This is a genomic window from Psychrobacillus syltrankelensis, assembly GCF_055454035.1.
In genome coordinates, this window is the sequence record NZ_CM144227.1 from 2,462,501 (window position 1) to 2,520,171 (window position 57,671).

The 57,671-nt window shown below is 37.8% G+C and carries 53 protein-coding genes, 2 tRNA genes and 2 rRNA genes (2 of these 57 running past the window's edge); 4 read left to right on the forward strand and 53 right to left on the reverse strand.

Annotation, left to right across the window (positions count from 1 at the left end; all coding sequences use genetic code 11):
• From ACTSKG_RS11910 to ACTSKG_RS12000, 19 genes are all read right to left on the reverse strand, one after another.
• Positions 1-2,437, reverse strand: a 23S ribosomal RNA gene (locus ACTSKG_RS11910); it reaches 489 nt to the left of the window's first position.
• A 243-nt stretch (positions 2,438-2,680) separates the two neighbouring features.
• A 16S ribosomal RNA gene (locus tag ACTSKG_RS11915) occupies positions 2,681-4,235 on the reverse strand.
• Together the 16S and 23S rRNA genes form the textbook arrangement of a ribosomal RNA operon.
• A 407-nt stretch (positions 4,236-4,642) precedes the next feature.
• On the reverse strand, positions 4,643-6,133 hold the full coding sequence (lysS, locus tag ACTSKG_RS11920; RefSeq protein WP_464754826.1) for a lysine--tRNA ligase: 1,491 nt from the start codon (positions 6,131-6,133) through the stop codon (positions 4,643-4,645).
• A 173-nt stretch (positions 6,134-6,306) separates the two neighbouring features.
• A complete protein-coding gene (dusB, locus tag ACTSKG_RS11925) occupies positions 6,307-7,338 on the reverse strand; it encodes a tRNA dihydrouridine synthase DusB (RefSeq protein ID WP_464754827.1) in 1,032 nt (343 codons plus the stop codon).
• A 2-nt stretch (positions 7,339-7,340) separates the two neighbouring features.
• Entirely contained in the window at positions 7,341-7,559 is a 219-nt protein-coding gene (locus ACTSKG_RS11930; RefSeq protein WP_464754828.1) for a helix-turn-helix domain-containing protein, read from the reverse strand.
• The gene (gene folK / locus ACTSKG_RS11935) at positions 7,511-8,029 is read right to left on the reverse strand and encodes a 2-amino-4-hydroxy-6-hydroxymethyldihydropteridine diphosphokinase (protein ID WP_464754829.1); all 519 of its coding nucleotides are present in this window, start codon (positions 8,027-8,029) and stop codon (positions 7,511-7,513) included. Before folK ends, ACTSKG_RS11930 begins: the two co-directional genes overlap by 49 nt.
• On the reverse strand, positions 8,026-8,391 hold the full coding sequence (folB, locus tag ACTSKG_RS11940) for a dihydroneopterin aldolase (RefSeq protein ID WP_464754830.1): 366 nt from the start codon (positions 8,389-8,391) through the stop codon (positions 8,026-8,028). Before folB ends, folK begins: the two co-directional genes overlap by 4 nt.
• Before the next feature lie 5 nt (positions 8,392-8,396).
• Positions 8,397-9,254 carry a dihydropteroate synthase gene (gene folP / locus ACTSKG_RS11945; RefSeq protein ID WP_464754831.1) on the reverse strand — a complete coding sequence of 286 codons (858 nt, stop codon included), beginning with the start codon at positions 9,252-9,254 and terminating at the stop codon, positions 8,397-8,399.
• Complete coding sequence (pabC, locus tag ACTSKG_RS11950) at positions 9,251-10,093, reverse strand: aminodeoxychorismate lyase (RefSeq protein ID WP_464754832.1); 843 nt, start codon at positions 10,091-10,093, stop codon at positions 9,251-9,253. The genes folP and pabC overlap by 4 nt, the downstream gene beginning before the upstream one ends.
• Before the next feature lies 1 nt (position 10,094).
• A complete protein-coding gene (gene pabA / locus ACTSKG_RS11955; RefSeq protein WP_464754833.1) occupies positions 10,095-10,685 on the reverse strand; it encodes an aminodeoxychorismate/anthranilate synthase component II in 591 nt (196 codons plus the stop codon).
• Entirely contained in the window at positions 10,682-12,055 is a 1,374-nt protein-coding gene (locus tag ACTSKG_RS11960) for an anthranilate synthase component I family protein (RefSeq protein WP_464758018.1), read from the reverse strand. The genes pabA and ACTSKG_RS11960 overlap by 4 nt, the downstream gene beginning before the upstream one ends.
• 276 nt (positions 12,056-12,331) lie before the next feature.
• Positions 12,332-13,255, reverse strand: a complete 924-nt coding sequence (cysK, locus tag ACTSKG_RS11965; RefSeq protein ID WP_464754834.1) for a cysteine synthase A — start codon at positions 13,253-13,255, stop codon at positions 12,332-12,334.
• Positions 13,256-14,193: 938 nt separating this feature from the next.
• Entirely contained in the window at positions 14,194-15,120 is a 927-nt protein-coding gene (locus ACTSKG_RS11970) for a peptidyl-prolyl cis-trans isomerase (protein WP_464754835.1), read from the reverse strand.
• Entirely contained in the window at positions 15,104-15,985 is an 882-nt protein-coding gene (gene hslO, locus ACTSKG_RS11975) for an Hsp33 family molecular chaperone HslO (RefSeq protein WP_464754836.1), read from the reverse strand. Before hslO ends, ACTSKG_RS11970 begins: the two co-directional genes overlap by 17 nt.
• Positions 15,986-16,768: a type III pantothenate kinase gene (locus tag ACTSKG_RS11980; protein WP_464754837.1), complete on the reverse strand. Its 783-nt coding sequence runs from the start codon at positions 16,766-16,768 to the stop codon at positions 15,986-15,988.
• Positions 16,769-16,881: 113 nt separating this feature from the next.
• Entirely contained in the window at positions 16,882-18,879 is a 1,998-nt protein-coding gene (ftsH, locus tag ACTSKG_RS11985) for an ATP-dependent zinc metalloprotease FtsH (RefSeq protein ID WP_464754838.1), read from the reverse strand.
• A 201-nt stretch (positions 18,880-19,080) separates the two neighbouring features.
• Entirely contained in the window at positions 19,081-19,623 is a 543-nt protein-coding gene (gene hpt / locus ACTSKG_RS11990; RefSeq protein WP_387586056.1) for a hypoxanthine phosphoribosyltransferase, read from the reverse strand.
• Positions 19,624-19,641: 18 nt separating this feature from the next.
• Complete coding sequence (tilS, locus tag ACTSKG_RS11995; RefSeq protein ID WP_464754839.1) at positions 19,642-21,030, reverse strand: tRNA lysidine(34) synthetase TilS; 1,389 nt, start codon at positions 21,028-21,030, stop codon at positions 19,642-19,644.
• Positions 21,031-21,151: 121 nt separating this feature from the next.
• Positions 21,152-23,527 carry a SpoIIE family protein phosphatase gene (locus ACTSKG_RS12000; RefSeq protein WP_464754840.1) on the reverse strand — a complete coding sequence of 792 codons (2,376 nt, stop codon included), beginning with the start codon at positions 23,525-23,527 and terminating at the stop codon, positions 21,152-21,154.
• Positions 23,528-23,723: 196 nt separating this feature from the next.
• Here ACTSKG_RS12000 and ACTSKG_RS12005 point away from each other — a divergent pair.
• The 3 genes from ACTSKG_RS12005 to ACTSKG_RS12015 all read left to right on the forward strand — a co-directional run bounded on the left by ACTSKG_RS12005 (position 23,724) and on the right by ACTSKG_RS12015 (position 24,676).
• Positions 23,724-23,797, forward strand: a tRNA-Met gene (locus ACTSKG_RS12005).
• A gap of 14 nt (positions 23,798-23,811) precedes the next feature.
• Positions 23,812-23,883: transfer RNA gene (locus tag ACTSKG_RS12010), tRNA-Glu, on the forward strand.
• Between the two features lie 79 nt (positions 23,884-23,962).
• Entirely contained in the window at positions 23,963-24,676 is a 714-nt protein-coding gene (locus ACTSKG_RS12015) for a nucleotidyltransferase domain-containing protein (RefSeq protein WP_464754841.1), read from the forward strand.
• A 376-nt stretch (positions 24,677-25,052) separates the two neighbouring features.
• Here the strand turns inward: ACTSKG_RS12015 and ACTSKG_RS12020 are convergent, their stop codons facing one another.
• The 28 genes from ACTSKG_RS12020 to metG form a co-directional block, all read right to left on the reverse strand.
• Positions 25,053-25,787: an amino acid ABC transporter ATP-binding protein gene (locus ACTSKG_RS12020; RefSeq protein WP_464754842.1), complete on the reverse strand. Its 735-nt coding sequence runs from the start codon at positions 25,785-25,787 to the stop codon at positions 25,053-25,055.
• A 16-nt stretch (positions 25,788-25,803) separates the two neighbouring features.
• A complete protein-coding gene (locus ACTSKG_RS12025; protein ID WP_464754843.1) occupies positions 25,804-26,505 on the reverse strand; it encodes an amino acid ABC transporter permease in 702 nt (233 codons plus the stop codon).
• Positions 26,492-27,316, reverse strand: coding sequence for an amino acid ABC transporter substrate-binding protein (locus ACTSKG_RS12030; protein ID WP_464754844.1), 825 nt, complete (start codon positions 27,314-27,316; stop codon positions 26,492-26,494). The genes ACTSKG_RS12025 and ACTSKG_RS12030 overlap by 14 nt, the downstream gene beginning before the upstream one ends.
• Positions 27,317-27,551: 235 nt before the next feature.
• Positions 27,552-27,983, reverse strand: a complete 432-nt coding sequence (locus ACTSKG_RS12035) for a S1 domain-containing RNA-binding protein (protein ID WP_053591080.1) — start codon at positions 27,981-27,983, stop codon at positions 27,552-27,554.
• A gap of 137 nt (positions 27,984-28,120) precedes the next feature.
• A complete protein-coding gene (locus ACTSKG_RS12040) occupies positions 28,121-28,516 on the reverse strand; it encodes an FtsB family cell division protein (RefSeq protein WP_464754845.1) in 396 nt (131 codons plus the stop codon).
• A gap of 24 nt (positions 28,517-28,540) precedes the next feature.
• The gene (yabQ, locus tag ACTSKG_RS12045) at positions 28,541-29,038 is read right to left on the reverse strand and encodes a spore cortex biosynthesis protein YabQ (RefSeq protein ID WP_464754846.1); all 498 of its coding nucleotides are present in this window, start codon (positions 29,036-29,038) and stop codon (positions 28,541-28,543) included.
• Positions 29,035-29,337, reverse strand: coding sequence for a sporulation protein YabP (gene yabP, locus ACTSKG_RS12050; protein WP_464754847.1), 303 nt, complete (start codon positions 29,335-29,337; stop codon positions 29,035-29,037). The genes yabQ and yabP overlap by 4 nt, the downstream gene beginning before the upstream one ends.
• A 945-nt stretch (positions 29,338-30,282) precedes the next feature.
• Entirely contained in the window at positions 30,283-30,573 is a 291-nt protein-coding gene (locus ACTSKG_RS12055) for an RNA-binding S4 domain-containing protein (protein ID WP_464754848.1), read from the reverse strand.
• 7 nt (positions 30,574-30,580) lie between these two features.
• Positions 30,581-32,038, reverse strand: a complete 1,458-nt coding sequence (gene yabN / locus ACTSKG_RS12060) for a bifunctional methyltransferase/pyrophosphohydrolase YabN (RefSeq protein ID WP_464754849.1) — start codon at positions 32,036-32,038, stop codon at positions 30,581-30,583.
• A 12-nt stretch (positions 32,039-32,050) separates the two neighbouring features.
• Entirely contained in the window at positions 32,051-33,658 is a 1,608-nt protein-coding gene (locus ACTSKG_RS12065; RefSeq protein WP_464754850.1) for a putative polysaccharide biosynthesis protein, read from the reverse strand.
• Between the two features lie 511 nt (positions 33,659-34,169).
• Positions 34,170-34,706, reverse strand: a complete 537-nt coding sequence (gene spoVT / locus ACTSKG_RS12070) for a stage V sporulation protein T (RefSeq protein ID WP_464758019.1) — start codon at positions 34,704-34,706, stop codon at positions 34,170-34,172.
• A gap of 86 nt (positions 34,707-34,792) precedes the next feature.
• Positions 34,793-38,326: a transcription-repair coupling factor gene (mfd, locus tag ACTSKG_RS12075; RefSeq protein ID WP_464754851.1), complete on the reverse strand. Its 3,534-nt coding sequence runs from the start codon at positions 38,324-38,326 to the stop codon at positions 34,793-34,795.
• 114 nt (positions 38,327-38,440) lie between these two features.
• Positions 38,441-38,671: an anti-sigma-F factor Fin gene (locus tag ACTSKG_RS12080; protein ID WP_464754852.1), complete on the reverse strand. Its 231-nt coding sequence runs from the start codon at positions 38,669-38,671 to the stop codon at positions 38,441-38,443.
• A 45-nt stretch (positions 38,672-38,716) separates the two neighbouring features.
• Entirely contained in the window at positions 38,717-39,280 is a 564-nt protein-coding gene (pth, locus tag ACTSKG_RS12085; RefSeq protein WP_464754853.1) for an aminoacyl-tRNA hydrolase, read from the reverse strand.
• Positions 39,281-39,369: 89 nt separating this feature from the next.
• Positions 39,370-39,969 (reverse strand): 50S ribosomal protein L25/general stress protein Ctc, encoded by a 600-nt coding sequence (locus ACTSKG_RS12090; RefSeq protein ID WP_464754854.1) that lies wholly within the window; start codon positions 39,967-39,969, stop codon positions 39,370-39,372.
• Positions 39,970-40,041: 72 nt separating this feature from the next.
• Positions 40,042-41,001 carry a ribose-phosphate diphosphokinase gene (locus ACTSKG_RS12095; protein ID WP_464754856.1) on the reverse strand — a complete coding sequence of 320 codons (960 nt, stop codon included), beginning with the start codon at positions 40,999-41,001 and terminating at the stop codon, positions 40,042-40,044.
• A 22-nt stretch (positions 41,002-41,023) separates the two neighbouring features.
• A complete protein-coding gene (gene glmU / locus ACTSKG_RS12100) occupies positions 41,024-42,394 on the reverse strand; it encodes a bifunctional UDP-N-acetylglucosamine diphosphorylase/glucosamine-1-phosphate N-acetyltransferase GlmU (protein WP_464754857.1) in 1,371 nt (456 codons plus the stop codon).
• A gap of 339 nt (positions 42,395-42,733) precedes the next feature.
• Entirely contained in the window at positions 42,734-43,021 is a 288-nt protein-coding gene (gene spoVG, locus ACTSKG_RS12105) for a septation regulator SpoVG (protein ID WP_387586088.1), read from the reverse strand.
• Between the two features lie 876 nt (positions 43,022-43,897).
• Positions 43,898-44,269: a RidA family protein gene (locus tag ACTSKG_RS12110; RefSeq protein ID WP_387586090.1), complete on the reverse strand. Its 372-nt coding sequence runs from the start codon at positions 44,267-44,269 to the stop codon at positions 43,898-43,900.
• The gene (purR, locus tag ACTSKG_RS12115; protein WP_464754858.1) at positions 44,247-45,098 is read right to left on the reverse strand and encodes a pur operon repressor; all 852 of its coding nucleotides are present in this window, start codon (positions 45,096-45,098) and stop codon (positions 44,247-44,249) included. Before purR ends, ACTSKG_RS12110 begins: the two co-directional genes overlap by 23 nt.
• A 55-nt stretch (positions 45,099-45,153) precedes the next feature.
• Positions 45,154-46,020 carry a 4-(cytidine 5'-diphospho)-2-C-methyl-D-erythritol kinase gene (ispE, locus tag ACTSKG_RS12120; RefSeq protein WP_464754859.1) on the reverse strand — a complete coding sequence of 289 codons (867 nt, stop codon included), beginning with the start codon at positions 46,018-46,020 and terminating at the stop codon, positions 45,154-45,156.
• Positions 46,021-46,265: 245 nt separating this feature from the next.
• The gene (locus tag ACTSKG_RS12125) at positions 46,266-46,439 is read right to left on the reverse strand and encodes a small, acid-soluble spore protein, alpha/beta type (RefSeq protein WP_387586096.1); all 174 of its coding nucleotides are present in this window, start codon (positions 46,437-46,439) and stop codon (positions 46,266-46,268) included.
• 131 nt (positions 46,440-46,570) lie between these two features.
• Positions 46,571-46,834 carry a biofilm formation stimulator Veg gene (gene veg, locus ACTSKG_RS12130; RefSeq protein ID WP_053591096.1) on the reverse strand — a complete coding sequence of 88 codons (264 nt, stop codon included), beginning with the start codon at positions 46,832-46,834 and terminating at the stop codon, positions 46,571-46,573.
• A gap of 154 nt (positions 46,835-46,988) precedes the next feature.
• A complete protein-coding gene (rsmA, locus tag ACTSKG_RS12135; RefSeq protein WP_464754861.1) occupies positions 46,989-47,867 on the reverse strand; it encodes a 16S rRNA (adenine(1518)-N(6)/adenine(1519)-N(6))-dimethyltransferase RsmA in 879 nt (292 codons plus the stop codon).
• Positions 47,868-47,870: 3 nt separating this feature from the next.
• Entirely contained in the window at positions 47,871-48,431 is a 561-nt protein-coding gene (gene rnmV, locus ACTSKG_RS12140; RefSeq protein ID WP_464754862.1) for a ribonuclease M5, read from the reverse strand.
• A gap of 263 nt (positions 48,432-48,694) precedes the next feature.
• A complete protein-coding gene (locus ACTSKG_RS12145) occupies positions 48,695-49,906 on the reverse strand; it encodes a ubiquitin-like domain-containing protein (RefSeq protein ID WP_464754864.1) in 1,212 nt (403 codons plus the stop codon).
• Positions 49,907-50,036: 130 nt separating this feature from the next.
• On the reverse strand, positions 50,037-50,807 hold the full coding sequence (locus tag ACTSKG_RS12150) for a TatD family hydrolase (RefSeq protein WP_464754865.1): 771 nt from the start codon (positions 50,805-50,807) through the stop codon (positions 50,037-50,039).
• A gap of 740 nt (positions 50,808-51,547) precedes the next feature.
• Positions 51,548-53,500, reverse strand: a complete 1,953-nt coding sequence (metG, locus tag ACTSKG_RS12155) for a methionine--tRNA ligase (protein WP_464754866.1) — start codon at positions 53,498-53,500, stop codon at positions 51,548-51,550.
• Between the two features lie 349 nt (positions 53,501-53,849).
• Here metG and ACTSKG_RS12160 point away from each other — a divergent pair, with 349 nt between their 5' ends.
• On the forward strand, positions 53,850-54,125 hold the full coding sequence (locus ACTSKG_RS12160) for an AbrB/MazE/SpoVT family DNA-binding domain-containing protein (protein ID WP_142540905.1): 276 nt from the start codon (positions 53,850-53,852) through the stop codon (positions 54,123-54,125).
• Between the two features lie 67 nt (positions 54,126-54,192).
• On the opposite strand, the gene rsmI is transcribed toward ACTSKG_RS12160, so the two are convergent.
• The 6 genes from rsmI to ACTSKG_RS12190 form a co-directional block, all read right to left on the reverse strand.
• Positions 54,193-55,071 carry a 16S rRNA (cytidine(1402)-2'-O)-methyltransferase gene (rsmI, locus tag ACTSKG_RS12165; RefSeq protein ID WP_464754867.1) on the reverse strand — a complete coding sequence of 293 codons (879 nt, stop codon included), beginning with the start codon at positions 55,069-55,071 and terminating at the stop codon, positions 54,193-54,195.
• Positions 55,043-55,336, reverse strand: a complete 294-nt coding sequence (locus ACTSKG_RS12170; protein WP_464754868.1) for a GIY-YIG nuclease family protein — start codon at positions 55,334-55,336, stop codon at positions 55,043-55,045. The genes rsmI and ACTSKG_RS12170 overlap by 29 nt, the downstream gene beginning before the upstream one ends.
• Positions 55,323-56,069 carry a tRNA1(Val) (adenine(37)-N6)-methyltransferase gene (locus ACTSKG_RS12175; RefSeq protein ID WP_464754869.1) on the reverse strand — a complete coding sequence of 249 codons (747 nt, stop codon included), beginning with the start codon at positions 56,067-56,069 and terminating at the stop codon, positions 55,323-55,325. The genes ACTSKG_RS12170 and ACTSKG_RS12175 overlap by 14 nt, the downstream gene beginning before the upstream one ends.
• A gap of 63 nt (positions 56,070-56,132) precedes the next feature.
• Positions 56,133-56,495 (reverse strand): DNA replication initiation control protein YabA, encoded by a 363-nt coding sequence (gene yabA / locus ACTSKG_RS12180; protein WP_387586113.1) that lies wholly within the window; start codon positions 56,493-56,495, stop codon positions 56,133-56,135.
• Positions 56,496-56,504: 9 nt separating this feature from the next.
• Entirely contained in the window at positions 56,505-57,335 is an 831-nt protein-coding gene (locus ACTSKG_RS12185) for a PSP1 domain-containing protein (protein WP_387586114.1), read from the reverse strand.
• Positions 57,328-57,671, reverse strand: the final stretch of a protein-coding gene (locus ACTSKG_RS12190) for a DNA polymerase III subunit delta' C-terminal domain-containing protein (protein ID WP_464754870.1). It continues 664 nt past the right edge of the window; the window shows 344 of its 1,008 coding nt (coding positions 665-1,008); the start codon falls outside the window, past its right edge — the gene reads right to left on this strand; the stop codon is at positions 57,328-57,330. The genes ACTSKG_RS12185 and ACTSKG_RS12190 overlap by 8 nt, the downstream gene beginning before the upstream one ends.

The following is a 57,671-nucleotide window of genomic DNA, read 5'->3' on the forward strand; positions in this document are numbered from 1 at the left end:
CCATGCGGAACCACCGGATCACTAAGCCCGTCTTTCGACCCTGCTCGACTTGTAGGTCTCGCAGTCAAGCTCCCTTCTGCCTTTACACTCTTCGAATGATTTCCAACCATTCTGAGGGAACCTTTGGGCGCCTCCGTTACACTTTAGGAGGCGACCGCCCCAGTCAAACTACCCGCCTGACACTGTCTCCTACCCGGGTTACGGGTATGGGTTAGAATTTCAATACAACCAGGGCAGTATCCCACCGACGCCTCCTCCGAAGCTGGCGCTCCGGGCTCTAAGGCTCCTGCCTATCCTGTACAAGTTGCACCAAAATTCAATATCAAGCTATAGTAAAGCTCCACGGGGTCTTTCCGTCCTGTCGCGGGTAACCTGCATCTTCACAGGTACTATAATTTCACCGAGTCTCTCGTTGAGACAGTGCCCAGATCGTTACGCCTTTCGTGCGGGTCGGAACTTACCCGACAAGGAATTTCGCTACCTTAGGACCGTTATAGTTACGGCCGCCGTTTACTGGGGCTTCAATTCGCACCTTCGCTTGCGCTAAGCACTCCTCTTAACCTTCCAGCACCGGGCAGGCGTCAGCCCCTATACTTCACCTTACGGTTTTGCAGAGACCTGTGTTTTTGCTAAACAGTCGCCTGGGCCTATTCACTGCGGCTCTTCTAGGCTATACACCCAAAAGAGCACCCCTTCTCCCGAAGTTACGGGGTCATTTTGCCGAGTTCCTTAACGAGAGTTCTCTCGCTCACCTTAGGATTCTCTCCTCGACTACCTGTGTCGGTTTGCGGTACGGGCACCTATCACCTCGCTAGAGGCTTTTCTTGGCAGTGTGAAATCAGGAACTTCGGACTAAGTCCTCGCCATCACAGCTCAATGTTACAGAGTGCGGATTTGCCTACACTCACACCTTACTGCTTGGACGTGCATAACCAACAGCACGCTTACCCTATCCTTCTGCGTCCCCCATTACTCAAACGGTGGTTTGGTGGTACAGGAATATCAACCTGTTGTCCATCGTCTACGCCTATCGGCCTCGACTTAGGTCCCGACTAACCCTGAGCGGACGAGCCTTCCTCAGGAAACCTTAGTCATACGGTGGATGGGATTCTCACCCATCTTTCGCTACTCATACCGGCATTCTCACTTCTAAGCGCTCCACCAGTCCTTCCGGTCTGACTTCAACGCCCTTAGAACGCTCTCCTACCACTGATACCATAGGTATCAATCCACAGCTTCGGTGATTTGTTTAGCCCCGATACATTTTCGGCGCAGCGTCACTCGACCAGTGAGCTATTACGCACTCTTTAAATGATGGCTGCTTCTAAGCCAACATCCTGGTTGTCTAAGCAACGCCACATCCTTTTCCACTTAACAAATACTTTGGGACCTTAGCTGGTGGTCTGGGCTGTTTCCCTCTTGACTACGGATCTTATCACTCGCAGTCTGACTCCCAAACATAAATCATTGGCATTCGGAGTTTGTCTGAATTCGGTAACCCGGGATGGGCCCCTAGTCCAAACAGTGCTCTACCTCCAAGATTCTAACGTTTGAGGCTAGCCCTAAAGCTATTTCGGAGAGAACCAGCTATCTCCAGGTTCGATTGGAATTTCTCCGCTACCCACACCTCATCCCCGCACTTTTCAACGTGCGTGGGTTCGGACCTCCAGTAAGTGTTACCTTACCTTCATCCTGGACATGGGTAGATCACCTGGTTTCGGGTCTACGACCACATACTCATTCGCCCTATTCAGACTCGCTTTCGCTGCGGCTCCGTCTTCTCAACTTAACCTTGCATGTAATCGTAACTCGCCGGTTCATTCTACAAAAGGCACGCCATCACCCATTAACGGGCTCTGACTACTTGTAGGCACACGGTTTCAGGATCTATTTCACTCCCCTTCCGGGGTGCTTTTCACCTTTCCCTCACGGTACTGGTTCACTATCGGTCACTAGGTAGTATTTAGCCTTGGGAGATGGTCCTCCCAGATTCCGACGGAATTTCACGTGTTCCGCCGTACTCAGGATACACTCAGAGAGAATGAACTTTTGACTACGGGGCTTTTACCCTATCCTGCGGACCTTTCCAGATCGCTTCGTCTAGCTCATTCCTTTGTAACTCTATATAGAGTGTCCTACAACCCCAAGAGGCAAGCCTCTTGGTTTGGGCTCTTCCCGTTTCGCTCGCCGCTACTCAGGGAATCGATTTTTCTTTCTCTTCCTCCAGGTACTTAGATGTTTCAGTTCCCTGGGTTTGCCACAGATGCGCTATGTATTCACGCAAATGTACTGCTCCATTACGAACAGTGGGTTTCCCCATTCGGAAATCTCCGGATCAAAGCTCACTTACAGCTCCCCGAAGCATATCGGTGTTAGTGCCGTCCTTCTTCGGCTCCTAGTGCCAAGGCATTCACCGTGCGCCCTTATTAACTTAACCTAATTCGGCTTCCAATTCACTGCTTGTGTCTTGAAATCCTCAAAAATAGTAGTTAAAAGTACTACACAAAAAATAATCACAAATGTGATTACAAATTGAATTTCTTGAATTTGTTTCTTTCAATGTCGTTTTATCCAGTTTTCAAAGAACAAGAGTTGAATCTTCATATAAAATGAACATTCAAAACTGAACTGCAAAACGTTAAGATACAGATAAAAATCTGTATTCCGATATTATCCTTAGAAAGGAGGTGATCCAGCCGCACCTTCCGATACGGCTACCTTGTTACGACTTCACCCCAATCATCTGTCCCACCTTCGGCGGCTGGCTCCCGTAAGGGTTACCCCACCGACTTCGGGTGTTACAAACTCTCGTGGTGTGACGGGCGGTGTGTACAAGGCCCGGGAACGTATTCACCGTGGCATGCTGATCCACGATTACTAGCGATTCCGGCTTCATGTAGGCGAGTTGCAGCCTACAATCCGAACTGAGAACGGTTTTATGGGATTAGCTCACCCTCGCGGGGTTGCGACCCTCTGTACCGTCCATTGTAGCACGTGTGTAGCCCAGGTCATAAGGGGCATGATGATTTGACGTCATCCCCACCTTCCTCCGGTTTATCACCGGCAGTCACCTTAGAGTGCCCAACTGAATGCTGGCAACTAAGATCAAGGGTTGCGCTCGTTGCGGGACTTAACCCAACATCTCACGACACGAGCTGACGACAACCATGCACCACCTGTCACCGCTGTCCCCGAAGGGAAAGATCTATCTCTAGAACGGTCAGCGGGATGTCAAGACCTGGTAAGGTTCTTCGCGTTGCTTCGAATTAAACCACATGCTCCACCGCTTGTGCGGGCCCCCGTCAATTCCTTTGAGTTTCAGTCTTGCGACCGTACTCCCCAGGCGGAGTGCTTAATGCGTTAGCTGCAGCACTAAGGGGCGGAAACCCCCTAACACTTAGCACTCATCGTTTACGGCGTGGACTACCAGGGTATCTAATCCTGTTTGCTCCCCACGCTTTCGCGCCTCAGCGTCAGTTACAGACCAGAAAGCCGCCTTCGCCACTGGTGTTCCTCCAAATCTCTACGCATTTCACCGCTACACTTGGAATTCCGCTTTCCTCTTCTGTACTCAAGTCCCCCAGTTTCCAATGACCTTCCACGGTTGAGCCGTGGGATTTCACATCAGACTTAAAGGACCGCCTGCGCGCGCTTTACGCCCAATAATTCCGGACAACGCTTGCCACCTACGTATTACCGCGGCTGCTGGCACGTAGTTAGCCGTGGCTTTCTAATGAGGTACCGTCAAGGTACGAGCAGTTACTCTCGTACTTGTTCTTCCCTCACAACAGAGTTTTACGATCCGAAAACCTTCTTCACTCACGCGGCATTGCTCCATCAGACTTTCGTCCATTGTGGAAGATTCCCTACTGCTGCCTCCCGTAGGAGTCTGGGCCGTGTCTCAGTCCCAGTGTGGCCGATCACCCTCTCAGGTCGGCTACGCATCGTCGCCTTGGTGAGCCGTTACCTCACCAACTAGCTAATGCGCCGCGGGCCCATCCTGTAGTGACAGCGAGATGCCGTCTTTTAACATTTCCACATGTGAGGAAATGGATTATTCGGTATTAGCCCCGGTTTCCCGGAGTTATCCCAATCTACAGGGCAGGTTGCCCACGTGTTACTCACCCGTCCGCCGCTAAATCAGAAGAAGCAAGCTTCTTCATCATTCGCTCGACTTGCATGTATTAGGCATGCCGCCAGCGTTCGTCCTGAGCCAGGATCAAACTCTCCATAATAGAGAACTTAAAAAGCTCATTTTGTTTTGCTGGCATCATCATTAAATGATGTCATTTTTGTTTTGCTATCAAACTAACAAGTTAGTCTTTCAAGCTGTATGTCTTAACGTTTTGCATGTTCAGTTTTCAATGTTCATGGTGTGTTTTTGTTGCTGTGTCGTTTTAGCGACTTTAATATCATAACAACTTTCGTTATCAATGTCAACAACTTTTTTATTTTATTTTTTGAAGAAATCATTAGTTAAAATGACAACTTGATAACTATACCACCCTCTAATGTATCTGGCAAGGGTTTTTTTGTACTTTTTTTAACTATAATCTTCAGCACAATATCTAGTATATATTATAAAGGTGAGGAACTATAAATAGTAGTACCTCACCTTCTATTAAAAAGACTTCTATATTAATTAATCTTTATGTCTCATTGTCGGGAACAGTAATACATCGCGAATAGATGCAGCGTTAGTTAATAACATTACCAATCTGTCTATTCCAATTCCTAAACCACCAGTTGGAGGCATCCCATATTCTAGTGCTTCTAAGAAGTCTTCATCCATTTCATGTGCTTCATCATTACCTGCTTCTTTTTCTACTAATTGTGCTTCAAAGCGTTGACGTTGATCAATTGGATCATTTAATTCTGTAAATGCGTTTGCATGCTCACGTCTAACAATAAATAGTTCAAAGCGATCTGTAAATCGTCCATCTTCTGGATTTTTCTTCGCAAGAGGCGATACTTCTACAGGATGGCCATAAATGAATGTCGGTTGAACTAATGTTTCTTCAACTTTTTGCTCAAAGAATTCATTTAATACATGACCTACTTCCATAGAAGGTTTTACATCAACTCCATGTTCTTTCGCTAACGCCTGTGCTTCTTCCTTAGTCATTTCATTCCAGAAGTTCACCCCAGTCGTTTCTTTAACCGCATCCGCCATATGCCAACGTCTCCAGCCTGGTGCGAGATTAATTTCATCCTCACCGTATGTAACTGTAGTAGATCCCAATACTTCCTGGGCAACATGCGACACTAGATTTTCAGTCAGATTCATGATGTCTTTATAATCAGCGTATGCTTCATACAATTCAATCATCGTGAATTCAGGATTATGACGCGTTGAAACGCCTTCATTTCTGAATACTCTTCCGATTTCATAAACTTTTTCTAATCCGCCTACTATTAAACGTTTTAAATGTAACTCAATTGCAATACGCATATATAGTTCCATGTCTAGTGCATTATGATGTGTAATGAATGGACGCGCTGCCGCACCACCCGCAATAGAATGCAATAATGGCGTTTCCACTTCTAAGTAACCTTGACTATCTAAGTAACGACGCATAGATTGAATGATACGACTTCTAGTTATGAACGTTTTTTTGCTTTCTTCGCTTGTCATTAGATCTAAATAGCGTTGGCGATAGCGCTGCTCAACATCTTTTAAACCATGGAATTTCTCCGGCATTGGGCGTAATGATTTTGTTAAAAATGTGAATTCTACAGCTTTAACCGATAACTCACCTACTTGTGTGCGGAATACATTTCCTCGCACACCTACGATATCACCTAAATCCGCTGAATTAAATAATTCGTATGCTTCCTCACCGATTGCATCTTTACGTACATAAATCTGTATTTGACCACCGAAATCTTGAATATGAGCAAATCCAGCTTTACCTTTTCCACGCTTTGTCATAATCCGGCCCGCAATTACAACTTCATGTGCTGTTTCTTCCAATTGTTCTTTCGAAAAATCAGCAAATTCAGCAATCACTTTATCACTTAAATGCGTACGTTCGAATTTACTACCAAAAGGATCTAATCCTTTCTCTTGTATTGCAGTCATCTTTTGTCTTCTCACCAAAAGTTGATCGTTTAATTCTTCTACATTAGACATGTTCGTCACTCCTCCACTACCTATTATCCGCAAGTATCAATTATTACGTTGAACTTATTGTACACAATTTCTGCACGCTGTTCACCTTTTTCCTACACTAGGTGATATTTTTCATTATTCAGATTATACAACGAAACGGAAAGAGCTATCACCTGTAGTGATAGCCCCATGCTTTAGTATGAAACAAGTATAGATTCAACAGCGTTATATTCATAAGATGCTTCTTCTGCAAAAGAGTTCAAGTAGTCTTTTAATTCTCGAGCAGTTTCTGTTTGATTAATCATATTTCTTGCTCGTCCGTTCCCGCGAATACCCTTTAAGTACCAAGAAGCATGTTTGCGCATTTCTCGCACAGCAATGCCTTCACCTTTTAAAGCAGTTAAGCGGTCAAAGTGTAATAAGCACACATCAATTTTTTCTTGTACAGAAGGTTCCGGTTTCAGTTCACCAGACTCCAAGTATTCAACTGTACGATAAATCATCCACGGATCTCCAAGTGCTGCACGGCCAATCATTACTGCATCTACACCAGTTTCATCCAACATGCGTTTTGCATCTTCAGGAGTATTTACATCGCCATTTCCAATGACAGGAATATTCACTGCTTCTTTCACTTGTCGGATCAAATCCCAATTCGCATAACCTTCATACATTTGTAAACGTGTACGTCCATGTACCGCTATCGCCGCTCCGCCTGCGCGTTCAACTGCACGTGCATTCTCTACAACATAAATATGATCGTCGTCCCAACCAGTACGCATTTTTACGCTGACCGGTTTTTTAACATTGTCCACAACTGCTGATACCATCTCGTAAATCTTGTTCGGATCAAGAAGCCATCTAGCCCCCGCCTCGCATTTAATGATTTTATTTACTGGACATCCCATATTAATATCAATAATGTCCGCCGAGGTATGTTGATCTACATATTTAGCAGCAGCAACAAGTGTTTCTTTTTCTCCACCAAAAATTTGAAGTGATAATGGATTTTCACGTTCATCAATATAAAGCATACTTAATGTCTTTTCATTTTTATTAACGATCCCTTTATCACTAATCATTTCTGCGTAAACTAACCCTGCACCAAATTCTTTAACAGTTAATCGGAACGCTGAGTTACAGATACCAGCCATCGGTGCTAAAACAACACGATTATCCATTTCAATGTTACCAATTTTAAATGGTTTTGTTGATGCAATTGACATAATCATTCACCTTCTTTTATTTCTCCTATTAATTCGCCTAGCTGTATATCAAGAATAGATGAAATTTTTTCTAGCTGCCCCTCATTCGGAACTCTTTTTCCCTGTTCTATTTGACCAAGTATAGACACTGAAATATTCATTTCTTTCGCGAGTTCAACTTGGCTTAATCTTTTTAATCGTCGAAATGCACGAATGCGTCTACCCCATCGAATGTTTTCCATAAATGAACGCCTTCTTTCTGAAGAAGTGCAAGCTTCAATAAAGAATGCTTTGTTAGAGGCTCGACTAATTCTGGATTTAATTCCACAAGAGGAACGAGCACAAAACCTCTTTCCGTCATCCTTGGATGTGGAATAATGAGGTCTTCTGTTTTCATATTCTCTTCATTATACAACAAAATGTCAAGGTCTACAGTCCGAGGTCCCCACCTAATCTCTCGGGTACGCCCAAGCTCTTCTTCAACTTCATTGCATTTGTTTAATAATTCATGAGGTGTTAGTTGTGTTTCAAGCTCCACTACAATATTTAAAAAAGCTGCTTGATCTACATAACCAACAGGATCTGTTTCATAAACAGAGGACACTTGATTCACTCGTATACTTCCCGTTTCCTTTAGCAATTGAACAGATCTTCTAAGATAATAAAATCGGTCTCCAATATTGGAGCCTAATGATAGATATGCAATATTCATAGCTTACCTCTCGTAATATCAACCGAAACCGAAGCATAATGACCTGCAATCGGCGGATTCGGCTTCACTAAATGAATACGACAACCAGTTACTTTTGCTTCGAAATCCTTTAATATTCTTCCAGCTATCTTCTCTGCCACTGCCTCAATTAATAGATACGGTTTTCCTTCCACTATCTCCTTACAAAGTTCAAAAACCTCCGCATAATTAACTGTCTCATCGAGACTATCCATTTCACCAGCTCTTTTTAAATCGCAAGCTAGCGTGATTGTTACACGGAATATTTGACCAAGCTTCGTTTCTTCTGGTAACGCTCCATGATATCCGTAGAACTCTAAATCATTTAAGTGTATGTAATCCATAAATATTACTCCTCACTTTCCTTATACTCCACTTTTCCCGTTAGTACATCCATCATCTTCGTCATACGTGTAATTTCTTTCACGTCATGTACACGCACCATATGACAACCAAGCTGCAAACCATAGCAAACAGTCGCACCTGTTCCTTCTATTCGTTCATCAACTGGAAGACTTAGTACATTACCAATTAGTCGTTTACGAGAAGTCGCAAGTAAAACTGGATAGCCCATATCTACTAACTGTTCCAAATGCTGCATCATCCAAATATTTTGGATTGTAGATTTCCCAAAGCCAATACCAGGATCTAACCAAATATGTTCATCAGGCACTCCCGCCTCTTTTGCAATTTGAATACTTTCTACTAAATCCTGTTTTGCTTCTGCCCAGAAATCGTTGTATTCTTCGTTGTCTCTATTATGCATTAATATTATTGGAACACCCATCTCTGCAGCTACCATAGCCACTTTTGAATCTCTCTTTGCACCCCAAATATCATTAATGACATGGGCGCCAGCTAAAACCGCTGCTCTAGCAACCGCCGATTTGTATGTATCAATAGATATAATCGCATTCACTTCTGCCCGGATCGCTTTAATAACCGGAACAACACGCGCTATTTCCTCTTCATCTGAAATGACTGTATGACCTGGTCTAGTAGATTCTCCACCTACGTCAATAATTTTAGCGCCATCCGCAACCATCTGTTTCGCACGAACAACAGCTAATTCGACCTCATTAAATTTACCACCATCCGAAAAAGAATCCGGTGTGACATTTAATATCCCCATTACAATCGTTTCTTTTCGAAAATCTAATATAACACCCGCAACTTCAAATGGCCTCGTATTATATTTTAAATTCATTTTTCTGTACCTTCTTTCTGAATACACTCAACATACGCCTCATGAAGCGTAGCATACACAGGTCCTCGATTACCTAAAAAGTACTTTTCTTCTATCTTTTTAATAGGGACTATTTCTTGAATTGAATTTGTAATAAATACTTCATCCGCTTTCTCTAGAGCATCTTTTGTAAATAAACCTTCCTCTACTACGAATGGAGAATCTTTTATAAGCCAATCCCGTGTGATTCCCGCCAAAATCCCTGTATCCAAGGACGGTGTATACAACTTTCCTCCCTTAGCCCAAAATACATTTGACGTAATTCCTTCTGCAACAAATCCATCAGAAGTTAAAAAGAAACCTTCTAATGATGCAAGCGAGGAAACTTCAAATCGCGCTTTTACATTATTTGCGTAATGATGGGATTTATGACGTATTGGACTTTCGGGAGAATTTCTTAAGGTTTCAAGCCATACTGCTGATTTTTCCGTTCCTCTAGGAAGAGCATGCAATGCTTTTCGGAATAAAATCACTGTTGGTTTTTCATAACTAGAGGGCTGGAGTCCAATATCGTGCACACCCGCCGATATATTTAATCGAAAATAACCGTCTTCATTGTTATTTGCCAACGATAACGCTTCTATCGCTTGTACAAGAGTTTCTTTTTCATACGGCATTGTAATACGAAAATCAACCATCGCACGAGTGAGTCGGCTCCAATGCTCGTCCCATAAAAATACCTTCCCATTATACGTACGAAATGTTTCAAAAAAACCAAGACCATACAAAAAACCATGATCATACGGAGAGATAGTTAATTCATCCGCTCTGTATAATTTTCCGTCTTTCCAAGCATCCATATTAGTTCCTCTCCATAATAGAAGGACTGTATGTTTCGATAAAGTTTTGGATAAGTTTTTTCCCTTCCTCAGTCATTATCGATTCTGGATGGAATTGTACACCTTCTAAGGGAAACTCTTTATGACGTAGCCCCATAATTTCCCCTTCCTCTGTCCATGAGGTCACCTCTAAACAATCAGGCAACGACTCTTTTTCTACTAGTAAAGAATGATATCTAGTTGCTTGAAAAGGATTTGGCATATTCGCATTAACTCCTTTTCCATCATGAAAAACCGGAGAAGTTTTCCCATGCATTAATCTTTCTGCACGAATTACCTTTCCTCCAAATGCTTGTCCAATCGATTGATGTCCCAGACAAACACCGAATATAGCAATTTTACCTGCAAAGTGTGTGATTGCCTCTAAACTAATTCCAGCCTCATTAGGAGTACAAGGACCAGGTGATACAACAATTATATTCGGTGCTAACTGTTCAATTTCAGCAATCGTTAGCTCATCATTGCGAACGACCTTCACTTCTTCTCCAAGCTCTCCTATATATTGAACGAGATTGTAAGTAAAGGAATCATAATTATCAATCATCAAAATCATTGTTTTCCTCCTTCTGCCATAGCTTTTGCTTGCCATAATGCTTTCGCTTTGTTTAAAGACTCTACGTATTCTGCACTTGGTATAGAATCTATTACTATTCCCGCTCCCGCTTGGATATGAGCCATCCCGTCTTGAATAAAGGCGGTGCGGATAACAATATTTAATTCCAAATCACCAGAAAACCCTAGCCAGCCAATGGATCCGGTATACAATCCCCTACGAACTGGTTCTAATTCTTCAATTATCTCCATCGTTCTAATTTTCGGAGCACCTGTAATTGTTCCACCCGGGAACATTGCTCGGATAATATCTGTATTAGATGTGTTAGGACGTAGTATCCCTTTTACATTAGAAACAATATGCATAACATGTGAATACCGTTCAATAACCATAAACTCGTCAACCTCTACAGAGCCATAAGTAGATACTTTTCCTAAATCATTTCTTTCTAAATCAACAAGCATGACATGTTCTGCTCGCTCTTTTTCATTGTCAATTAATTCATTAGCCAAAGCTATATCTTCTAGGTTATTTTTTCCCCGCGGTCTTGTTCCTGCTATTGGACGAGTAGACAAATCGATTCCTTTCTTCTTAACTAATAGTTCTGGTGATCCAGACACAACAGCGAATTCTGGAGATTGAAGGTAAGCCATATATGGAGATGGGTTAAACGCACGAAGAGCTTCGTACATAGCAATTGGCTCGTTCTCTAACTTTTTGGATTGTCGAACGGATAGATTTACTTGAAATACATCACCTTGTGAAATGTATTCTTGCACTTGACGAATGGCCGATTCAAATTCAGGTTCATTTACAGACACAAACAGTTCTGCTTGATCATTGACTACTTCAGTTGCAGCACCTGGTTGAAATAGTCGTTCTGCCCTTCCACTTGCATTCTTCAGCTCTTCTTCCATATCAGCCAAATCTACATCACTAATTGATAGTTTCATGCATGTAACAGTTTCTGCTACAACATCAAGAACAGCCCAGAAATCAAACACATAAAAATAAATATCTGGAACATGTAAATCATCCACCGCTAGACTAGGTAGAACTTCTATTTTACGAGCGTAATCATAACTAATAAAACCCGCAGCTCCGCCTTGGAAATCCGGTAAATTTTCTTGAGAAGGAACATTGTAAGACTCCACGAGCTTTTCCAATTCGTAAAGCGGTTCACCTAAACGCACCTCGTCTTCTCCGCTTCTCCATTTTATATGTAAACCAGTATCTACTGATTTTGTCACTGCAATTGGATTCCAAGCCGCAATACATAAATGTCCGCCTCTGCCACTTTCCAAAAATAAATGATGTGATTCTTCTTTCGTTATTTCTTTATACGCATAAAAAAAAGCTTCTTTCGACATGTTGAAAGTACGTGTTTGTAATTTTAGTGAATCCACTTTTCTTAATCCCCCTAAAAAACGATTTGCATTCATCTTAACTTGAAATCGCTACTTTTCGCCACATAAAAAAAGAGGAAGCACAAATAGCTCCTCTCTTTGATGAATTAATTTATCGGGCTAACCTAGATTGTCAGTCGTGGCAACCTAAATTCGTGACCTTATCGCATTTAGTAGAAAAAGTTTTCTGAAACAAGAAAAAAATTTTTTTGAATGCGAGAGTTTCATATCAGACCTAAACTAGTCTTCGAATTGGTATAGTGGTGTACTTAAATAACGCTCACCATTATCTGGAATGATTGCAACAACTTTTTTACCTTTTCCGAGTTGTTTTGCAAGTTGAAGCGCTCCGTAAATAGCAGCTCCTGCAGAAACACCACCAAGAATACCTTCCAACCTTGCAACTTCACGAGATGTTGCATAAGCATCTTCGTTGGAAACTTGAATAATAGAATCATACATTTTTGTATCCAGTACCTTAGGAACGAACCCAGCTCCAATTCCCTGAATTTTATGGGGACCTGGTTTACCGCCAGATAAAACATTCGAATCTTCTGGTTCCACTGCAGCAATATGAATATTTGGGAATTTTTCTTTTAATACGCCACCAGCACCAGTTATTGTTCCACCCGTTCCAATTCCTGCTACAAAGCCGTCTAAATCATCAAATGCTTCTGCAATTTCAGGTCCAGTTGTTAGTCGGTGAACTTCTGGGTTTGCTTCATTGTTAAATTGTTGAGGCATAAACCATCCATTTTCATTTGACAGTTCCTCCGCTTTCGCAATAGCACCTTTCATTCCGTCTGCTCCAGGTGTTAATACTAAATCTGCACCGTATGCACGAAGTAAGTTTCTACGCTCTAAGCTCATTGTATCTGGCATTACTAATACTGCTTTATAACCTTTTGCTGCCGCAATCATTGAAAGGCCAATACCAGTGTTACCACTAGTAGGTTCAATTATTGTGCTACCTTCTTTTAACTTTCCTTCTTTTTCTGCCGCTTCAATCATGGCAAAAGCGATACGATCTTTTACGCTACTTCCTGGGTTGAAGAATTCTAATTTAACATATACTTCTGCATCCTCAGGGTTTGAAACTCTGTTTAATTTCACTACTGGCGTTTTACCAATCAATTCAACTACGGATTGCGCTAACTTTGCCATTATCTCACTCCTAATCCCTACTATATTAATAGGTTTTATTTTTTTAATCATACCAATTACAGAGAATAAATGTCAATAAAATAACATTCCATGAAGAAAAAAATAAGAACAACGCAAGCGTCCTTTAAGTGCATTTTGTCTTCACCGTTTCTAGAGTACTTTGGATGAAACATTGGCTACATCATTACCGCTATAATTTGGCTCGTGAAGTGACTGCGTCACTTCACGAGCCTTTTTCTCGGTAATCTTGTAGTGGATGTTATTTGCAAAGAAATAGTGCATTTATTTTGGTTAATGAGAGAATAAAGGCTTTCCTATACTTTTAAAAGCGGACGAAGATGCAATTTCGTCCGCTCAGCGCTTCTTTATCAATAGATACTGCCTATTTATAAAGAAGGGAAAAGTTAAAAACTGTCATAGAGCGACTAATTGTAAGGTGAAAGCTACAGATTCTACAGTGACAGCAACCAATTTTATCGTGAAAGCAACCATTTCTACATATAAAGAGTTAACTTTGTGTGAGATAGCGCAAATCAGTGTTAAGAAAAAAACTGTGCTACTAAAACACTATGAATACAGGATTTTCAGTAGTCCAGTTTTATATACTTTCTTACCTTTTAAGAAAAACCGGGCAAAATCTTATTGTTAAGTACTACTCACTTAATGGATTGTAGTGAAAGGTGGCGACTCCAGACGGAGGCTAACAGGATGTTGGTCACGAAGGCGTTGCCACACGATGTGGCGCTCTTAGCCTTCGTTCCTCGGAGACAGATGAACCATCACAACGAAGCGTAAGCGGCGGTGATCGTTCATCGCTCACCCCGCGGAACGCGTCCACCTGAAACGGAAATCCACGTGTTATTTAATTCTTTCAAGTACTATGAACACTGGTTTCGCAGGACGCTATAAATAAAAAGCGTACTCTATAGAATACGCTTTTACTTCTCGCTATACGACCATTTGGCATCGAATTCTTGCCAAAATGCTTCTGGTGTAACTGATTGAGTAAGTTGTTCTAGTGCAAGCTCACGGTGAATGTGATCTTTCACGTCCTTATAAGAGAATGATTCTCCTTTAAAAACACTTACCACTTGCACGACTGCAAATCTTCCATCTTTCAAGGCTATTATATCACTCCATTTACCTACCTCGACGTTCGGCAAAGCTGAAATAATGGCATTATCTATCGACTGTGCATCTGCTGATATATATCCTATATCTCCACCTAAGCTTGCAGAACTAGCATCTTTCGAGCGCTCTCTCGCCAGTCCTTCAAAAGATGAACCATTCTTGAGTTCTTTTACAACTTCTTTTGCCTCATCCTCCGAAGTAGCATAAATAACACTTGTACGGTAGGAAGTAGGGATATTATATAAGCTTTTATTATTATCGTAATTGGCCTTTATAGCTTTATCTTCTATTACTATATCCTTCGCTAAAACCTTTTCTAAGATTAAGCGAGAGCGAACTTTTTGACGCATCATTTCTTCATCATACGATTGAAGTGAAGTATCAGTTCCCTCTTGTGTAGAACGAATTAAAGCTAGTTCCAAGTCTATTTCTTGATCTGTTACTTGTATATGGTTCTTTTTAGCTGCAGCTTCCATCACTTCTGCATTCACTAAATCCAATAATACCTCTTTCCCATACATCGATTCCATTGAAGCCATCCACTGTTCCTTTGTAATAACTTTCCCACCAACAGATGCGACTACTTCTGTTTCACTTACTTTCTCATTCGGTATTAACCAAGCAATAAACCATAGTAAATTGCCAATAAAAAGTATACCAAGCAGAAGGAGAACCGGTTTTGTTTTTAAATGTCGTTTTTGTTGTGGATTAAAGTTATCACGCGTTGATTTCATCGATAAATGACTCCAGTTCCTCTACTGAGTATTGATATTTCTCCATACAAAAATGACAGTGCGCTTCCGCCCCTTTGTCTTCCTCAATCATATCTCTAATTTCTTTTTCACCTAAACTTATAATTGCACTACCAAAACGGTCTTTTGAACAATTACATTCAAACGAAACAGGAGTAGTGTCCAAAATTTGTACATTCTCTTTTCCTAAAATTTCAAAAAGCAATTCTTCTGGAGTCAATCCTTTTTCAATCATTTTTGAAACAGGTTCCATTTTGCTGAGTCGTTCCTCAATAATTGAAATCGTTTCATCATCAGTACCAGGCATTAGCTGAATGATAAATCCTCCCGCGGCTAAAATTGTATTATCCGGGTTGACTAATACACCAAGTCCGACAGACGAAGGAACTTGCTCGGATACTGCAAAATAATACGTAAAGTCTTCCCCAATTTCTCCAGATACGATTGGCACTTGACCTGTAAAAAAGTCTCTTAAACCGAGATCTTTCACGATAGTTAGTGTACCTTCTGTACCTACAGCACGACGAACATCTAATTTCCCTACTTCATTTAAGTCGAAATGCGTCTGTGGATTCATTACATATCCACGAGCTTCTCCTTTGGCATTACTATCAACTATCATCGGACCAATTGGACCATTACCTTCTACCTTGATAGTTAGCTTGTCTTCACCTTTTAACATAGTACCCATCATGACTGCAGCTGTCATCGTTCTTCCAAGTGCTGCTGACGCAGTTGGCCATGTTTGATGACGTCTTTGTGCCTCTCCTACAGTTTCGGTTGTCCGAACAGCAAATCCACGTACACTTCCTTCATAAGCTAATGCTCTTACTAAATAATCATTCATTTATTTCATTCCTTTTTCATTTAAGTTTCGTTGATAAATTAAATACAATCCTTTTAATGTTAAAAACGGGTCGATTATGTCCACGATAGTTGTTTCTTCACCAATTAAAGTCGCCATACCGCCTGTTGCAATCACTTTTGGAGTGTGTTTTGATATTTTCTTCATCCGGTTTACAATTCCCTCTACTTGTCCTACGTACCCGTAAACAATACCGGACTGCATTGCAGCAACTGTGTTTTTTCCTATTACATGTTCCGGTCTAGTTAACTCTATACGAGGAAGTTTACTAGCACGAGTAAAAAGAGCCTCTGTTGAAATACCAATTCCCGGAGCTATTGCCCCTCCCATGTACTCACCCTTTTCATTTACAAAACAATAAGTCGTGGCAGTTCCAAAGTCAACTATTATGAGGGGACTACCATACTCATGAATTGCAGCAACAGCATTTACGATTCGATCTGCCCCAACTTCACGCGGATTCTCGTATTTAATATTCAAGCCTGTTTTGACACCCGGACCTACTACTATTGGTCTAATACCAAAATATTTTTTGCACATTGCCTCTAATGAAAACATGATTGGCGGTACAACAGAGGAGATAATAATACCTTCTATTTGATTAAAGGAAATATTTGCATGTGAAAATAACGCTTTTACCTGCATTCCATACTCATCTTCTGTTTTTAGGCGGTCTGTTTCCATTCGCCAATGATGAATAAGCTTTTCTTTTTCATATACACCTAAAACAATGTTTGTGTTCCCTGTATCTAGCACAAGTATCATCTAGCTTGTCCTCACTTTTCGTAAGTTTTCCAACACATCATACCATAGAAAGAGCCAAAGAAAAAAGCTGATTGCCTCGTATAGTACATGAGGCAATCAGCTTTTATATTCTATTAATCTCTTCGTTCTTCTTGAATTGGGTTTTTCGGCTCAATTGCTGGGCCATCTTCTTTCGGTAAATCAGCAGTAGATGGATCAGCTGGTGCTCCCACTGCATCTGGTACTTCATTACTTTCTTCTACTTTTACTTCTTTGCTAGCTAAGTCATACACGCGTTCCGGAAGTGTTCCATGTTCTTCCAAATGCTTGATTTGAGCGGCATCTAGCGTTTCTACTTCTAATAACGTTTTCGCAATTAAAGTTAATAATTCACGTTTTTCCGTTAAAATTTGTTTTGTTCGCTCATATTGCTCTTTAATCATCCTTTGCATTTCCTGGTCAATTTCATAGGCAATTGCATCAGAATAATTTTGTTCTGAGTTAAAGTCACGCCCCAAGAAGACGTTTCCACCTTGCGCTTGACCAAACTGCATTGGACCTAATTTATCACTCATTCCATACTCTGTTACCATGCTTCGAGCAATGCTAGTTGCACGTTGGAAGTCATTATGAGCACCTGTAGATACTTCCCCAAATATGATATCTTCCGCTACACGACCACCGAGTAATCCTGAGATTTTATCTAATAGTTCTGGTTTTGTCATGAAGTAACGATCTTCTTTCGGAAGCATAACCGCATACCCACCAGCTTGACCACGGGGAACGATTGTTACCTTATGCACGATTTCTGCGTCATCTAGTGTTAATCCGATAACTACATGTCCCGCTTCATGGTATGCAACAATATTACGTTCTTTTTCAGAAATGACTTTACCAGATTTTGCCGGACCAGCTATTACCCGATCTGTCGCCTCATCGATGTCACTCATGTCAACTTTTTTCTTATCACGTCTAGCCGCTACTAGCGCCGCTTCGTTTAATAAGTTTTCTAAATCTGCTCCTGAGAATCCAGGAGTACGTTGGGCTATCGCTTTTAAGTCCACTGATTCATCAAGCGGCTTATTGCGAGCATGTACTTTAAGTACTGCTTCGCGTCCTTTAACATCTGGACGACCTACAGTAATTTGACGATCAAAACGACCTGGACGAAGAAGTGCAGGGTCTAAAACATCTGGTCTATTCGTTGCAGCAATGATAATAATGCCTTCATTCGCACCGAAGCCGTCCATTTCAACAAGTAATTGGTTTAGCGTTTGTTCACGTTCATCATGCCCACCACCAAGACCTGCTCCACGTTGACGACCTACTGCATCAATTTCATCTATGAATATAATACAAGGTGCATTTTTCTTCGCATTTTCAAACAAATCACGAACACGGGATGCCCCAACTCCGACAAACATTTCTACGAAATCTGATCCACTAATAGAGAAGAATGGAACACCGGATTCCCCTGCAACTGCACGTGCAAGTAATGTTTTACCAGTACCCGGAGGACCTACCAATAAGATCCCTTTCGGAATTCGAGCTCCAATTTCCACGAATTTACGCGGATCTTTTAAGAAATCTACTACTTCTACTAGTTCAGCCTTTTCTTCATCTGCACCAGCAACATCTGTAAATCTTACTTTTTTCTTTTCATTATCATATAGTTTCGCTTTACTCTTACCAAAGTTCATCACACGGTTTCCACCGCCTTGTGACTGACTCAATAAGAAGAAGAATAAAATAATGATAATTAAAAATGGTATTAATCCCGAGAAAAATTGAACCCAGCCACTTGTTTTAGAAGTTTCTTTATAATCCACTTTGACTGATCCAGCTTCTGCCAGTGCATCAATTTTCGCTTGTAGATTAGTACTATTAGGAGGAAGTTTTGTCAGAAACTTTTCTCCATCTTTATAGCCTTTCATTTCACCTTCAACAAAATATACACCTTGTTCCGGCTGCATTGTAAAGCTTGTTACTTCTCCTTTTGAAAGTGAAGTCATAAATTCGGTGTAATTAATATTTTTGGTTGGTGCGTTGCTCGTATTAAACGTTGCAAAGATCCCAACAATTACAAAAAATATTAATAGGTATAATATAGCGTAACGCAATGCTCGATTCATTCCCAGCCTCCTCACAAGGTAAACAGAAAAACTATATGTAATCTTATCATACGATTTTTTTCACGTACAATGAAAAGCCTTTCAGTTCGGCAATCAAATACGCCTCGGTATATTTTCTTCCGGACTTTGAATTATTTTGCACGATTTACTTCTAAACAAAACCCCTAAAGGTTTTAACTTTTTCTATTGGATACAGTAAAATTAAAAAGAATAAACTTCTTTCTTTAACACGCCAACATAAGGTAAATTACGATACTTTTCAGCATAATCTAATCCGTAACCAACAACAAATGCGTCCGGAACTTCAAAACAAACATAATCTGCTTTCAAGTCTACTTTCCGACCAGTTGGCTTATCCAGCAATGTAACAAGTTTAATGGACTTTGCTTTACGGTATTTAAATAGATCTACTAGATAACTTAATGTCATACCGCTATCAATAATATCTTCAATGATGAGAATGTCGCGACCCTCTACACTCGTATTTAAATCTTTAATAATTTTTACTTCTCCTGAAGATACAGTAGCGTTTCCGTAACTTGATACATCCATATAGTCCATTTCAATGTACGTATCTACACGTTTCATCAAATCGGACATAAACGGCATTGCCCCTTTTAATATTCCAATAGCTAGCGGGAACTTATCTTTATAGTCAGCCGATAGTGTTGCACCAAGTTCACGAGTCTTTTCTTGAATTTGTTCTTCCGTTAATAGAATTTCTAGAATGTCTTTTTCTAACATTTTAGTCCCACCTAATAATTAATTTTGTTTTAAGTATATGACATAATTTTGCCCTTGATACTCCTTTGAAAACCGCTTTTCGTAACGTAGTCCAATTACCGCAAGTATATCATTGTTCTGATTTACAAGCAGTGGCCAAACACGCCTGTTCTCTGCTGAAACTTTTTCGTCTATAAATAATCGAGAAACCTTTTTTGGTGAGGACATTCCTTTCACTTGAATGCGATCTCCTTCTTCTTTTTGCCTTATAAAAAGCGGTAGTGAATCTTTTTCCAATTGAACAAACCATTTTTCACTTGAAATATCCCCATTTAAATTACTTGTAAAATAAATAGAAAACCCAGCACCGATATCATGCCAATAATCCTCTTGAATTACAATTTTTCCTGGTGGTAGAGATTCATGGAAAGAAGATGTAAATTGGGCCTTATTATAATGACGAACGAGGAGAAAACCGTTAGGTAAGTGAATTTCCACGTTACCTTCACTCTCATTACAAACTGAAAGAATGGACTCAACTAATCGATCATTTAGTAGGATCTCGGATTCATTGTAGAGATAGTTTAATAGTAGTAGAACTATTCTTCTTTGTAAAGCGCTGGGAACTTCAGAAAAGCGCATAGTATCAAGAAAAAAGCTACCATTTGAATTAATCGTCACAAGCTGTTCAAACTTTTCTTTAGCCATCACTTTAAGAAAAGCGTCATCCTGTTGTTGTTTCTCAACAAATGATTGAATTTTGTCACTCACATGTGAGTTTTCCTGCACTAACAAAGGCACTACTTTATGACGGATACGATTTCGAGTATATGTATGTTTGTCATTGCTCGGATCATGTCTGAAATTTTGATGCAACAGATGGATATAATCAAGAATTTCATCTTTTGTTACACATAAAAAGGGCCGAATAATCTCCCCTACTGAAAAAGATCTTCTCATAGGTATTCCCGTGATAGAGGAAGCCAACGTTCCCCTTACCAAGGACATCACTACTGTCTCAATTTGATCATCGGCATGATGACCTAGTACTAGTTTTTGATAATTATGCTTTTCCATTATCTTTTCGAAATACGCATAGCGTTCTTCCCTACAAATAACCTGAACATTACCACCTTCTATGGCAACCCTGTTTGGAACTTCAATTTTTGTACCGTAAAAAGGTATCTGTAGAGATTCTGCAAGCTGCTCAACAAAACGCATATCCTCTTCAGATTCCTCTCCTCTTAACTGATGGTCGGTATGAACAATGGCTATATCACATGCATAATCCTTTTGAAGTTCATATAGTACACGTACCAATGCGACTGAATCTGCCCCACCAGAACAAGCGAGAAGAAGTCGTTCTCCTTCTACAATTAACCTGTGCTTGTCAATGTGTTTTTTTACTTTTTGAAGGAACGGAAGCATCTTCTCACCTCTTTTTATGATAATATGAAACTTTTTATTTAATATCTATCCAGATTCTGGTGTCTGGAGTCCTGTGAGTCATCTAAGTAGACTTTGCTGTCAGCGCTTTTTACATTTCTTATTAGTGTATCATTTTTTCTTGAAATTTGGTTGTTTCGCGTGGTGAAAAAATGGACCATTCTGGAACAACATGTCTCACTTGCATAAAAATAACGGTTCGATCGTCTCCAGGCAATGAATAAGTTTCCTCTAACTTCTTTACGAACCTCTCTGCATTCATTGTAGGATCTTGTAGTATTTTTTGGTAATACATCTCCTGTTTTTCAATGGATGTATTAGATGAGAAAACACCATCTGAAAGCATTAGTAGAATATCTCCATCCTTAATATCGACTTTCCTTGCCTCTATTGTAAAAGTAGGTAGAAAACCAAACGGCACATGCTTACTTTCGATTTTACGCATCTCATTTCCTCTAATTAAATACGTCGACATACTTCCCGCTTTCCATGACCAAAGCTCTCCTTTTTGTAAATCAATCAAAGCTAAATCTACTGTCGCATAACTATCGGTATCATCTTGCAAACTCATCATATAGTGAAGTGTATGCATTGTGGTTTCAGGATCCATCTTCTTATTTAAACATTCCCGCATAAAATGCATTACCCTTCTACTTTCTCGATGCGCTTCAATATCATTCCCCATTCCGTCAGATAAAATAACAGCTAGTAATCCTGGATGCAAGGAAAAAACAGCATGTGCATCCCCCGAATATATCGTGTTTCTACTAGATGAAGTATAAATATCATGCGTTACTTCAAAACGAACAGATGATTTACACGTCATTTGAATATGTTCATATGGTTGATGGAGTTCCTTCATAGAGGTTATTTCAAATGGTTCTTTCCATAGGTCGTAAAAAATAGGAAGTATTAATCTTTCTCCAACCATTTTTGCTTTGGATTCTATAGGTAAACAACAAACTACTTCCATCTGCCCCACCGCAATATTTAAAACATCTATTTGAAAAAAAGGAATATTACATTGCTGAAATTTCTGCTTCACCTCTTCCTCGTGGGATGTATATAAAGTCATACTATTATCTAAATTATTCATAAGTTCACTCATATGGTTACCCATATCACGAAGTTTTAATGCGTACATTTTCTTTCCATGCTGTAGCTGGTTATTTAACCGTCTTTTTGCTTCCCTTTCTGTTAACTCTTGAATAATTTGCCCTGGCTTAACGCATTTATATTGAATTTTCTTCTCTAATTGTATTCTACTTTTTTTAGTTTCACCTTCCCACTGTTCCATTAATAATGGGATGCCATTGGATTTCTCCCCCCAACATTTTTCATACTGAAAACAAGACTTGCATGTTGAAAAAGACATGTTCCTTTCTTTACGAACCGATTCTCTAGAGTCAAATCGATCGGATATAAAACGTGTTATAAAATCAGCGAAATGCTGAAATTCTTTTAATTGATTATTTACTTTTTCTGTCATCCATTTTTGCCTTCGTATGAGGATATTAGATGAATCCGGGAAAAGTTGATCCTTAAAATATTTTATCCATTTTGAAGGAATGGTAAAAAATAGTAGTGAAGCAGTAACAAGGGATCCAATATAAACAGTATCTAAAGGTAATGTATGATCGTATAGAATAAAGAAAAACGTTGCCCCTAGCATACTGAACGCCTGCCATAGTCTTCCAAAAGGTTTATGCAAACCAGCTAAAAATCCAGTAATTGCATATACAGCGATCATTCCACTAAAGCTGAGCTTAGAAATACTTAATATTGTTCCCGCTAGCACCGCTACCACTGTTGCAAGTTGAACACCGCCAACTGCAGCGGAAATAGCAATTACTAAGTGAGCAAGTAATAAGGGAATAGAAACATATCCGAATATAAAAGAAGACATTCCAGTTAAAACTAATGCTCCTATTAATAAAGCGGCACCCATTCTTTCTGCAGTCCACCTTCTATGAAGAAAATCTGGTAAAGGTAGGAATAACTGAAACAAAAATATGGTCATAAACAAACTCAAAACACCTTCATATCCTATAGCGAGCCAAACGGAGCCCGGAATACTTCCCGAATACGAAACATACTGCCATATAGCTTGAACACAAACAACATCTATAAGTACAAACAGAGGTAAAGGCATTTTCTTTATTGTCTTTTTAAAATAGAGCGGAAAAATCATTGCTTGGATGGCATGAATTAACACTTGTCCAAGTCCTAGAGTAATACTCCCTAGTAAAGCCCCTGCAATTGTCCAAGGTAAAAAACGTTGAAATCGTAAGTTCACCAATGCCCATATTGGCAGGAAAAATGGAACGGAAGCTTCAAATAGTACGACTTGTGCTAAGAAAAAAGCAAGAATAAAAAAAATAACGTTAAATGAAATGGATACTTTTCGTACTTGTATACCTTCCAAAACCTTTCTCCACGTGAATCCTCTTTTTTGACCTTGCCCATATAACGTCTTCAAAAGTAACATACCTCCTATTCAGCTATTGATGGAAGTATACATACAATTAGAACAAAAAGTATGTCTATTTCTGGCATTTGCATTAAAAAAGTTTTCGACTCTTTTAGCCAATTAATGAAAAAGTTTTAAAAATTATTCCAAGAGGTATTGACACTTTGACCAATCGCTTGTAATATGTAATTTGTTCGTTAAAAACGGCGGCGTAGCTCAGCTGGCTAGAGCATTCGGTTCATACCCGAAAGGTCGTGGGTTCGACTCCCTCTGCCGCCATTCATTTTTTTAGTGGCCCCTTGGTCAAGCGGTTAAGACACCGCCCTTTCACGGCGGTAACACGGGTTCGAATCCCGTAGGGGTCATCAAATGAAAAGCAGGTTCAAAAGTGAATTCTTTTGAACCTGCTTTTTTTTTACAAAAAAAGTTAAAGGAGAGTTATAAATGAGTTTAAATAGACTAGAGCCTTTTGAAGCTGCCACTAAATTTATTTCTAAAAGTTTCCCTAATTGCCAAGGTGCACTTTTAGCAGGGAGCATAGTCCGAGGAGAAGCGACAGAAACTTCTGATTTAGATATTGTAGTATTCATCCAAGACCTTCCTTCCTGCTACAGAGAATCATTAATAGAAGATGGTTGGCCGATAGAAGTCTTTGTACATAATTTAACTTCATACAAAAGTTTTTTTGAAAGTGATAGCAAAAGAGCTAGACCATCGCTACCTAAAATGGTAGCCGAGGGGATTATATTAAAAGACGAGGGTATTATAGATTCAATCCAAAAAGAAGCCACACAACTAATAGTTAACGGTCCAGAACTATGGTCTACCAACACGATAAATATAAAACGATACTTTATCACGGATGCTTTAGACGACTTTATTGGAAGTAAAAATAGACCAGAAGAAATATTTATTGCTAATACGCTCGCAGAATTAGTAAGTGAATTTGTTTTACGAACTAATCGCAAATGGATTGGTACATCTAAATGGATTGTACGTGCATTAAAAAACTATGATGAGCAGTTTTCAGAACAATTTGTCGAAGCTTTCGATCTTTATTACAAAACCGGCGACAAAAATAAAATAATTAATATCGCAGATGCTGTACTAGAGCCATATGGCGGTCGCTTATTCGATGGATTTTCAATAGGAAAATAATATAAAAATAGAAAGCGTCCTTTAAGTGCATCTTGTCTTCACTAATTCCTGAGTGCTTTGGACGAAACATTGGCTACACTATTACCGTAGCAATTTGGCTCGTGAAGTGACTGCGTCACTTCACGAGCCATTTTTTTCAGTAATCTTGTGGCGGATGTTTGTCCGTCCCCCTCTTGGAATTTATGAAACATGATGCGTTTTGTTTGGATAATTAGAGAAAAAATACTTTTCTACTAGTTTAAATGCTTCCGAAGATACCATTTCGGAAGCTCTTCACTACTTTAGGGGTGCATGCTACTAAATTTCGTAGTGTCCGATTATCTCTGTTTTACTTGCTATTTAAAAAGCACCCACGAATTACCGTGGATGCAATGACTTATTTTATTAAGTTTAAAAACTGGCGAGTGCGTTCTTCTTTTGGATGCATGAACATATCACTTGGAGAGCTGCGTTCTATAATCTTCCCTTGGTCCATAAAGAGTACCTCATTGGCTACGTCATTCGCAAAACGCATTTCATGTGTCACTACAACCATCGTAATTCCTTCACTAGCTAAATCTTTCATTACTTGAAGAACTTCCCCAACAAGTTCAGGATCTAAAGCAGATGTTGGTTCATCAAACAACATTATTTCTGGCTCAAGTGCAAGCGCTCGTGCTATACCCACACGTTGTTGCTGCCCACCTGATAATTGGTGTGGAAAATAATCGAGTTTGTCTGCAAGTCCTACCTTTTGTAAAAGGATAGCTGCTTTCTCTCTTGCTTTTCCCTTAACTTCCTTTTTTACTGTAACTGGACCTTCCATCACATTCTGCAACGCAGTCATATGTGGAAAAAGATTATAATGCTGAAAGACCATAGCGGATTTTCTTCGAAAGCTTTCCACTTCTTTTTTCACCATTCGTTTTGAAAAGTCTAGCGTTTGATCTCCAATTGTAATATTCCCTTCAGATGGAACCTCTAACACATTCAAACAGCGTAATAATGTTGTCTTTCCAGATCCAGATGGACCGATAACAACAATTACTTGTCCTTTCTCAATGGTTAAATCAATTCCTCTTAATACTTCTAATTCATTAAAACGTTTAACTAATCCTTTAATGTTAATCATTGTTGAACCCCCTACATCATCTCGATACATATCGATCAAATCGATTTTCTAATTTTCCTTGAACAATAGAAAGGAAGAAACAAATGATCCAATAAAAAATCGCTACTTCGGAATATAGCAAAAGGAACTCATAGTTTGTTGCTGCAATTTCTTGCGCTCGTCTGAACATTTCAGTTACTAAAATTAGGGAGGCAAGCGAAGTGTCTTTTATCAAACTAATAAAAGTGTTTGATAATGGAGGAATTGAGACTCGCGTTGCTTGCGGTAAAATAACCCTTCGCAATGACTGCACATAATTCATACCCATCATTTGAGCAGCTTCCCATTGACCTTTTGGTATCGACAAAATAGCAGCACGAATAACTTCTGAAGCATAAGCACCTACATTTAACGAAAATCCTAAAACAGCAGCGGGAAAAGGGTCAATTACAATCCCAATGGATGGCAGACCATAAAACAAAATAAACAATTGAACGAGTAAAGGGGTACCACGAATAGCAGAAACATAAGCTCTAGCCAACCATTGAAGAGGTTTTGTATTTGAAATTCGGGATAGGGCTGTCAATACGGCTATTATTAAACCAAGAAAAAAAGTAATAATTGATAATGGCAACGTATAGACAACAGCTCCCTCCAGCAAAGGCTGAAGGGAGGATCTAGCTATAGTTATATAACGTTCTAATTTGTTTGGGTCTATTTCGAAACTATTCCAAAACATTTTCGCCAAACCACTTAACAGAAATTTTTTCATACGTTCCATCTTCAATTATTTCGTTTAACGCTTTATTTACCGCATCTACTAAAGTTTGGTTTCCTTTGCGGAACATAAAACCACTTTGAGAAGCATCATCCGCTTCGGCAACAATTTTAACTGCTGCATCTGGCTTATTTTTCTTAAAATCTAAAACGGATAGCTTATCGTTAATTGTAACATCTACACGTTTTGAGTTAATCAACTCTACCGCTTGGTTAAAGCCCTCGACACCTACTAAAGTTGCTCCATAGGATTTTGCTAAATCAGCAAAGTTACTTGTTAGTGATTGTGCTGCTTGTAAACCTTTTATATCTTCAAAACTTTTCACATCGCCGTTATCCATATTTGTTACTAACACCGCTGCAGAGGAAATATACGGCTTCGAAAAATCATATTTTTCTAAGCGATCTTCTCGAATTCCTACTTGGTTTGCTATTACATCGAAACGCTTGGAGTCAAGACCGCCAAAAATAGCATCCCACTGTGTTTCCATAAACTTAGCTTTTACCCCTAAACGTGAAGCCACTTCTTCTGCTAATTCTACGTCAAAACCTGTTAGCTTCCCTGAGTTATCATGGAACGAAAATGGTGGATATGTTCCTTCAGTACCGATTAATAACTCACCGTTCCCTTCAATATTTGCCAATAAATCGTCACTAGATTTGTTCTCGCTTGTATTATTTTTATCGGATGTTTTTTCATCTGAATTGGTGCATGCAATAAGCATAAAGATTGATGTGGCAATAGCAAGTAATAAAATATATAATTTTTTCATCTTCATCCCCCTTATTCTTATAGAATTACTAGGTTTTATGATATATTAAAAGAAAGTAAACGTCAAAGATTTTGATTAGCTTTTTAAAATTTAACCTTCATGTATTTTTCCTATTCTATTCAACTATCATCAAATATTCCATCATTTTTTGACAATAAAAAAAGCCCAGCATATGTTGGGCTTTTACTTATTTCATCTATTAAACATTTTTTCTACCGATAAAACAAACAGCAAATTATCCTCTTTTAGCGCCTCTGCCACCACGCTTAGATTCAGTTGCGCGCTTTAACGTAGACAAACGATCTTCACTGTCCTTTAAGAATCGTGCCATTTTCTGCTCAAAGTTCTCTTTGTTAGGACGATCACGATCATTTGGGCGATTGTTGTTACGTGGACGCTGAGGACGTTCTGGTCTCTCTGGTCTTTCCGCTTGAGGCTTTGCTTTACGAATAGATAATCCGATTTTGCCATCCGCTTCAACATTCATCACCTTAACTTCAACAACATCTCCAACCTTCAAATGCTCATTAATATCTTTCACATAATTATCCGCAACTTCGCTAATGTGAACTAGACCTGTTGAGCCTCCTGGCAGCTCGACGAACGCTCCGAAGTTTGTGATTCCTGTTACTTTACCTTGTACCTTGCTGCCTACTTCAATTGACATAAAAAAAATGCTCCTCCTTAAAATTTAAGCGACTCTTTAAAAGTGTTTGTATGTTTTTTCATACAGACCCTTACCTTTATTATATCCAACAAAAAAAGAGTGTCAATAAGACTACTCTTTTGAAGCGTTATTTTATATTATTTTTCCTTGCTTTCAGGCAAAGTAAAAATAATTTCTCCTTCTTCTGAAAGAAAGTAATCTCTTCTCAATAGTTTGCCAATGTACTCATCATCATTTAATTTGGAAATTTGAAGTTTTAATAGTTCTTGTTCTTCTTGTACTTTGGCAAGTTCTTCTGTTACTTGTTCTTTTTTCTTTTTTTGTTCTGCTAAAGCATTATTACTACTTAGCAATGTAGAAATTAAAATTCCAATAATTACAACTGACGTAATACCAAATATAGATAAGCGTCTAAATAAACGAACTTTTTTAGCTTTATTACGATTTTCTTGACGTTCGATAGAGCGAACGTAATCAGTATTAATTGATGCAAGTGGTTTCTCAAAAGATACTTTTTTTTGATTTTCTCCCATTTCGCCCTCTCCCGTCAAACTGTTTCAATTTTTCGTGTACTTTTTATTATAACGGAAGTTTGGTTTTTTCTGAAGGGCCAAATGCATTGTTTTTTTATATATAACTCGAAACGGTTTAGTAATAGCAAATATTATTAGGAATATAAAACTAATTAGTTTTCCAAAAACTACAAATAATGCGTGTATTATAAACCAAATCGGTTTAACTATTAAACGCAAAAAGATTCTTCCAGCCAATTGAAATACGGGTTGAAATAATTTTTCATATAAGAGTATTCCTAACAATTGCGCCAATGGATCATAAACTCTCCATATTCCATCTCTTACTTCGTAAATTAGCAAAAAAGTTCCTAATCCAAGTGTAATCCAAATAATAATTTCTATACCTATCCGATATTTGAAAACAAAGGAACGCTTTGAAAAACTCTCTGTAAGAAAGCGCGTTCCTTCGATAATTGCTCCAATTAAAATTCCACTCACCATCATCAATAATAAGCTAACAAATTGGAGAGAAAGTGTCATCCGAATAGTTTATGAAGTAATCCTCTTGCTCCGTCTACCTGCTGCTCATCATCATATTGTATAAGTCGAACGATTCCTTCTAATGTCAGGAGTCCTTTATCTACATCTAAGTGCACAATCTTTAATTCTTCTCCTTTAATGTGAAGGATTCCCTGTGATGTTCTAACATAAAATTCTTGTTGGTCAAATCGTTCAATGGATTTTACTGATGTTAAATCCATTCTTTTTCGATTTCTTAGTGAAATCAAATGATCCCCCGATGGAATAGTAATTGTTTGGTTTTCTGCTTGAAATTGCATATATTCTCTCCTCTCCTTGTCCTATCTTTTTATTGTATGCACATAAAAAAAAAGCATGACAGTTACCATGCTTTTTCTTAAAATATAGGAGATTTTTTTCTTTGTACAAAGATAAGAAAGTATATGGACTATCGTCCTGTGAAACCTGTGCTCATAGTACTTGAAAGAATTAAATAATACCGCGGATTTCCGTTTCAGGTGGACGAGTTCCGCGGGGTGAGCGATGAGCCATCACCACAGCTCACGCGTTCGTTGTGATGGCCCATCTGTCTCCGAGGAACAAAGGTTAAGAGCGCCACATCGTGTGGCAACGCCTTGTGACCAACATCCTGTTGGCCTCCGGCTGGAGTCGCCACCTTTCACTACAATCCATTAAGTGAGTAGTACTTAACAATAAGATTTTGCCCGGTTTTTCTTAAAAGATAAGAAAGTATATAAAATTGGACTACTGAAAATCCTGTATTCATAGTATTTTAGTAGCACAGTTTTTTTCTTAACACTGATTTGCGCTATCTCACACAAAGTTAACTCTTTATATGTAGAAATGGTTGCTTTCACGATAAAATTGGTTGCTTTCGTCTCGAGATTGGTTGCTGTCACTGTAGAATCTGTAGCTTTCACCTTACAATTAGTCGCGCTATGACAGTTTTTAACTTTTCCCTTCTTTATAAATAGGCAGCATCTATTGATAAAGAAGCGCTGAGCGGACGAAATTGCATCTTCGTCCGCTTTTAAAAGTATAGGAAAGCCTTTATTCTCTCATTAACCAAAATAAATGCACTATTTCTTTGCAAATTCCAAGAGGGCGACGGATAAACATCCACTACAAGATTACCGAGCCAAATTATAGCGGTAATGATGTAGCCAATGTTTCATCCAAAGTACTCTAGAAACGGTGAAGACAAAATGCACTTAAAGGACGCTTGAGTTTTTCTTATACTTTTCTTAATCTTCATCATCAATAAATGCTGGATCTATTTTTTCTAGTCTTTCTTCTTTTATAATCGTGAACATAGATGCAGCATCTTCTTTTTTAGCGGAGTCCTTAATAGCATCAACAGTAACAGTAACCACTTTTTGTCCGAAACGAATAGTTAATTCATCTCCTGCCTTCACATCAGAACTAGCTTTTGACACTTTTCCGTTAATCATTATTCTTCCTTGATCGGCCACTTCTTTTGCAAGCGTTCTTCGTTTTATCAACCTTGATACTTTTAAAAACTTATCTAATCTCATATTACCCCTACCTCTCTAATTTCTTTGCCTCATTCCAAAATTCATCAAGCTCACCTAATGAATAATGCGAAAAGTCGCCTTTTCCTTTTTTAACACTCGACTCAATGTATTGAAATCTTGTCTTAAACTTTTCATTTGCTTGTACCATGGCTTGCTCAGGGGATAATTCATAAAAACGCGCTAAATTGACAATTGTAAATAACACATCTCCAAGTTCATCCACTTGCATATCCTTCGTGCCATCTTTCAACTCTTTTTTCCATTCCGCCAGCTCTTCCTCAAATTTCTCCCAAGCACCAGCCACATTTGGCCAATCAAAACCGACTTTAGCCACTTTCTTTTGATAATTAAAAGATGTAAGTAGGGAGGAATCGAATCGCCATTCTCCGTCTAATAGCGAACCTCCAACCTCTTTTTTCTCGTCTGTTTTGATTTTTTGCCAGTTACGAAGCACCTCTTCTGAATCGTTAGCAATAACATCTCCAAAAACATGTGGATGTCTCCGTATCATTTTATCCGAAACTGACTGAAGAACATCCTCTAAACTAAAGTATCCGTTGTCTTCACCTATTTGCGCATGCAAAAATACTTGTAATAGCACGTCTCCTAGTTCTTCGACAATGTGATCATCATCTTCTTCATCAATAGCCTGTAATAACTCATAGATCTCTTCTATAGCAAATTTCTTTAGTGATGAATGTGTTTGTTCTTGATCCCACGGACAACCATTAGGACCCCTTAAATCAGCCACAATTTTTCGTAATGTTTGCCATTCTTTCAATCGATTTTCTTGCTCCTGTACTGGCGGAACATATAATGTTGTTAGATTATCTAGTTCCATTACCCGGTCTAGCTTGTATAAAGGCACTTTCGTTAGTTTCTCCTGTGTAGAGCCAGCAGCAGTAACAATCGTTACTTCGTACTCATCTGAATACTTCTCCATAAGCGTCAATTTTACTTCAGATGCACTAAATGCATCGTACACCTGACCAATTAGCACATGCGAGTTCATTTGAATATCATCACGTTTTAAATTGGTTCCATCTAGCAACTGGAACCCATCTATAGGATCTATTCGAAGTGCTGCAAAGATGGGGTCCAAGAAACTTTGCCCACCTTCGATGTGAATTTTCACTTTCCCTTTTTTCTCTGCCTCAATTAATAATTGAACAGTTTGTTCAGCTACTAGTGGATGTCCAGGCACTGCATACATAATAGAAGATTCATTTGCTAGCTGAAGAAGTGTTTCGGCAATTTCCTCATAAACCGTTTCAAATTGATCATTTCTCTCATATATCGCATCAAAACTTGTCCAAGAAAGCCCTTCCTTTTTTAATTCTTCCAAAACTGGATGTTGCTCCGTACGAACATAAAGATGTCCAGCAGCTTTTAGTTTTTTATATATCCCTAGAGTCAACTGATCTAAATCACTCGCGCCTAGACCGATTATCGTAATTTCATTCATTTCCTCACAACCTTATTTTTCTTTATTCAACCATAGTTGGAATTTAGCCATTCTTTTTCCGAACGGCAATAAAAACCACTCTTTCTCTCCGATAACGCGTCTTTTGGCAATAATTATTAGGAAAATAAACGCTCCAAGTATTACAGCACTGAAAGAAATAAATACAGACTGGATTCGACTCGAAAAATTATCAAATAGAATCGTATCCGCTAACCATTCATACATCGTTACACCAACAATCATTATTAGTGAAGCAATTGCAATACCTTTATAGAACGCAAAAGGTGCAAATGAAATATTCCAGATCTTTTTAAAATAGTAAAGCATTAATAAAAACACAATGACTAAACTAATATTCCCGGAAATCGCCGCTCCTAATACACCATAAGTTGATATAAGCATACCATTAAATAGCCATTTACTGCATACGCCAATAAGCAAAAACAATGTAGGGATTTTTACTTTACCAATTCCTTGAAGCATCGCCATCAACGTAAGAATTAAAGACATCCAAACAATTTGAATACAAAACACCATTAAAGTGATTGATTCTTCTTTCGTTTGAAACAGCATTTCATTTACATATGGAAGAACAACAATAAGTCCTAGTGCCGCAGCTATTCCAAATGTGAATGCTACTCTAAATGTAAGTTGCATAAATGGGATAGCTGTTCTGCCTTTTTCTTTATTCATTCGATGTGCAACTAGAGGTACGATGGCTAAGGACAATGTAGAAGCAATGACAATTCCCAATTGAACAAGTGGTTGTCCTCTATCATAAATACCTTTTTTCTCCATCGCCTGTAATTTCTCCATACCATTTTCAAGTAATATTTGAAAAACCGTAAAGGAATCAACCAATTGAAAAAGTAGAAATAAAAGCGCACTTATACTTGCACTTATACTAATTATCGTCAAATCTTTTATAATCTTGTACGTATTTAATTGTTGTTTGTGTTTTAAACTTATATGTACGAAACCTTTCCAATAAATAATAACGAGAAAGATAACTCCAGCCAATTCCCCGACAACAGCACCGTACATCGCCATGCTTCCGGCTTTATATAAATCTAAACTATTAGAAACGACAATCCATGTACCCAATAAAATAACTGTCACACGAACAATTTGTTCTACTACTTGAGCATATGCTACAGGACCCATACGGCCGTCTGATTGAAACTTCCCTTTTAAAACAGCAAGCATTGGCATTAACAAAATAACAAAGGAACCAGCTTTTAATAACCTAGCTAGCTGCTTATCTCCCATTGCTTCTGCTAAAAATCCTGATCCATAAAATAATAATAAAAAAAATATTATAGAGATTATTCCAATATAAACAAAGGCTATTTGCATAATTTTTGGGATTACATTCATTTTACCGGTCGATTTATAGTCTGATAAAATTTTTGATAGAGCAACAGCAAATCCAAAAGAGGTCCATGTCGTAATTATTCCGATGAATGGATAAACCTGTTGGTAAATATAAAAGCCTTCATCTCCAACTAAGTTTTGAAAAGGCACACGGTAAATTGCGCTGAGTAGCTTTACGATAATAGCCGATACGGTCAACATTGCCGCACCTTTCATATAAGTTTTCATATTCCATTCATTACTCATTTGATAATCCTTCTTCCATACAGTCCAATGCATTCATTATACATCATGATAAGTTCAACGCCTATGTCTGCCACGACAGTCAATTTTCTCAATAACCGCAGGAGCAAGATCACGATCTTTTCTGCGACGAGTAACCGCAGGAGCAAGGGAAGCAGCTTGAAAAGCTTGCCGCCACCTGCAGAGTTTAAATTGCTAGCCCTTCTTTTTGCCTTCTCTAGTCCCAGAGTACTTTGGGCTAAACCTCCGCCCGCTTCACGAGCCATTTTCTTGGTAATCTAGGGGGAATGTTTATCCTTCGCTCTTAATCGGAGGCTCTTCACTTCTTTAGCTATTAGATACAGTTCATTATTTCAAATTATTTGCATGAAAGGATTTGCAATGACACTCTTTCGCCACTTCGAGACCAATTACACTAAACTCGCAAACTTGCATCCAAAAACATATTGTTCTATAAAGTTTCTTAAATGTCAAAAAGGCCTTCCCGTGTCCGAGAAAGGCCTTTGTATATTTATTAACTTTCCATTTGTTTTGCTAAAAAATTTGCAGCAGTTTCGATTGCCTTCATTTCTGCTTCACCAATAAAGTGAACTTTAGATATAATAAATACCGCTCCAATTGAATCTCCAGCTGAGATAATCGGTGCAATACAATATGACTTCACCGTTTCAAAAACTCCCGGCACCCATTCTACCGAGTTTTCGTGTTTTTCTGTAACTATTGATCGTTTGCCAACAATTTCTTCTATATCTGGACTTAGTCTTCTATTTAGATAGTCCTTTTTAGATAATCCTGCCGCTGCAATCATTTCATCACGATCACTTATTAAAACTGGTGTTCCTAATGTTTCATATAGGGTTTCAGCATATTCCTTTGCAAAATCTCCAAGTTCACTAATAGGTGAATATTTTTTTAATATGACTTCTCCTTCTCTGTCGGTAAAAATTTCCAGCGGGTCTCCTTCACGGATGCGAAGCGTTCTGCGTATTTCTTTTGGGATAACTACTCTACCTAAATCATCAATGCGTCGTACGATGCCTGTTGCTTTCATGTAATGTGCCTCACTTTCGACTGATTGGGTAATAAATTTCATTTCTGCCATAGTATGCATCACATTACCAAAAAATATGCAAAGTGTTATTTCACTTTAGTCGTTTCTTTTTTTGCTTCAGGCAATAACCTCATCATTTCTTCCAAGATATCAAATGGATTAAATTTCCCAGTTTTTCGTTCATCTATTGTAATGACAAGATTCGTATTATCCATACTGAATCCTACTGCACGTCCATACTTCATTGACTTTTCAACAAACATTGCGCCATTTATACTTTTAGTGCCTTCCGCGCTAAAACGAATAGATACGATTTTGTTTACTTCTTTAATCGATTCTACCCCTACTTCTTTACCCCAAATCTTCATACGTGCAATTCTCAGCAATTTTTCTGCTTCAAGAGGAATATCTCCAAAACGATCTTGTAATTCATCTACTAGGTCTAAATATTCTTCTTCCTTCTCCATCGCTTTTACACGTTTGTACATTTGAATTTTTTGATATCCATCTGGTATATATTCATCCGAAATATATGCATCCGTTGATAAAACAATTTCTAAATCTTGAATTTCTTCTTTTTTAATACCGGTCCGTTTTTCTTCAATAGCGTCTTCTAACATTTGTGTATATAAATCAAAACCAACCGAATCTATGAACCCGTGTTGCTGAGACCCTAATAAATTTCCTGCTCCACGAATTGATAAATCACGCATCGCTATCTTAAATCCAGATCCAAGCTCCGTAAATTCTTTTATTGCTTGTAATCTTTTTTCTGCTACATCTGTTAAAATCTTATCTCTTTGATGCATCAAGTAGGCATATGCAACTCGATTTGATCGTCCTACACGACCGCGCAATTGATAAAGCTGAGATAATCCCATTTTATCTGCATCATGGATGATAAGTGTATTTACATTTGGAATATCAATACCGGTTTCAATAATAGTTGTTGTTACGAGGACATCGTACTCGCCTTCTAAAAAGCTAATTATGACCGATTCCAGTTCGGTTTCAGGCATCTGACCATGTGCAAAACCTACTCTTGCTCCAGGGACCAACATTTGAATCTCATCTACTTTTCGAGTAATGTCTTCTACTCGATTATATAGATAAAATGCCTGTCCTCCTCTTGCTAATTCTCTTTCAATCGCCTCACGTACAAGCGATCCATTAAATTCCATGACATATGTTTGAACTGGAAAACGATTTTTGGGTGGTGTCTCAATAACCGATAAATCTCTCACGCCTATCATCGACATATGCAATGTGCGAGGAATCGGAGTTGCAGTTAGCGTAAGGACATCCACGTTTGTTTTTAATTGTTTTATTTTTTCTTTATGCTTTACCCCAAAACGTTGCTCTTCATCGACAACTAAAAGCCCTAAATCATGGTATACAACATCCTTTGATAAAATACGATGTGTACCAACTACTACATCTACCATTCCTTTTTTTAAGCCACTAATAGTCTCTGTTTGCTGTTTTTTTGAACGGAAGCGACTTAGCAAGCCAACTTCAATTGGAAAGTCTTGAAAACGCTCTAGCATCGTTTCGTAATGTTGTTGAGCGAGGATAGTTGTCGGACATAGGAATGCTACCTGTTTTCCTTCCATTACTGCTTTAAATGCAGCTCGAATAGCAACCTCTGTTTTCCCGTAACCTACATCTCCACAAATAAGGCGATCCATTGGACGCGGCTTTTCCATGTCTTGCTTTACTTCATGAATGGAACGAAGCTGATCTTCTGTTTCCTCATACGGGAAAGCTATTTCAAATGATCGCTGCATTTCTCCATCTGGTTCGAATGCGTATCCAACTTCAGACTCCCGTTTTGCATAGAGTTTCAATAACTCATCAGCTATATCCTGTACAGCTGCCGACACCTTAGTTTTAGTCTTTTTCCAATCTGCTCCACCTAGTTTATGTAGCTTTGGATCTTTTTCACCGGAAGCAACATACTTTTGAATAAGGTCAATTTGATCCACAGGAACAAATAATTTATCCTCCCCACGGTAGCGTATATGCAAATAGTCTTTATGAATTCCATTCACTAAAAGCGTTTCAATTCCAATATATTTCCCAATACCATGATGAATATGTACAACATTATCGCCAGGTTTTATTTCAGAATAGCTTTTAATACGCTCCGCATTGGATACTTTTTGAGCTCTCGCTTTTTTCTTATGTTTTTGTTTAAATAATTCTGCATCTGTAATGACTGCAATTCGTTGAAGAGGTAATTCAAAACCGGCTTCCAAGTCCCCGTCTACAATAAAGATTCCTGGTTTCTTCAAATCTTCTTCTGAAGCACCAATCTTAGAAACTATTTCATAATCTTCCAAAACTATATGAATCTTTTGTACCCGCTCTTTCCCCTCTGCAAGAATAACAACACGAAACTTACCATTTGTAAATCTCTCAAGCTCATTTTTTAATAAATGCATTTGCCCATGAAAATTTTGCATTGGTTTACATGAAAAAGTAATATTCTTTTTAATCGTTATCCCTGAAAATGTACGAGAAAATAAAGAGAAGTAAAGTTTCTCGTTAGGAAGCATTTGAATAATTTCTTTCAAGTTAAAAGACGGTTTTACATCATGAACTGTTTTCCCTTCCTCTAACAACTCTAAAAACCAATCATTTTCCTCTCGTTCTAACGTCTCGGTAACTTCTTGAATTCTACCAAGTTCGTCAAATAACACCATCCCTTTTTGATTGAAATAGTGGCCCAAAAAGCTATTGCTGTCTTCTAATAGAGAGACATACTTCATAAATTGTTTTGGTTGCTCACCTTGTTTTAAAAGCTCAATATCATGTTGAATATTATGATAAAATTGATCTTTTATTTCAGGTATTTTTACTTTTTTTAGACTTTCCGCTAACGATTCTTCTAATTTATGTGCAAGTAGCCTCTTTTTATTTTCAGTTAATACATATTCAGTTGCCGGTAAAATTCGAATTGCCTTTAATTTCTCTAAAGAACGTTGATCTTCGGCAGAAAATGAACGAATAGAATCTATCTCCGTATCAAACAGTTCAATACGGATAGGATGCTCTAAATAGAGTGGGTATATATCAACGATTCCACCTCTTAAGGCAAACTCCCCGGGAGCAGTAACCATAGGTTGTCGTATATACCCCATATTTACCAAACTTTGCAAAAGTGTTTCTAGTACTACTTCTTCTCCTTCTGCAATAGAAACAGTACTCGCCTGCCAGTCTTTCACAGAAGGCATATGTTTTTTTAGACCTGCAATAGGCACAATATAAACACCGTTTCGTTGCATTAGCATATGGTCTAGTGTTTCGATACGTTGTGCGCGAAGCTCAGGACTCGCTATCGATATATCCGCAGCTATAAGCTCATCTGCAGGATACAAGCGCACCAAATCATCGCCAACCAACTTTACTAAATCCTCTGTTAGCTTTTGAGCATGCAGTAAATTAGGCGCAACGATAAGAATAGCCTTTTTTCGTGCACTATATAACATTTTAATAAATACTGCTCTTGCACTGCCAGAGAGACCAGTTATTAGCTGTTGGTCTTGTCCGGCTTCCAACTCTTTCAGTAGTTTTTGCATATGTTTATCTTCTATAAATAAATTGCTTAAAAGCTCCATTTCAACCCCCCGTTCTTAAAACTTTAGCATGCTTCTCCTACGTAGCCTTGCTATGGCTAGATAACATATCAAAATAGAAAAAGGCTTTGCGCACGAAAACGTGCCAAAGCAACTTTACTGTATCCACTTTTTTAACGCATAATAATTTGGAAACTTTTGAAGTGAACTTTGACATTCTTCACAAATACACTGGACTGTGTAGTCCCCTTCAACTCCATGCATTATATATAAATCCTGTTCTTCTGGTGTGATATTGTTTTTCTGCAAAAATTGCTCATCTATCGAATCCAATGGCAATTGCCCTATTTCTGTTTCACAATGACGGCATTTATAACGAATGGTCATGCCTAAAACCTCCTTTTTAGGAAGTATAGGTATGTATCTTAAAGTTTATGCACCATTATATATATTCATCACTTCTAAGAAACTTTTTGATAGCCATGCTTCACATGCATCTGCACTCTTTTTAACAGCATCTAATACATCAGCTTTCTCTTCTTCTGTAAACCTAGATAAAACATAGTCAGGAACCTTCATCCCATTTGTCGGTCGATCAATCCCGATACGAAGTCGATTAAACTCCTGTGTACCTAAATGCTGAATGAGCGATTTAATCCCATTATGCCCTCCTGCGCTTCCTTTTTGACGAAGACGTAATCTACCAACCTGTAAGTCTAAATCATCATAGATCACCACAATTTGGTCATCCTCTACATCAAAATAATCCATCATAGGCACAATACATTCCCCGGAGAGATTCATATAGGTTAATGGTTTTAGAAGCATTACTTTTTCCGTTCCAATGTGGGAAATACCATACATACCATTAAATTTAGATTGAGTTAGGGGTATGTTAAGTCGATTTGCAAGTTCATCTATTACATGAAATCCAATATTATGCCTCGTCGCTTCATACTGTTTACCGGGATTACCAAGTCCAACAATAATTTTCATTCATTTCCATTCCTTTAATACGTATTTCATTCATTTTATCATATTCATTAGAAAAAAGAGATTGTCATTAGACAATCTCTCTTCTTTTATCAATCTTCAGTTGGTTTATCGGTTTCTTCTACTTCAGTTGTTTCGCTTTCTTCTTCTTCCACGCGAGGTGCTGAAACAGTTGCTAATGTATAATCATCGTCATTTACAATTATATAATCTATTATACCTCGAATTTCTGCTACTGTTAATGTATCGCCGATCCCCATCCTCGATACATCCACCTCAATGCTCTCCGGAATCTCAGATGGCTTTACTGTAATTGTTATTTCACGATTTGGCTGTTGAAGAGTTCCACCTTCAGAAACTCCAACAGAATCACCCTTTAAAGTCACTAATACATTTACTTCCAATTCTTCTTGCATGTTAATGGCTAAAAAATCCGCATGTATCATTTGACCTTTTAAAATATTCATTTGATAATCACTCATTACTACGTTAACTGTTTTGCCATCAACTTCTAGTTTCATGACACCATTGCGGCCTACTTCACGAAGTGTTTTGGCTAAATCTTTTTCATTTACGGCAATTGATTGGGATTCCACTTGGAAACCATAAACTACTGCTGGTATAAATCCATTTTTTCTCAAACTTGCATTCTCATTATGTTTACGCTTTTGGGCATTGATTAGTGTACTCATAGTTTGTCATCCTCCCATAGGTTCCTACCTAGATTAATACCCATTTAGAGGAGGTTTCAAACGTTACAAAACTTAATCAAATAATGTGCTTACCGACTTCTCTTCGAAAACTCGTACAATCGCATCGCCTAGAAGTTTTGCTACAGATAATTCTTTTATTTTTGGAGAAGTTTTATCTTCAGATAACTGAATTGAGTTCGTAATAACCAATTCTTTAATCACTGAGTTATCAATTCGTTCAATTGCAGGACCAGATAATACTGGATGAGTACAACATGCATAAACTTCTTTTGCACCGCTTTCCATCAATGCGTGAGCTGCTATCGAAATAGTACCTGCAGTATCAATAATATCGTCAATTAGTATAGCTGTTTTTCCTTCTACATTACCAACGATATTCATTACTTCTGCAACATTTGGACGTGGACGACGTTTATCAATAATAGCTATAGGAGTTTTCAAGCGGTCTGCCATTTTACGAGCACGCGTCACTCCACCGTGGTCTGGAGATACGATGACTACTTCTGATGGATCCAAGTTTTTACTTAAGAAGTATTCAGATAAAATAGGAACAGCTACTAAATGATCAATTGGAATATCAAAGAATCCTTGAATTTGTGGAGCATGTAAATCAAGAACAATAGCTCTTGTTGCACCTGCAGTTGTCAAAAGGTTAGCTACCAGTTTCGCTGTAATTGGTTCACGAGCACGTGCTTTCCTATCTTGACGAGCATATCCATAGTAAGGTAAAACCACACTAACTGTACGCGCTGAAGCACGTTTAACAGCATCTAACATTATTAATAATTCCATAATGTGTTCGTTAACAGGACCAGACGTAGATTGAACGATAAATACATCACAACCGCGAATACTTTCATCTATATTAATCTGAACTTCTCCATCACTAAAACGAGTTACAGTACTTTTTCCTAGTGGAACTCCTACTTCTTTCGCGATTTCTTCCGCTAGTTTTTTATTAGAATTTAAAGTAAATATTTTTAATTTTGAATTAGAGTATTGTTCTGGCATGGTAATCCTCCTGCAAATTGGGTTATTTTAAATTTAGTTTGTTTACATAGCCTTTTTTATTTTCTTGTCGAGCACGAGCTATAGCGAGCGCTTCTCCAGGAACATCTTTTGTTATCGTAGAGCCTGCTGCAATGTATGCGCTATTGCCAATAGTAACTGGTGCTATTAAATTGGAGTTACAACCAACAAAAGCATTATCTTCAATCTTAGTTACAAACTTATTTTTCCCATCATAATTGACAGTAATTGTTCCACATCCAATATTTACATTGGAGCCAATAGAGGCATCACCCATATAACTTAAATGAGAGATTTTGCTCCCATTACCTACTATGGATTTTTTCACTTCAACAAAGTTACCAATCTTCACATTATTTCTAATCTCAGTCTGTGGACGAATATGTGCAAATGGGCCAATAGCCGTGTGATCGCCAACCTCGCTTGATAGAATAACTGACGAATGGATAGTCGTTCCTGTACCAATTACACTAGAATCTATATGGCTGTTTGGACCAATAGTGCAGTTTTCACCAATAATAGTTTTTCCTTCAATGATTACTCCAGGCTGGATAACTGTATCCGATCCAATGATAGTATCGCAACTAATGTATGTATTTTGAGGATCAATAATTGTCACGCCTTCACGCATATGGTGATGTGCAATACGGGATCTCATAATTTGTTCTGCTTGAGAAAGGGCAATTCGATCATTTATGCCCAAAATTTCGTTAAAGTCTTTTGCAGCATAGGCAGAAATTACCTCTCCACCTTTTTGTAATATCTCAATTACATCAGGTAAATAATATTCACCTTGGGCATTCTCATTTTTTACTAACTTCAACGATTTGAACAATGCTTCGTTATCAAAACAATAAGTTCCTGAGTTAATTTCATTTACAAGTTGTTCTTCTGCAGATGTATCTTTTTGTTCTACAATACTTTGAACATTTCCATCTTCTGCGCGAATAACTCTCCCATAACCTGTTGGATCATTCGCAATTGCTGTTAATATGGTTGCCTTTGCACCTGTTTTTTTATGATGATTCAATAAATCATTCAATGTTTCTGCAGTAATAAGAGGAGTATCTCCACATACAACAATGGTTGTTCCTGAAAGATTTAAAAGAGCATTCTCTGCTTGTAATACGGCATGGGCTGTTCCTAGTTGCTCCTCTTGCAAAGCATATTCACTTCTATTGCCTAGCTTACTTTGAACAGTTTCCGCACCATGTCCAACGATTGTTACAATTTTTTCTACGCCTAGCTTCTCCATGTTTGATACAACATGTTCTACCATTGGCTTTCCACAAACAGGATGTAATACTTTATATAGACTAGACTTCATACGAGTTCCCTTACCAGCAGCTAACACAACCGCATAAGTATTTGTCATTTTCCGTTTCCCTCCAGTGGGCTAATTTCCTCTTTTGACTATAGCGGAAAAAGAGTGATTTTTCAAGGAAATATCTCTTGACAAATACATGACAAAACAAGTAATATGGATAATTTTTGCACAAAAAAAACCATTTCCTATGAAATGGTTTCAGATCGCTTAAACCTTTTGAATTTCCCAAAGGTGAATAAACCAGCGAGATTCCGTAGAGGAGCGTGCTGTGGAAGAGGCTTGATGTTTTTATCCACGAAAAGCAAGTCTCTTTTTCTGCTCAATTTTTATGCAATTTATAAAAAAATATATATTTATAAAATACAATTTTTACATCCTATTGGTTTACTAATAACTAGCCTCTACTATTTGCTCCTCTGGTTCACCACTTAAATGATAAGCGTATAACACCGCTTCTTGGATCTTAGTGCGAGTTCCAGAGTTTATAGGATGAGCTACATCTCTAAATTCACCCTCTGGAGTTCTTTTACTCGGCATTGCAACAAATAACCCCGCATTTCCATCAATTACTCGTATATCATGTACAACAAACTCGTTGTCCAGTGTAATGGAAGCGATAGCCCTCATACGGCCATCTGATAGTACCTTACGTAACCTCACGTCAGTAACTTCCACTTTTACACCACCCCTCTTCTTAGTTGAAAAAATCCTTTTATAATTATTCTACAAAACTCCCCAGTATCCTTCTTTCTTGCGAAAATTTTTTCAATATTATAATATAATAGTTTTTTAATAACCTTTACCTGTTTAATTTTATAAAAAAAGCGCAAGGGGTCCTTTAAGTGCATCTTGTCTTCACCGTTTCCAGAGTGCTTGGGTCGAAACATCGGCTACATCATTACCTTTAGAGTAATGGATCGTGAAGTGACTGCGTCACTTCACGATCCATTTTTTCGGTAATCTTGCGGCGGTTGTTTGTCCGTCGCCCTCTTGAATTATTTGAAGTCAAGGTACTTTTCGTTTGGATAATGAAAGATAATATCCTGTCCTACTCTTTTAAAAGCGGACGAAGATACAATTTCGTCCGCAGCTTCGCTTCTTTATCAATCGATACTGCCTATTTTCTCTACTTCCACTTCCATATTGTAAACAAAGGAAAACACCAGCTCATTATTTCGACGAAGCATATTGTCCCCTTTATTTGCCTGTGGGAGCAGAAAGCAAAGATTCCTAGGTTATTAGCAAGCAAATCAAGACCTAAGCCTAGCGCGCAGCAATATTAATTTCTGCGACGAGCTTGCGCAGGAGCAATATCTTTTTCTGCGACGAGCTTGCGCAGGAGCAAGGGAAGTGGCATTTGGATTGGATGATTAGAGATAAAATCCTCCCCCACTTTTAAAAGGGGGGAACTATGACTAATCTTCTCTCAATAAGTAACGTTCAAAGTTTTACAAAATTCCACGATTATTAGATTCCTATTAGCCAAGTTTATATGCTTTCTTAATCTTTAAACAAAAGGGTATGCATTCCGAGGAAGGCATACCCTTTTGTTTAAACTACTGCTATTACTTCTATTTCAACTTTTACATCTTTCGGGAGTCTAGCTACTTCTACTGCTGAGCGAGCTGGTTTATGCCCAGCAAAATGCTTTTCATATGCTTCGTTAAATTCAGCAAAATCATTCATATCTTTTAGGAATACTAGTGTCTTAACTACTTTTGATAATGAAGTACCAGCTTCTGTAAGAACCGCGTTTAAATTAGCAAATACTTGTGCTGTTTGTTCTGTAATAGAGCCCTCTACAACTTCGCCTTGTGGAGTTAATGGAATTTGCCCTGAACTGTAAAACATTCCGTTAACAAGAATTCCTTGTACATATGGTCCTATAGCTGCTGGTGCATTAGTTGTTGATACTGCTTTCATCAAAGTTTCCACCCTTCTCAAAATAGTTGCCTTCTGCTAAAGCAATTGTACCATCTTTTTCATTTACTTCATGTAATTTTATAAGTGATAAATAATCATCCACTAATTGTTCGCCTTCATGATATGCTTCCACTAACACAGCTATACCTGCAAGCTCACAATTAAACTCTTCAAGCAAGCTTTTCATCCCATTAATTGTACCGCCAACTTTCATAAAATCGTCTGTGATTAATACTCGTTGACCTTTTTCCATACTTCTTTTAGAGAGAACCATCGTTTGTATACGTCTTGCAGACCCAGATACGTAATTAATACTTACCGTCGGACCCTCCGTTACTTTACTATCTCTACGAACAACAACAACCGGTACATTTAAATGTCTTGCGATAGCGTGTGCGATCGAAATACCTTTCGTAGCAACCGTCATAATCGCATCTATTTTTTCACCTGCAAAAGCAGATGCAAATACTTTACCTACTTTATTCATAAGAGATGGGTTTCCTAATAAATCCGTCATATATAAATAACCACCAGGTAACAGACGATCCGCTTTTGAAAGCTGATCCATAAGGCTCATCGTTATTTCCTTCACGTCGTTTCTTGTCATGGTAGGTATGAACTTTACACCTCCAGCTGCTCCTGGTACGGTTATAAGTAAGCCTCTACCTCTTTCCTCAAAAGTTTCTTTTATTATCGTTAAATCTTCACTTATAGAAGATTTTGCGGATTGATATAAAGATGCAAAGAATGTTAATGGAATTAACTTATGAGGATGCTCTATCATGTATTGCGTCATATCTACGAGTCGTTCGCTTCTTTTCCATTTCATACAATCACCTCCAAACACGAATATTTTAAAGAAAACTTATCACAATCATCCGCCTTTAAGCAAGTGAGTCACGTTCTCCTATTAATCTAACAGCATATACCTCATCACAAAAACCACGAAGTCCATTATAAATTCTTTGTACTCTCGATTCATGTTGAACTATCCCAAACACTGTAGGACCACTACCACTCATTAAAACTGCATCAGCCCCAAACTTTTGCATTTGATCCTTTAAACTAGCAACTTCTGGATACAGTTTTAACGTGACACTTTCTAACACATTACCCACGGAAGCACACATCTGATCAAAATCTTTTTTTCCAATCGCTTCAATCATTTGTTTGGTTTTCGGATGTTCTATCTGATTTATTTTTAAATTTCCATAAATGTCTGCTGTAGAAACGCCTAGAGTCGGTTTAGCAAGAATTACCCAACAATTTGCCGGAGACGGCAGTTCTTGAATTTTTTCTCCTCGTCCCGTAGCAAGCGCTGTTCCACCGTAAACACAAAAAGCAACATCAGAACCTATTTTTGTACCGATTTGTGCGAGTTCATCTAGTGACAGCCCTAAACTCCACAGCGTATTCAACCCTCGTAGAGTTGCAGCAGCATCACTACTACCCCCAGCTAATCCCGCGGCAACGGGAATGTTTTTTTCAATCTTAATCGTAACTCCAGATTTTATACCATACATTTCTTTTAATATTTTAGCTGCTTGATATGCTAAATTTCTATAATCAGTGGGAACAAAACGATCAACAGAAAGAATATGTATTTTCTCATCTTCTCTTAGCTCTAATCCAATACGGTCCGCCAGATCAACTGTCGTCATAATCATTTCAACTTCATGATAACCATCTGGACGTTTATGTAGTACATCGAGTGTTAAATTTATTTTAGCAGGTGCTTTTACATAGTACATTCCATCTGCTCCTTTTCAAACATAGGTTGTCCCCTATTTTACCACAGTGCATAAGAAATGAGGAAGTTACTATGTCATGGAATATTAGAGACTTAATATAGGAACATTTGTAATTTTTTTTACCCTTCTCATTACACAAAGAAAAGGCGGATTTCTCCGCCTTTTCTGAACGCTAGTTGTTCGTAGTTTTGGATCTCGTTTGCTTACCAGTTCAAAACTAGAATGATCATGGTCACACGCACAATTTACTTTGGTGATTTCATCTGTTGTTCAGCCATTTCAATCGCTCGTTTTACCATATTACCCGCATCACGTGATTTTATTCCACCCCAGCCCTCGGTCTTGACTACATCATAAAATCCAAGATCTTTTGCAATCTCTTCTTTCAACTGATCAGACATAATACCTTTTTTAGCCATATGTGGTGAATCCTCCTTTGGAACAACTAGCTTAATTAGTATAACCGGTAAATAGAAAAAAACTCTCTTTACATTCAACCGAATGAAAGGGAGTTTTTCTCGAAATATAAAAAATTAAAAGTTCTAAACAATCATTTTACAACTATTAAATTATTTGCTTCATCAAAAATAGTGATTTCTACTGCTTCTGTCAAAATGTCTGCATAACTATAAGATACACGTTCAAAAGAGTTTTCATCTTGATCCAAGTCGATAACGAAAACGGCATGATAAGTTTCTCTTAATACACCAGCTCGCTCGATTGTTTTCTTACGTCCTCCGTTTGCTTTTAACTGCAAACGCTTGCCTAAATGATGATCTAATGATTTCTTAATATCAGCTAAAGTTTTTGGCATTCTGCTTACACCTCACTGAATATTACTATAACACCATTTTATTTTTTTGTCAAACAAAACATTTTAACAACCAAAGTATATACTTGTCAATATATTTATTATTTCTTGTTAACACTTTTTTTCATAAACATTACTAATATTGTAACAAGTATTATTAATGAAAGTACGGATATAATTCATCTGCTAAACGCCCAAATTCTTGAATGGACAGAGTCTCGCCTCGTCTAGTCGGGTCAATATTTACTTTTTCTAAGGATTGAAGGATCAAATCTTTCTTTTCTTTCCCATTTGGTAAAGATGAATGTAAATTATTTATAATTGTTTTTCTTCTTTGAACGAACGAACCTCTAGAAACTTTAAATAAAAAATCTTCATCAATAACTTGGACCGGCGGCATCTCGTGACGAGTAAGTTTAATAACCGCGGAATCAACGTTTGGTTGTGGCATAAAAACAGCTTTTGGTACAACCATTGCTACTTCTGCTTTCATATAATATTGTATTGCAATGGAAAGTGAACCATAGGCTTTTGTTCCAGGAGATGCCGTAATTCGATCTGCCACTTCTTTTTGCATCATAACAACCATTCCCCTAATAGGTAAACGATCCATTAGCAACTTTAATAAAATTGGAGTTGTCACGTAATAAGGTAAATTTGCAACAACCATTGCATCTTTATAATCAGCCAACTTTTCTTGAAATACTTGTTTAACATTTGCTTCTAAAATATCAGCGTGAATAATATCTACATTATCATAAGGAGAAAGTGTATCGTCCAAAACTGGCAACAATCTTTGATCAATTTCAAAAGCAATTACTTTTCCTGCAGCTCGTGCTAAATGCTCGGTTAGTGCTCCTATACCGGGCCCTATTTCAATTGCAGCTGACTCTTTTGTAAGTTCTGCATGCGCAACAATATTCCGTAAAATATTTGGATCGATTAAAAAGTTTTGGCCCAAGCTTTTCTTGAATGAAAATCCATATTTCTTTAAAATTTCTTGTGTACGAATTGGTGTTGCTATATCTTTTTGCATAAATTATTTATCCTCCATATCAAGCTGCATAATTGCTTCCTCTAGCTGCTGTTCACTAATCTGAAAAATAGAAAGACGTTTTTGTAGTTGCTTCCCATTTGTATACCCTATTTTTAATAATTCTCCAAGTTTTGTTCTTCGTTCTTTGGAGTTAGGATGACCAATAAGCTTTCCTTCGATCAAAACTTCAAAAGGAATATTTGGCGCCACATCCATATCTGACTTCGGAGTATAAACGTTGGAAAGTGCCTTCCGAATATCATCATCTTTTGCATGCTCAATGCCCAGTCCTTTTCCATTCTTAGCAATTGTTTTTTCTTTCGACAAAAATGCATGTTTTACACCTGGAACGTGTTCTTCAATAACTGCACGTATTCGTCTCCCTGGATAATCCGGGTCAGTAAAAACAATAACCCCTCTTTTATCTTGAGCATGTTGGATTTTAATTAGAGTTTCTTTAGAGATTGCAGAACCATTCGTTTCTATAGTATCCGCATCTACCGATCGTTTAATAGCAGTTGTGTCATCTTTTCCTTCTACAACAATAACTTCTTTTATTCGCAAGCAAACTTCCTCTTTTCTTTCTTTCTACTGCTTTCTATCATAACGCAAAAAAGCTTCCCCAACCAACAAAAGGGAAGCTATAAGATATACAGACGATTTTTACTTACACCCGAAATGAGAACTTTCTCTCTAATATGCAAGTGATGTCCAAGTAGCAATTAATAGAATTTTATTGAACTTGGACAGAATGCTTAGGCAAGTGCTGTTACTTAGCCGTAAATGTGGTGATCTTAGCATGAGTACGTCTGCCAAGGTTAATTATGTTAATTTAAAACTTTTATCCGTACTTTTTTACGCCCAAAGTCATATGCTTTAGACTTAGATGACATAAATAAATCTATTTTGTTCCCTTTAATCGCTCCACCAGTATCACCTGCTACTGCATAACCATAGCCTTCCACCCAAACTTTTGATCCAAGTGGAATAACATTAGGATCTACAGCAATTACTTTTAAGTCTGGATTAGCTTTTAAGTTAAGACCCGATGTAGTTACACCAGTACAACCGTTACAATAAGCAGTGTAAGCAGTTGCTGTTACGTAAAACTCGCTTTCTCCCGTTGAAGAAGAGGATGAATTTTCCCCACGTGAAACACTAGCAGTGACAATCTTCGTCCCTACTGATACAACTTTTTTAGTTGGCTCTTTTGTAACTTTTTCACTAATTACATTACGAGATACTTCGTTGCCATTTTCTTTTACAACTTCATATGTGCGCGAAACGGATCCTTTTTCTCCCGCTTGTATTACTTTTTCTTTCCCTTTTAGTAGCGAGTCATCTTTTTTCGTTTCTACTGCAAAGTTTGTTTCTTCCTCAACTACATCGGTGACCTTTTCTACTCGCACTATTTGTATAACAGAATTCGGAAGTACTAATTCATCCATTTTCCGTCCCACTCGGTCGAATTCATTCAATTGAATGTTATGTTGTTTTAAAAAGTCAGCGACCGTAGTCGAAGTGGACCTTACTTTCTGCTCGTTCTTACCATCTAAAAGTGTTACTTCGAACGCTTTTTCAACAGAAACTTTGCAATCTAGTCCAACCTCTGCATTTGTTGCAGGTGTTATTACGTCATGTTCATCTATTTGAACATTCGCCTTTGCGAGTATTTCTGAAACTAAATCAGCAGTCGTATGGATGGTTTGAATTTTTCCATCTACTGTGATTTCTATCTGTCTTGCCTGCTCCCACTCAATCGCTAAATTATTTTTGATTGAAGTGTTCACTGAGGGTTTTAAATAATCTTCGTTGGAGACTACTATGTTATTTTGCCTTAGTAATTCCCCAACTGTATTTGCATGCGTTAAAATCTCTTGTTGTTCACCGTTAACTGTTAAAGCAACAGTTTTTTTTGTTCCTTCGAATAAAACGAAAGAAACCACTGCAAGAAACAATAGTATAGACATAATAGTTACTAAGGTTTGCTTGCTCCTCAATGAATGAAAGAACAGGTTTTTCATGGAATTATTTGACATGAAAAACGCCTCCTTGTTCACTCGTGTGATTATATAGAGTACTTTTCAGCTTGTCAACTCTTTAGGATTTTTTTATAGTTCTAACTCACTAAAAATATCTCTATTTACAGTATGGAAAGTTTTACATTTTTTAATCAATTAGTCCAAAAAATTCTTCCGCATTTTTCGTAGTTGCAAGCGCAACTTCTTCAACAGAAAGCCCTTTTAAACGTGCGATTTCTTCCGCAACAAGTGGCACAAGTGATGGTTCATTTCTTTTTCCGCGATGAGGATGTGGAGCTAAATAAGGTGCATCCGTTTCAATCAATAAGTGTTCTAAAGGAATTTCTGTTGCTACCTCTTTTGGTTTTTTTGCATTCTTAAATGTCACTGGACCACCAAGTGAAATTTTAAAGTTCATATCGATACATTGTATTGCCGTCTCTACACTCCCACCAAAGCAATGCATGATTCCTCCAGTCAAATGCGCTTCTTCTTCTTTCAAGATTCGTAAAACGTCTTCCGTTGCATCGCGATTATGTATAATAATCGGTAGATTTACTTTTTGCGCTAGGCGTATCTGTTTACGAAACAGTTCTTGTTGAATATCTTTAGGTGACTTGTCCCAGTAATAATCAAGTCCCGTTTCCCCAATACCAACCACTTTTTTATTTGCTGCAAGATCTTCAATCCATTGCAAATCTTCTTCTGTGCAATCAATTGCATCAACTGGATGCCAACCAATTACTGCATAAATAAATGGATAATTTTCCGCTAACTTCATTGCACGCTCGATTGTTTTGTGATCAAATCCAACGACAACCATTTTCTTAACATTTGCAGCTAACGCTCTATCAATCACTTCTTGCAAATCCTCGTCGTACTGATCCGCATTTAAATGAACATGTGTGTCTATATACATAGTTTTTTCTCCTTGCATAAGCTAATTTTATGAAATGACTTTATCTACATCACAATACTATTACAATTACTTTAATAAAGTCACGTTTTTTAGATTACTGCAGCAATATTAAATTCCTTTTTTTCATAAATTAACCTTAAATATTATGAGAAAAATAATATGTTGAAATATTATTATTAGAAGAAAAAGCGGGTAAAAAGACGTTCCTTTTAAGAAGAGTAATTTAGAAATGTCGTTGATTTCCGCTATGGCGGACGCTTTTCGCGGGCATGGCTTCAATCAACTAGTATGTATGTGGCGAATTATAATTGCTTAGTAAGATAGATGACATTTTAACACATTCGGATGCACAAATTTTCACCAAAATTTTAAAAAGCAATAGCATCTCTTATTCGGATTACAGGACGGCATGATCACTACGTTTACTTAAACTAGTTCTATGCTCTCAGAGATAGATGAGCTAAATCTTCTTGTTAGGTACTACTCACTTAATGGATTGTAGTGAAAGGTGGCGACTCCAGCGGGATGAGTGAGACGGATGAGCCATCACAACGAACGCATAGCTGTGGTGATGACTCATCGCTCACCCCGAGTAACGCGTCCACCTGAAACGGAAATCTGCGGCATTATCTTATTCTTTAAAGTACTATAAACACTGTTTTTTCGTAGGATGATAACCCATAAACTTTCTTATCTTGAAAAAAAACCTGCCACCAACTTCGTGACAGGTCTTGGGTTATTTATTTTACTTGAGCGCCATTTTCAAGCTTTTCATCTACTGATGCAAGTGTTAAAAAGCCATCTTTTTCACCAGCAAGAATCATCCCCTGGGACAGCTCTCCTCGAAGTTTCACTGGCTTCAAATTTGCTACTACAATTACTTTTTTACCTACAAGATCTTCTGGTTTATAATGTTGGGCAATTCCAGAAACAACTTGACGTTTTTCATATCCCATATCCAGTTGTAATTTCAATAATTTGTCTGCTTTTGGAATCGGTTCACAGTCGATAACTGTTGCCACACGTAAATCCACTTTAAAGAAATCTTCAATAGAAATTTCTTCTGCTTGAGGATCTTCTTCCACTTCTTCTTGTGGAGTTAGTACCGAGCCGCTCATTTGCTCTCTAATATAGGCTACTTCTACTTCCACGTCTAACCTTGGAAAAATAGGAACTCCGGTTTTAATGACTTCTACTCCATCTTTAATTACATTAAAAGATCCCAGTAGATCCCATTTCAAATCAGCTTCAGGTAAACCAAGTTGTCCGATAATTTCTTTTGGACTATTTGTCATAAACGGTTGAATCAAAGTTGCAATTTGACGCAAGCTTTCTGCTAAATTAGTCATTACCATTGCTAATTGACCTTTCAAAGCTTCGTCTTTTGCAAGTACCCAAGGTTGCGTTTCATCAATATACTTATTTGTTCGAGAAACTAGGGACCATAAATCTCCTAGAACTACGCTAAATTGCATTTTTTCCATATTCGTTTCATATTTTTCTATTGTTTCGCTTGCAAATTGATAAAGAGCTGTATCATATTCAGTAGGCTGACTTTGATTAACTGGAAGTTTTCCATCAAAGTATTTATTAATCATAGAAACAGTTCTATTTAACAGATTACCTAAGTCATTTGCTAAATCGAAGTTTGTTCTTTCTACAAATGATTCTGGAGAAAAAACACCATCTTGTCCAAATGGAAGTTCACGCAATAGGAAGTAACGAGTTGCGTCTAAACCGTAGCGTTCTACCAACATTTCTGGATACACAACGTTTCCTTTAGATTTCGACATTTTTCCATCCTTCATCATAATAAATCCATGAGCAAATACTTTTTTAGGGAGTGGTAAGTCTAATGCCATTAAGAAAATTGGCCAATAGATTGTATGGAAACGAACAATATCCTTCCCAACTACATGTACGTCAGCTGGCCAAAATTTACGGAAAAGTGAATCATCCTCTGAAAGATATCCAAGAGAAGTAATATAATTAGTTAACGCATCCACCCATACATAAATGACATGTTTTGGATCTCCAGGAACATGAATTCCCCAATCAAAGGATGTTCGGGATACAGATAGATCTTCTAAACCAGGCTTAATAAAGTTATTAATCATTTCATTTTTTCTAGATTCAGGTTCAATAAATCCTAAGTTGTCTTCATAATAAGCCAATAGACGATCTGCGTATTTCTTCATATTAAAGAAATAAGATTCTTCTTTTACTTTATGAACAGTGCGACCGCAATCTGGACAATTGCCATCTACTAATTGTGTTTCTGTAAAAAAGGATTCACAAGGCGTACAATACCACCCTTCATATTCGCCTTTATAAATATCACCATTATCTAAGAACTTTTGAAAAATCTTTTCAACTACTTTTTTATGACGCTCTTCTGTAGTTTGGATAAAATCATCATATGAAATATCCATTAGTTCCCACACTTTTTTGGCAGCCGATGCAATCTCATTTACATATGCTTGGGGTTCCATGCCAGCTTCTTGGGCTTTTTCCTGAATTTTCTGTCCATGTTCATCCATCCCTGTAAGAAAACGTACATCAAAACCTCTTAATCTTTTGTAACGTGCCATTGCATCTGATGCTACAGTTGTGTAGGCAGTACCAATATGGAATTTACCACTTGGATAATAAATAGGTGTTGTTATATAAAATGTTTTTAATTGATCTTTCAATGTAAAGATGCCTCCAATGTTGAATCTTCTTTATTCTTTATTCTAACGAAACGATGAACTTGTTTCAATTAATTAATTGGTTTGCGCTATTTTTGTCGAAAGTTGATTATATTAATACTTTTTCCATTTAAATAGTTAATATATCAAAATAATTCCTTTTATCTTAAAAGTGACATCATTTTTTTATCAAAACAGCTATTAACCTAATATTTTTTTATTATAAACCGTAATTTGTCTTCAATTTAATTATTGACGGAAATGGTATTACTTGGTATGATAAATAACATCAAAGAGATTTATGTCGAATCTTGACGAAAAAACCGTACTCTTGAGAGGAGAAAAATTTATTATGAAATCTACAGGTATTGTTCGTAAAGTTGATGAGCTAGGACGCGTAGTTATTCCAATTGAACTTCGTCGCACGCTAGGTATTGCAGAAAAGGATGCTCTTGAAATCTACGTAGATGATGACAAAATTATTCTAAAAAAATATATGCCAAACATGACTTGTGCTGTAACTGGTGAAGTATCAGACGACAACCTACGTCTAGTTGGCGGAAAATTAATTCTAAGCCCTGAAGGTGCAGAATTACTTATAAAAGAAATCCAAAACAATTTAAAATAAGAAAAACATCCGTATCCTTTCTGGGTATACGGATGTTTTTTAATTTCATAGTATAGTAATGTTGTAATTATTCCACATGATAATCTTGATAAATTTCTCTCTTCGACAAACCTCTTTGTATTGCTACTTCTTTGATAGCCTCTTTCGAAGTACATTGCCTTTCTTCTATAATATTGTTCACATGTTCTTTAATACTTAATTGTTCCCACCATGGTGATACTTGCTCATCTACTGATTCTTCACCTGAACCCTCTAAAACGATACAAAATTCACCACGTATTTCTGATCGCTCTGCCCAAGCTACTGCTTCTTCAATAGTCCCTCTTAGGAATTCCTCAAACTTTTTTGTCAGTTCTCTTGCAAGCACAATTTTTCTACTTCCACCCATAATTGCTTGCATATCTTTCAATGAGTCCTTTAATCGATGAGGTGATTCATATAGAATAATTGATTCTTGTCTTTTTTGAATCTTTGCGATTTCTGCTTTTCGTTCTTTTTTATTTCTACTTAAAAAACCATAAAAGAAAAATGGTTGTGTTGATAATCCAGATGCAATTAAAGCACTAAGTGCTGCATTTGCCCCTGGAATTGGAACAACTGCAAACCCTTCGCTAACCGCTTTTGCTGCAATATCTGCTCCAGGATCTGAAATGCAAGGTAGGCCTGCATCACTTACTAATGCAATACGTTTTCCTTGCCTTAATAAATCTAATAATTTTTCTCCACCTACTTGTTGATTATGATCATGATAGCTCATAAGTGGAGTTGATATCTCAAAATAATTACAAAGCTTTTTTGTATTTCTTGTGTCTTCAGCGGCAATTATATCTACTTCTTTTAGTATTCGAATTGCGCGCATCGTCATATCTTCTAAATTTCCAATGGGAGTCGCAACTAAATATAAGCAGCTACTCTGTTCATGTTCGGTCGATTTTTGAGATTCCATCTTTGATTAGCCCTCCCATATAGTGAATCTTTTTTTTCCTAGTAAGTTGTTTAAATGCATACTCCGCTCTCATTGCATCTTGCTTAGTTTCAAATACTTCATGATATATGCAAAAAACGGGGAGTTTTGCTCTTGTATATTTAGCTCCCTTACCATCATTATGTATGCTAATTCTTTTTTCTAAATCATTTGTGTATCCAGCATAGTAAGATCCGTCACTACATTGTAATACATAAAAGGTATGTTTTTTATCATTCTTTTCCATAAAGCAGCTCTTTTACTTCTTCTGTATATTCCCCGTCATTTCTGTATACATACAGAGGGGGTAAGATTTTCAAATCTGGTTTTCCATCTTTAATTGCTTCTATTAATAACGTGTTCGCTTCTTTACCTTCTTTAGGATAAACAAATCGAATGCGCTTTGGTTCTAAACGGTTTGCTCTCATTGCCGTAATTATATCCATGAGTCTTCCAGGTCGATGGACAAAAGCTGCCTTCCCACCTTGTTTTAACAATTCACTTGCAGAAAGAACAGCTTCATCTAGAGTGAGATGGATTTCATGTCTCGCTATCGCTAAATGCTCTTTCAGGTTTTTTTCACTTGCTTCATGCGCAGGAAAATAAGGTGGATTACATGTTACAACATCATATTTTTCATACCCAATATGATTGGCAATCCCTTTGACATCTGCTTGTTCAATTATGATTTGTTTTTCTAATTTATTATACTCTACACTTCTTTTTGCCATATCTGCTAGTCGTTCCTGTAGCTCGATTCCAATAATCTTAGCTTTTGTTCTTGCACTTAAAAATAAAGGTATCGCTCCATTCCCTGAGCATAGATCTACAATCATTCCTCTATTTATTGGGACATAAGCAAATCTTGAAAGAAGCACTGCATCTAAAGAAAATGAAAAAACAGATGGACTTTGAATAATTCTTAATTCTTCCGCTAATAAGTAATCAAGTCTTTCATCATCCTTTAACCATTGTTCCATAATTGATTCCCCCAGCAAAACAAAAGACTGACACCCACTTATGGAGTGGCATCAGTCAATTGATTATATGTTTTGTTTACTTAAAAATGACAAGCAAAAAAGACAATCTTCTTCTTTTCTTGAGCTTCCAAAGTGGACATGACATACATGATAACCTTCCTGATATAATCGCGCAAGATTATCATAGCCTTCCCCAATATCTTTTTTGCTTAACAGTACTTTTTCTTCTTGTGCCTTCTCTAGCAGTAACTCTTTTTCATGCATCTCATCAAGTCTTTGTCTTAAGTGAGTATTCTCTTGTTGCAGCGCTTGACGTTCCTCTACCATTATCGCTACAAATTCTTTTAAAGCTCGAAATTGCAGCTGCGTGGACTCTAATTGTTTCTCAAATTCTGTAATTGTATCAAAAAAATTTCGGTCCATCACACATTCACCTCATTGCCCTGACCATTGTACCGGATTTTCCGCATGGTTTATAATTTCTTCTAACGTGTAATCTAACACTCTTAGTGGATCATTTAACTCTATTCGTAGTACTCTTTCTAAAATATTCATACTGACGACTTTTCCAAAACCGTCTGGAGTTTCTACTTTATCTCCAACGTCTGGCATTTGCTCTCGAGCTGCTTCATACTCATCATTTTCATATTTCAAACAACACATAAGTCGCCCGCATAATCCAGAAATTTTAGAAGGATTTAAAGACAAATTTTGATCTTTAGCCATTTTAATAGAAACTGGTTCAAAGTCTCCTAAAAAAGTTGAACAGCAGAGCATACGCCCACACGGTCCAATTCCCCCCAACATCTTTGCTTCATCTCGAACCCCGATTTGTCTGAGTTCAATCCGCGTTCGAAAAACAGATGCTAAGTCTTTTACTAAGTCACGAAAATCTACTCGTCCTTCTGCTGTGAAATAAAAAATTATCTTATTTCTGTCAAACGTATATTCAACATCCACAAGCTTCATTTCTAATTCTCTTTCAACTATTTTTTCCGTTCCTAAAGCTAAAGCTTGGGCAGATTCTAATCGATTTTCATCCACTTGAATTCGATCTTTTTCTGTCGATGGTCTAACTACTTGCTTTAATGGAAGCACAACATCATGCTCACCTACCTGCTTAATTGGTACAACAACTTTACCGTACTCCACACCTCTTGCAGTTTCTACGATGACATAGTCATCTTTCTCTAAAATAAAATCCACTGGATCAAAATAATATATTTTACCTGCTTTTTTAAAGCGGACTCCTACAACATTATACAAAAGTAAATCCCTCCTGCAGATTTAACATTAATTGCTCCATCATCAGTGTTCGGTTCATGTTTTTATGCAAATTTTGTTTCGCATGTAATATCATTTCTAATTGTTTGGAAAGTTGCTCATACGTTGTATGTAAAGCAACCTGCTTCCAATAATGAACCATGTCCGGATAAGTACAAACTGCGATGGGACTTGCTTTTATTGCTACTATATCACGATAGGCGAACAGTAGTAAATCTAATGCTTGTTCTGCTTGTTCTTTCTCTTTGAGAAGCGGACCAAAATCCTCTTGAATACACATTAGCGCATCATGAATACTTTTACCACTCGCTTCAACCA

Excerpts from the sequence above, each read along its gene's own strand:
- ACTSKG_RS12090 (WP_464754854.1), bottom strand. The coding sequence starts at position 39,969 with ATGAGTACACTAATCAATGCCCAAAAGCGTAAACATAATGAGAATGCA.
- cysK (WP_464754834.1), bottom strand. The coding sequence starts at position 13,255 with ATGGCAAAGTTAGCGCAATCCGTAGTTGAATTGATTGGTAAAACGCCA.
- ACTSKG_RS12110 (WP_387586090.1), bottom strand. The coding sequence starts at position 44,269 with ATGAAAGCAGTATCAACAACTAATGCACCAGCAGCTATAGGACCATAT.
- folB (WP_464754830.1), bottom strand. The coding sequence starts at position 8,391 with ATGGATTACATACACTTAAATGATTTAGAGTTCTACGGATATCATGGA.
- ACTSKG_RS12125 (WP_387586096.1), bottom strand. The coding sequence starts at position 46,439 with ATGGCTAAAAAAGGTATTATGTCTGATCAGTTGAAAGAAGAGATTGCA.
- veg (WP_053591096.1), bottom strand. The coding sequence starts at position 46,834 with ATGCCAAAAACTTTAGCTGATATTAAGAAATCATTAGATCATCATTTA.
- ACTSKG_RS12170 (WP_464754868.1), bottom strand. The coding sequence starts at position 55,336 with ATGGAAAAGAATGATAAAAAACATACCTTTTATGTATTACAATGTAGT.
- ACTSKG_RS12145 (WP_464754864.1), bottom strand. The coding sequence starts at position 49,906 with ATGTCAAATAATTCCATGAAAAACCTGTTCTTTCATTCATTGAGGAGC.
- ACTSKG_RS12175 (WP_464754869.1), bottom strand. The coding sequence starts at position 56,069 with ATGGAACAATGGTTAAAGGATGATGAAAGACTTGATTACTTATTAGCG.
- yabP (WP_464754847.1), bottom strand. The coding sequence starts at position 29,337 with ATGCAATTTCAAGCAGAAAACCAAACAATTACTATTCCATCGGGGGAT.
- ACTSKG_RS11980 (WP_464754837.1), bottom strand. The coding sequence starts at position 16,768 with ATGATACTTGTGCTAGATACAGGGAACACAAACATTGTTTTAGGTGTA.
- ACTSKG_RS12160 (WP_142540905.1), top strand. The coding sequence starts at position 53,850 with ATGAAATCTACAGGTATTGTTCGTAAAGTTGATGAGCTAGGACGCGTA.
- rsmA (WP_464754861.1), bottom strand. The coding sequence starts at position 47,867 with ATGCAAAAAGATATAGCAACACCAATTCGTACACAAGAAATTTTAAAG.
- ACTSKG_RS12025 (WP_464754843.1), bottom strand. The coding sequence starts at position 26,505 with ATGTTTTGGAATAGTTTCGAAATAGACCCAAACAAATTAGAACGTTAT.
- lysS (WP_464754826.1), bottom strand. The coding sequence starts at position 6,133 with ATGTCTAATGTAGAAGAATTAAACGATCAACTTTTGGTGAGAAGACAA.
- yabQ (WP_464754846.1), bottom strand. The coding sequence starts at position 29,038 with ATGACACTTTCTCTCCAATTTGTTAGCTTATTATTGATGATGGTGAGT.
- ACTSKG_RS12095 (WP_464754856.1), bottom strand. The coding sequence starts at position 41,001 with ATGCCAGAACAATACTCTAATTCAAAATTAAAAATATTTACTTTAAAT.
- pth (WP_464754853.1), bottom strand. The coding sequence starts at position 39,280 with ATGAAAATTATTGTTGGACTTGGTAATCCCGGTAAACAGTATGAAGCG.
- hslO (WP_464754836.1), bottom strand. The coding sequence starts at position 15,985 with ATGAATGATTATTTAGTAAGAGCATTAGCTTATGAAGGAAGTGTACGT.
- yabN (WP_464754849.1), bottom strand. The coding sequence starts at position 32,038 with ATGAATGAAATTACGATAATCGGTCTAGGCGCGAGTGATTTAGATCAG.
- dusB (WP_464754827.1), bottom strand. The coding sequence starts at position 7,338 with ATGTCAATTGCATCAACAAAACCATTTAAAATTGGTAACATTGAAATG.
- ACTSKG_RS12015 (WP_464754841.1), top strand. The coding sequence starts at position 23,963 with ATGAGTTTAAATAGACTAGAGCCTTTTGAAGCTGCCACTAAATTTATT.
- pabA (WP_464754833.1), bottom strand. The coding sequence starts at position 10,685 with ATGATTTTGATGATTGATAATTATGATTCCTTTACTTACAATCTCGTT.
- ACTSKG_RS12035 (WP_053591080.1), bottom strand. The coding sequence starts at position 27,983 with ATGTCAATTGAAGTAGGCAGCAAGGTACAAGGTAAAGTAACAGGAATC.
- ACTSKG_RS12055 (WP_464754848.1), bottom strand. The coding sequence starts at position 30,573 with ATGAGATTAGATAAGTTTTTAAAAGTATCAAGGTTGATAAAACGAAGA.
- ACTSKG_RS12030 (WP_464754844.1), bottom strand. The coding sequence starts at position 27,316 with ATGAAAAAATTATATATTTTATTACTTGCTATTGCCACATCAATCTTT.
- ACTSKG_RS12065 (WP_464754850.1), bottom strand. The coding sequence starts at position 33,658 with ATGAGTAATGAATGGAATATGAAAACTTATATGAAAGGTGCGGCAATG.
- purR (WP_464754858.1), bottom strand. The coding sequence starts at position 45,098 with ATGAAATGGAAAAGAAGCGAACGACTCGTAGATATGACGCAATACATG.
- folP (WP_464754831.1), bottom strand. The coding sequence starts at position 9,254 with ATGAATTTAAAATATAATACGAGGCCATTTGAAGTTGCGGGTGTTATA.
- ACTSKG_RS12150 (WP_464754865.1), bottom strand. The coding sequence starts at position 50,807 with ATGTATATAGACACACATGTTCATTTAAATGCGGATCAGTACGACGAG.
- spoVT (WP_464758019.1), bottom strand. The coding sequence starts at position 34,706 with ATGAAAGCAACAGGCATCGTACGACGCATTGATGATTTAGGTAGAGTA.
- mfd (WP_464754851.1), bottom strand. The coding sequence starts at position 38,326 with ATGGAGCTTTTAAGCAATTTATTTATAGAAGATAAACATATGCAAAAA.
- glmU (WP_464754857.1), bottom strand. The coding sequence starts at position 42,394 with ATGACAAATACTTATGCGGTTGTGTTAGCTGCTGGTAAGGGAACTCGT.
- ispE (WP_464754859.1), bottom strand. The coding sequence starts at position 46,020 with ATGTACTATGTAAAAGCACCTGCTAAAATAAATTTAACACTCGATGTA.
- ACTSKG_RS12080 (WP_464754852.1), bottom strand. The coding sequence starts at position 38,671 with ATGACCATTCGTTATAAATGCCGTCATTGTGAAACAGAAATAGGGCAA.
- tilS (WP_464754839.1), bottom strand. The coding sequence starts at position 21,030 with ATGCTTCCGTTCCTTCAAAAAGTAAAAAAACACATTGACAAGCACAGG.
- ACTSKG_RS12020 (WP_464754842.1), bottom strand. The coding sequence starts at position 25,787 with ATGATTAACATTAAAGGATTAGTTAAACGTTTTAATGAATTAGAAGTA.
- hpt (WP_387586056.1), bottom strand. The coding sequence starts at position 19,623 with ATGTTAGAAAAAGACATTCTAGAAATTCTATTAACGGAAGAACAAATT.
- ACTSKG_RS12040 (WP_464754845.1), bottom strand. The coding sequence starts at position 28,516 with ATGGGAGAAAATCAAAAAAAAGTATCTTTTGAGAAACCACTTGCATCA.
- ACTSKG_RS11970 (WP_464754835.1), bottom strand. The coding sequence starts at position 15,120 with ATGAAATCAACGCGTGATAACTTTAATCCACAACAAAAACGACATTTA.
- pabC (WP_464754832.1), bottom strand. The coding sequence starts at position 10,093 with ATGGATGCTTGGAAAGACGGAAAATTATACAGAGCGGATGAATTAACT.
- rsmI (WP_464754867.1), bottom strand. The coding sequence starts at position 55,071 with ATGGAATCTCAAAAATCGACCGAACATGAACAGAGTAGCTGCTTATAT.
- ftsH (WP_464754838.1), bottom strand. The coding sequence starts at position 18,879 with ATGAATCGAGCATTGCGTTACGCTATATTATACCTATTAATATTTTTT.
- folK (WP_464754829.1), bottom strand. The coding sequence starts at position 8,029 with ATGAATATTGCATATCTATCATTAGGCTCCAATATTGGAGACCGATTT.
- ACTSKG_RS11960 (WP_464758018.1), bottom strand. The coding sequence starts at position 12,055 with ATGTCGAAAGAAGCTTTTTTTTATGCGTATAAAGAAATAACGAAAGAA.
- ACTSKG_RS11930 (WP_464754828.1), bottom strand. The coding sequence starts at position 7,559 with ATGGAAAACATTCGATGGGGTAGACGCATTCGTGCATTTCGACGATTA.